Here is a 57,383-nt window from a genome sequence, read left to right as displayed (position 1 = left end):
TTGGCTGGAATAAAATTTGTCTTGAATAACGCTTCATTTCTGTCATGGACATCCCCTCACTTCTATTTAGATTATATCTTTAAATAAAGCTTTTTTTTATAGAAAATTTTCACTATACTAAATATTAAGAGGGAATGTCTCCTCTTAGGAGTTTTTTACTATAAAAAGCGAAAGAGGTGGATTAGTTAAGATGAATCTTGGGGGATTTAAAAACAAAGAAGTCGTAGTTGACCTGACAAATGGCACGGTCGATTACCGGGGCATCAATGAAGATGATGTCAGGAAGTATATCGGCGGCCGCGGACTTGGAGTCAAGTATGTACTGGACAACGGACCAGAAGTTGAGCCTCTGTCAGAAGAAAACATCCTATGTATCATGACTGGACCGGTAACAGGTTCCCGTTCTTCAATGAGCGGACGTCTTGCTGTTGTAACGAAGTCGCCGCTGACTGGCACAGTTACCGACTCTCATATGGGTGGATGGACTGCCGCTCGCCTGAAGTGGTCCGGCATCGACAACGTGATTTTCAAAGGCAAGAGCGACAAGCCTGTTTACCTCTATATCGAGGACGGTAAAGCAGAAATCCGTGACGCTTCTCAATTGTGGGGATTGGGCACGCGCGCGACTGTACAGGCTATGAAAGACGCTCATGGCGAAGAAAACCTAAGCGTCATGACAATCGGCCAGGCTGGCGAGAACGGCGTGCGTTTTGCCGGTTTCATGAACGAGCATGACCGTGCGGCTGGACGCGGTGGTACTGGTGCGGTTGCAGGCTACAAAAAGCTTAAGGCAATCGTCATCAAAGCAGCACAAAAAGGCAACATGCCTGAACCTGCTCAGAAAGATGATTACAACCAGGCTAACAAGAAAGCGGTTAAAGCGATTCTTGAAGGCGGTTTGACAGCTCCTAACAAGGGCGGACTATCCGTATACGGAACAAACGTCCTTACCAACTTGATCAATGAAGTGGGAGCGCTTCCAACACGCAACTCTCAATTGACACACTGGGATGAAGCTGAAAAGCACTCTGGCGAGTATGTAAACGAGCATCTGCTTGTTGCGAACAATACATGCCACGCTTGCCCAGTCGGCTGTAAGATTGAGGTTGAGGTCAAGGAAGGCAAATATAAGACTCGCGTTGAGAGCTTTGAGTTTGAATCTGCATGGGCACTTGGTGCGAACAGCGGATTGAGCGACTCTGAGGCGATTGCATACTTAATCGACATCTGTAACGAATATGGAATGGATACAATCGAGCTTGGCCACGCCATCTCTGTCACAATGGAAGCCTATGAAAAAGGCATCGTTGACGAGAAGCTTGACTGGGGCGATGCTGACGGCATGATCGAAGTCGCCCGCAAAATCGCATTCCGTGAAGGCTTCGGCGGCATCCTTGCTGAAGGTCCTGCACGCGCGACTGCTGCATGGGGCGTTCCTGAACTGTCTATGTCAGTTAAAGGCCAGTCCATCCCAGCTTACGATCCACGCGGAATCCAGGGTATCGGCCTTGGCTATGCGACAAGTAACCGTGGTGCATGCCACCTTCGCGGATACACAATCGCATCTGAAATAGCCGGCATTCCTGAGCCAACAGACCGTACAGTAGCAGAAGGAAAAGCTGAGCTTCTGAATGTATTCCAGAACCTGCTTTCATTCTCTGACTCTATGAATATCTGTAAATTCTCTTCTTTCTCTGAAAATGCAGAGCACTATGCTGAGCAATACAGCACCATGACAGGCATCCCAATGACAGCGGATGACGTCATGCTTGCAGGGGAAAGAATCTACAACCTAGAGCGTTACTACAATAACCTAGCTGGCTTCAACAAGCGCGAGGATGACTTCCTGCCAAAACGCTTCACTGAAGAAGGAGCTTCTGGCAACAGTGAAGGACTTGTTTCCCGCATGGATATCATGCTGGAAGACTATTATAATGTCCGCGGCTGGAAAGATGGCGTTGTAACCGAAGAAAAACTTCGCGAACTCGGCATTATCGGCGAGGAAACAGCTCCAGCTACAGAAGAAGTTTAATAGGTTGAGGAAAACCAGGTGATTTTCCGCCTGGTTTTTTTCGTGGAAAAATCGACTTGGTTGATATATTGTGAAATGTGGTCGATATATTTATTAATTCGCTGATATAATTCAAAATGTGGTCGATATATCTTAAAATGTGGTCGATAAATCTAAAAATTCGCCAATAAAATCAAATTGTGGTCGATACCTTCGAGAATGGCCACCTCTGAGGTGTAATTATTTGAGTGAAAAGCACTCATTGAGCGATACCAAGCAGCAGCAACATCGATTTTCGCCTAGAAATAACCCGCCTCCGGCAAAAAATAAAGGCCCCGGCAAAAAAAGTTGCCGAAACCTCTGCTACCCGCCCACCCGGGTTGTTTTATAACGGTAATTTTTAATCAATTGTTCAAGCTCATCCTGGCTTTCCGCCTCAAAGCGGATATGTACGGCATTGACGATGAAGGTTTTCGTAAAAGCAAGCTCATCCTCGCTCAGAATTTCCGCTATCCAGCTGTCTGCTTCATACACGAATGGGAAGGAGTCCGTCATGAGTCTGCCGCCCAGCTCTTCAAAATACATGCCAAGATGATCCCGGTTGATTCCGCGGAATTCTAGTATTCTATCTACCATATCAGCCACCAGCTACCGGAGGGAACAGTGCGAACTGGTCGCTGTCTTTCACAACCGTTTCTAGCTCCTGGTCGTGGACGATATTGCGTCCATTGATGTAAACATGGACAAATGGCTTTAATGTCTTTTCTTCAGTAAAAATTTCCTCATGCAAATCCGGAAACATTTCGCACATCTTGTCCAGTACATCCATTACCCGGTCACCGTCGGGAAGAACCTCGACTGTCACGCCTCCGCATATTTCCCTAAGATTAGCAAATACCTTTACCTGCATCGCAAACGCCCCTTTCTCTTACTTTAATAATAATGTGAAAATTATAAATTGTCATCAGCACTTTCTTTTAAAAAGGGAATCGTTTGCCTCACAAACTGGTATTCATGACTGCGTCGGTGAACTGCTTAATCAGCGGGCGATTTTCGGCATCCGAATGGGCCACAAGGTAAAACTCCCTTTCGTACGGGGCAAAGCTGTCAATAATGGCTATACGTCCTGCTTTCACTGCAGGCATTGCCGCCAGCCTGGAAACGAAGCTGATGCCTAGTTCAGCTTCCACGGCTGCGATCACGGATTCCGTGCTTCCGATCGAGACAGCAACGTCTAGATCATCAAGCGACAGACCTTTTTCCACTAGGTAATGCTCCATCATTTTCCGTGTTCCTGACCCTTCTTCACGGAGGACGAAATCATATTGCTGAATTTGGGAAAAATCCGGTGCTTCGGCAAGCGTTAATGGATGCCCCACTGGTGTGACCAATACCAATGAATCGGAGGCAATCGGCTTGCTCGTCACCAGGCGTGAGTCGACTTTCATCCCAATGATGCCTGCGTCAATCTGATGATTCTGCAATTGATCAAGCACTTTCTTCGAATCGCCAATATCGATCTTTACATCCACCTTCGGAAACAGGCTTCTGAATTTTTTGATCCAGCCTGGAAGCAGATATGTGCCCGGTATCGTGCTCGCACCAATGGTAAGAGTCCCTGTCAACGTACCGTGAAATTCTCCGAGCTCATCCTCGAGTGTTTTCCACCTGCTCTTAATGTCCTTTGCAGCACTGTATACCAGCATTCCTGCAGACGTTGGCCTGATTCCAGCCGCCCCCCTGTCGAGCAGTTCGAAACCAAGTTCATCTTCAAGACTTTTGATTTTCAGGCTAACCGATGGCTGGGAACTTTTAAGCGCAGCTGCGGCCTCTGAAAAACTGTTCTTTTCCACAACCATAATGAACGCATCAAGCTTTTTAAAATTCATGGCATTTCTCCATTTTTAGACTTATAACCCCATTTTAATATGGATTGTACTGTTATAGACACTATATTTTATTTCATAGACATTTCGGAACGTGATGAGCTATAAAATGTCTATTAAACACCACTTCTTGGACATTTCAGAATGGGTTGAGCTTCAAAATGTCTATTAAACAACACTTCTTGGACAATTCGCAGCGTGACGGGCATCAAAATGTATTAAACATGTCTTCCCTTGGACATTCAATGATAAAATTAATAATGAAAAACTTTCCTTGTATAATAGTATTGACATATTATTATCTGAATATTATTATAGTTCATGTAAATATATTTCAAAATAATAAAATCGATGACGAGAACACGTCCTTTATGGAACTGATCTACAGAGAGCCGGTGATCTGCTGCAAGCCGGTGTTCAGGTTATAGAGGGGCATCATCTCTGAGATGCGAAGCTGAACCTTATTGGCAGTAAGCTTTGCCGGATTGTCCGCCGTTAAAGGGAACACGTATGATGGTACGTTGATGAGGGCCGCATTTTTTTGTGCGGAATCAGGGTGGTAACGCGAGGATAACTCGTCCCTAGTTTTAGGGGCGGGTTTTTATTTTTCAACATATAACATTCCGTTCCAAAATTCCTATACTCTCAGTGCCAGGACATTATATTAGGAGGAGAAAAAGGATGGGAAGTTTAAAGGGTAAAGAAACACTCACAATCGGTTTGATGTTATTTGCATTATTTTTTGGGGCTGGGAATCTGATTTTCCCGCCATTTTTAGGGCAGGAAGCAGGAGCGAACTTCTGGCCGGCCATGCTTGGTTTTGTCGTAACCGGGGTTGGGCTGCCGCTATTGACGGTCGTTGTCATTTCAATGGCTAAGGGTGGCGTCAAAGAAATCGGTTCAAGGGTCCATCCTGTTTTTGCAGTTGTTTTCAGCGCTGCTGTATATTTGTCAATTGGGCCATTTTTCGGGATTCCGCGAAGCGCCAATGTTGCTTTTGAAATGTCCGTCAAGCCATTCCTGGCAGAGGGCGGACCGCATACAGCTGTACTCTTGCTTTTCACAGTTGCGTTTTTTGCACTTGTTTACTGGGTGACATTGAATCCATCAAAAATGGTTGAGCGGATTGGCAGCATTTTAACGCCTGTTTTGCTTGCTGCCATCGTTCTGCTGGTACTCGGAAGCTTTTTCAAACTGGATGGGTCATTTGGAGCTGTTTCTGAAAAATATACGGCTGCACCCTTTGCCACTGGTTTCCTTGAGGGGTACCTGACAATGGATACCATCGCTGCACTGGCATTCGGCATCATCGTCGTTGGAGCTATCCAGCAGAAAAAGGCGCTTGAGCGCAGGCAGATTGTTAGGGAAACATTGAAAGCCGGCATCATTGCTGGAATCGGCTTGGCTTTTGTCTATGTAACAGTTGGCCTGATGGGAGCAAAAATGGCTTCAGTCGGTCAGTTCGAAAATGGCGGTGAAATTTTAACATCAGCTGCGGAGTTTATTTTTGGCGTACCAGGTATGCTGCTTTTAGGGTTGATTGTCACCCTTGCTTGCTTCACGACTGCTGTTGGTCTTGTAGCGGCAACCAGCCAATTTTTTAACAAAATGATGCCGCAGGTTCCATACAAGGTCTTCACATCTGCGGTAACATTGGTCAGCTTGTTAATCGCAAACCTTGGCCTGAACCAAATCATTTCAATTTCAGTACCTGTTTTGATCGTTCTATATCCAATCACGATCGTTCTCGTTATCCTCTCCTTCCTGGACCGCTTTTTCAAAGGCGCGCGCGGGGTCTATGTCGGAGCTGTTTTTGCCGCCGGAATGGTCAGCGTTATAGACGGACTGAAGACATTTGGCGTTGAATCAGATGCAATGCTGTCCCTTCTTAACTCACTTCCGTTATATGGAGAAGGACTTGGCTGGCTCCTGCCTGCTTTAATCGGCGGACTGGCTGGATGGGTATTCGACAAGCTTGTCTCTTCAAAAGGATTGAACCCGGCATCTGAATAACCTGATGACTGGGTAATAAAAATTGCTATAAGATGTAAAAAAAGCTGTACAGAACTAAATCTGTACAGCTTTTTTTACATCTTATTTTCGACTTCCCATTCCGAACGGAGAATTCCCATTATGATTCGGTCACAAAGCTTTCCGTCTCGCTGCACTGCCTGCCTCATCCTGCCTTCGACCTTAAAGCCGGCTTTTTCGTAGGCACGGATTCCCCGTTCATTGTATTCAATGACATCGAGGCCAACCCTGTTCAAATTCAGTTCATGGAAGGCGTATCGAAGGATCAGCTGCAAGGCCTCGGATCCATATCCTTTCCCACGGTCATTGGCATGGCCGATGCCCATCGCAAGCGTTCCTGCTCTGTTATTCCATTCGATGCTGTGAATGACGATAAATCCGATCAGTCTGTCATCCTCAATTGTCCTTAAGCGGAAGTAAAAGCTGTTCGAGCCAGGATTCCCCTCATCTTCAAAATGCTCTGCCGGCCGAGGTACGGCAATATCCGTGTCCACATTTCTCAGGTACTCCGGATCTTCATCCCAGGAAGCGATGATGTCAATATCCCCTTCCCTTTTTGCTGTTAGCTTTAAAGTTTTTCCGCGAAAAAGATTTGTTGTCATTTTTTAGTCTCCCATTCTATTATAAAAAATTCACCTCTTTATATGAAGAAACCAATCTATATGTACGCAATATTCTATCCCCTTTGAGTTATGATATTTCCATTATATGGTTCAATCTCGATTTCAGCAATGAAAATCCTCCTAAAAGTTTAGCCAGTTTGTATAAAGGTATAATCCAAACGAACCCTAATACTGTTAAGAATATGGAGGAGGCTGCTATGACACTGAAGATCAAGATTTATTCAGACTATGTTTGACCGTTCTGTTTTTTGGCGGAGTTTCCGCTGAAGGAAGCCATTGATGGAAAGGATGTCGAGCTGGAATGGATGCCTTTTGAATTACGGCCCTATCCGAACAAGACGTTAAAGCCTGAGGAACATTACTTGCAAAGCACATGGAAGCAATCTGTTTACCCGATGGCTGAGCGGATGGGAGTGGAGATTGTCCTTCCGGATGTGTCTCCCCAGCCATACACACACCTTGCATTTGAGGGGTACCAGTATGCGAAGGAGCAAGGGAAAGGAAACGAGTATAACGACCATATGCTGAAGGCTTTTTTCCAGAGAGGGCTTGATATTGGGGACGTCGAGATTTTAACAATGCTGGCTGGTGAAGTTGGTCTCGATCAAGATGAATATCGTCACGCGCTCGAAAGCCGTAAGTATAAAGAAGCTCATCGACAAGCTCTGAATCATGCTTATAATGAGGTGGACATCACCGCTGTTCCGACTTTCATCGTTGGAGACAGAGTCGTTCCGGGAATGAGGTCGAAAGAAGCCCTTGAGCAAATCATTCTTTCAGAGATGGATAACCCAGAGGAAGGAATGTCCTGTGGAGTGGATGGATGTTAATTGCAAAAAGAGGCAGCCTATTGGCTGCCTCTTTTCATTTATGCTCTTTTAAAAGGCCACCAGTTTGCTTCGCCAAAGTTCTTCACCAGAACCGGGATGAACAGCGGCAGCATGATGAACGCGTACAAGAATAATCCTGCAAGGAGGATTGATGCGATTTGCAGTAACGACATCATTCCGGAAGGCATCATCGCGGCGAAGGTTCCGCCAAGGATGACAGCTGCTGAGATGATGACCGTTCCCATCTTTTTCATCGAAAGCAGCATCGCTTCTGAGATGGACAGATCCTTATATTCGTTGAAACGGTCCATCAGGAAGATACTGTAGTCGACACCAAGGGCAACCAGGATGACAAAGGCGAAAAACGGTACCGCCCAGCTGATGCCTGAGTATCCGAGGATATCGACATAGATGACTTCATTGATCGCCATTGACGTATAATACGTTAAAATCAATGATCCGATAATGTAAATCGGCATGATGATGGAGCGGAACAAGAATACAAGGATGATGCCGATGCCAAGCAGCATTAAAATCACTGTGCGAGTATAATCCTGGCCAGACATCGTATCGAGGTCAGCATTCGTGCTCGTGATCCCGCCAACGGCTACATCGGCATTTTCAAGCTTCGTCCCCTTCGTTGCACGCTCAACAGCTTCCTTAAGTTCAGGAATCTGTGCCATCGCTTTGTTGGAATATGGATTTGCTTCAAAAATGACATCCATCGTCATGACTTTTCGGTCTTTTGAGAAATAGACATCAAATACCTGTGCGAAGTCTTCACTTTCAAGGACATCCTCAGGCAGGTAAAACCCGTTGGAATCTGAGGTGGCCAGGCCGTTCAGGTAATCCTGCGCGGAACCAAGACCTTCAGAAACCTGATTCAGCCCATCCGTGCTCTGGCTGAGTCCGTTTGTCAGCTCATCCAACTGGGTACCCAATCCGCCAAAGCCAGCCAAAAGCTGCTGCTGGCCCGCATTGATTCCAGTCAAACCATTTGTCAGCTTAGGGAAATTATCGACGATTTTGCCCTGTCCGTCAGCAAGCTGATTTAATCCTGCCTGCTGCTGCTCGATTCCGTCGATGAGCTGTTGGAGCCCGGGACCAAATCCAGCCTGCTTGGCAAGTGCCCCGGCAAAGGCTTCGTTAGCTTGGGACATGCCGCCGGTTAGCTGCGGCATTACCTCATTAAGTTTATCCAGACCTGCTGAAGCTTTTGCAAGTTCCGTCTGCATGTAAGCGAGCTGACCTTTTATTTTCTGATAGTTTTGGTCTTCTTTTAACGTTTCATCTCTATTTTCTAAATAGCCAAAGAGCTGGCCGTTTGTCTGAGAGATTCCACCAGAGAGTTTGGCAATACCATCACCAGCTTGCTTATATCCCGCTTCAAGCTCTGCCAAGCCACCCTGCATTTCTACATATTTGCCCTGCAGCTCCTTATACCCAGCCAGCAACGCCTCGGCTCCCGCCTTTGCTTCCGCCAACCCTGCCTGTATCTCATCTGATCCCGCAGAACCCTTGCGAATGCCGTCCTCGATTTTCGAGAGGTTAGTCTGGACTTCTCCAAGGCCTGACTTAATGGCGGTTGTTCCATTAATCAACTCATTGATACCGTCAGAGGCGCCTTCGAGTTCCGGAGCTGACTTTGACAGTTCTGTTTCTGCTTCATGCAGGCCTTCACTGATTTTATCGAGGCCTTCCTTTCCTTCTCCAAGTCCCGAACCGAGTGTTTCGGCCTGTTTGGAGACGAAGAAGTCTTCAATTGGCTCTCCTGTTGGTCTTGTGACCGAACGAACTGTGTCGACCATGTCGACCTTTTTCAGCTCGGTGCTGATTTTTTCAGCGAGTTCAATGTATTCGGCTGAGTCCATTCTTTCGTCATTTTTCAATATGATCTGGGTCGGCATCGATTCGCCTGGCCCGAAGCTGCCAGCGATTGCATTGAATGCCTTAATTGAGTTTACGTCACCGCTGATTTCATCCAATGAATTGTAGCTTAACTCTCCATCGTAAGCCACGAGGAAAGGTACGCAAACTGCTGCGACAATCAGCAGGCTCAGAAATGGGCGAGCCAGTGAAAATCGTCCGACTGATCCCCATAGCTTGCTTTCACCATGCTCTGCGCTCTGTTTTGACGGCCAGAAAATCTTTTGCCCCAATAACGCCATGAAAAACGGGACTATAGTGAATAATCCGAGCAAAAGCATGGCGACACCAATCGCTACCGCGGCTGCGGACTGATATAAAATGAATTGTGAGAAGCCAATGGCGGCAAAGCCGATCATAACTGCTATCCCACTGAAAAATACGGTGCGCCCAGCATTTTTGTAGGTTGCGACAATCGCCGCAGGGACACTTTCATGATGCGTGAGCTCTTCCTTAAAACGGCTGAGCAGTAAAATACAGTAGTCCGTCCCAATTCCAAACAATACGGCAACAAGGAAAATTTGCGTATAGTTTGAGAGCGGAAAATCGAATTGGTCAACGAGCATCGATACAATCGACTGTGAAACCAGGTATGCCATACCAACTGTCAGTAATGGAATGACCGGAGCGATAACGGACCTGAAGACGAGGAGAAGCACGACAAGAATAAAAACAACGGTGATTCCCTCAGTCTTTTTCAATCCTTCTTCCGAACTGGTCATCAGATCCTCGTTGATCAGCCACTGGCTCGTATAATAGTGGTCGACGTCAACATCCTCTATTGTGCCATAAAGCAGCTTCCTTACTTCAGCCGGTTCGCGGTCGTTCCAGCTGACCGTTACCGAGGACAGGATTGACTTTCCATCTTCAGAGACAAGCTGTTCTTTCAGGCTTTCTTCATTGAAGTGTGTCAGGATATTGGTGATCCCAATTTTGTCACGATTTTTCTCAAGCTCGCGGATGGCTTTTTCCGCTTCCTTGATTTCTGCCTGTGTCAACTTTTTCTCGCTGTGGAAGACGAGTGCGACCTGTGTTTCATCGCCTCCGCCTTCCTGCTCCCTGACCTCCTCCATGATTTTGCCAGCCAGCGTCGAGGAGTATTCATCAGGCACGGTGATCTGCCCTTTTTCCCTGACAAGTTCCGCCATATTCGGTGCAGCCATGAACATCCCTGCAGCCACCAGAATCCATGCAATAATGACCAACCATTTCTGCTTAATAATGAAGTTCACGTTATTCCACCCTGCTCTTTCTATCTATTAAAATTTCATTTAGTTTATCGTACGTCTTAAGGAACTGGACTATTTCATCCTGGTCGAACTTGGTAATAATTGACTCAACCAGTGCCTGGATCCGCTCCTCCGTCTTTTGGAACAATTCATTTCCCTTGTCAGTCAAAGTCAGATAGACCAATCGCCGGTCATTTTCATCCCTAGTTCTCAGGATCAGGCCCTTTTCCCACAAACGGGTGATGATGGCGGTGATGGCGCTTTTTTTGACATCGAAGACTTCAGCCAGCTCCGAGGACGTGCAGGAACCTACTTTGTTGATATAGCGCAATGTATAGTGCTGGTCGTTCGTTAAGTCCGAACCGATTTCTTCCTTGACCATCCCCTCGGCAATCTTGTTGACCGAAAAAGAAACATGGATATAGTGATCCACTAAATCCTTTATCGATTGATCACACATATTTATGTAGTCACCTCGCCTTAAAATCATTCTATTGTTTAACTGTTCAACTGTTTAACTATTAACCTTTTTAACTTTAATCCCATTTCATTTTGCTGTCAAGATAAAAAAGCGCAAGCGCCTTGGTCAGCCCCGACAAGCGTTGGAGGGCCGACCGGTGAAGTCGTTCTTTGACTTCATTGGGCGGACCGAAACGTCTCGAGGGGCTAGGCGCTGGAGCTGGATTATACTCAAAGTGAATTTTATACTTTCTTATCTCACAAAAAAATGACTGCCAAATAGTATTGGCAGCCAATCAAAAAGTATTATAGATGTTTTCACACTCTTCTCCAGTCGGCTCATAGAAACAGTGCAGCTTAAAACGGCCGGCGAGCGGCTGATTGTACCAGGTAGGAGGACAGTCGCCCGGCGGCCGGAAATACCAGAGCGCGAATTTGGACGGCCATAGACGTTCGCCTTTTACAGCCCGCCTCGCAAGCCTCTTTTCCACTTCCCTGGCTCTCTGGTAAAAATAGCCCTTTTGGACTGCTTCAAATGCATGCTCCTGGTAAATCATCTGCGGGATCGTCCTTAATCCTTTAAAATCAGAACAGTTCCCCCGGATTCGGTTTATTCCCACATTTCCGATCATCAGCATTCCCTGCTGGCCTTCGCTCTCACCCTCTGCCCTCAGAAGTCTCGCCAACAAACCGATATCCGCCTCTGTATGCTTCACAACTGCCATGGCAAAACCTCCACCGTTTAATATTACATCTTATTTTCAGAAGGCTTGTGCTATCACATAATAATGTTTATCACTACCAATAGTTTGGAGCCATAGAATGGGTATGGTGTTTGATTGATTTTTAAAAAGGTTAGGTTACTAAAGATTATTCAAAAGCGAAAACTTTCCTGGGTGTATATCCATCTGCCAAAAATTTTATGGGTATTTGTCCATTTTTCAAGTAGAGCATGCTCCCTTAATATAAAAGAACGTTTGGGCCAAAGACTGCATATAGTACCTCAAAGACGGAATAAGGATGAAATGCTATGCCAGTCACGATTAACCTCTTTTATTTCAAAGTTAACAGCGTTTCGGGAAATGGCTCCATCACCATTGGATCAGCCATCCATAACAGCCATACAGCCAACGATAAGTCACAAGGAATGAATTCTTCTTTTGGTGATGCGTCACCAACAGAAGCATTGATGGATAATGTCTATATTGATCCGGATGTAAATGATCAAGCTGCGATTGCGACAGCGGATTCCACCTATCAGGGCGTCCCTCTGGCCCCTGTTCCTGTTGATGAGCCCATCATTTAGTCTCCTTTGGAAAACAAAGGTAAATCCGTGTAAAAAACGCGTGCTAGTACAGCATTTAGTATTGATAAGGAGGTTTTCGATGCCTTACCAAATTAATATTTTTAATATCAAAGTCAATGGAATCTCTTCAAACGGAAACCTGGATATTGGACCAACCGTTCATAATAGTCACACGTCGAATAACAAGAACTTCGGTGTCAACTTGTCTCTCGGTGATTTCTCCCCATCATCTTCTTTCCAGAATACCGGGGTTTTTGATCCAGATGTCAGTGATCAGGATCAGATTGCCAACCCTTCTGCACCTATTGCGAACCAAATTTAAAACCTTCATTGGGAGGGCCATGACATGGATATGGAGAAAGTGAAAATGTGGCTCGAGTTGACGAATAAATACCAAAAAGATGATTTTTGGCGTGGGTTATTCAATCATGGTATCCCGGAGAGGGTGGTTCATGCTGATGATTTCCCATTATATGATATCTACAAAAATGATTCCGCCATCTGCCTGATCATTGAGGTTCCCGGCTTAAGCAGAAGCGATTTATCCGTGGCTCTAAGACAGGGAGATACTCTGGTGGTGAAGGGGATTGCGAGAGCCTTGTTCCCTGCTGATATGGAGGTAAAAAGGGAGAGATTTTATGGTGAATTCGAGCGCCTGATCCCTCTTCCCGAACCTACCGAGACAAGGTTCATTCAATCCTCCTTCCAAGATGGGATTTTACAGGTGACCTACCCACGACAGGCTGCTGGAACTGACAGACAGGAAGATAACAGGATCCTCTGAGAATGCTCCGCCAAAAATATCCATACTGTCCAGGCGCGTTTTTGTTTGTTTTTAGCGGGTAAAATCTTAATACCTTTAACAGGTGCAAACCAAAAAACCAAGGAGGGATTAAGATGGCTGAAAACAAAAATGATATGGAACGTGAAGAATACTTCAAGGACCGGGCAGGAACAGATGAAGCAAGATTCCATGCCGTACCCCATGACGAAGAGGGGTGGGCAGTCAAAAAAGAGGGACAAGATGACCCTGAATTGACCACTGGTTCAAAATCCGAGGCTGTGAATGAAGCTAAGCGTATGGCTGAAGAAGCTGGCACAATGGCTTATATTCACGATGAAGACGGGAAGATTGAGGACCAGTTTAATTATAGCAACTAGATTACTAACTTCTTGCCATAATCAAAGCCTTGCAGATTCCTGCAAGGCTTCAACTATTTATGCTTTTAGAACATCATGGTCTACATAACGCTCGCCATTCAGTTCACTGATGACATTGATAGCAACCTTCGCACCGTCACCAGCTGTGATGATGGTGTGCATGCTGACGCCTGCACAAGTGCCTGCAGCCCAAACGCCTTCAACATTTGTTTTTCCGGCAGCATTAACATCAAAAATCGTTTTGATTCTTGGTTCTGTGCCATCTTTTGTTGCAAGGCCTGATGCTTCAGCTACATCCGTCATCATGCCAGAAGCGATGATGACATGCTTTGCTTCATACTCGCCGTTTTCAGTTACAACTTTAACGCCGCTGTCTGTTTTGCTGACAGAAGTCACTGTCGTTTCAACAAACTCAGCACCGAATTTTTCCGCTTGCTTGATGCCTGTCTCTACTAAGTCAGGGCCTGCGATTTCAGGAGCGCCATAGTGGTTCTCCATCCATGCACGCTTCGTTACGCTTTTATTGTTGTCCAGCACGATTGTTTTCTTGCCAGCCTTTGCTGCGAAAATCGCTGCGCTTCCGCCTGCAGGGCCTGCTCCGATAATTGCTACATCATACATAGGAAAATTCCTCCTTTTCTTTATTCCAATATCATCATAACAGATATCTTTCTATAAGCGAAAGTTTTAAAACTAGGAGTTTTGTCTTAAAAAAACTCACCCTGAAGATGAGTATATTTATCCTATTATCCAGTAAACCCATTTTGGTCGTTACCCTGTTTTTGGTCATTGATCAGCCTAAAAGCAACGGGGCTGGCGCTCCTGTCAGCTTGCAATTGTTTCGTTTTCTTCCGCTTACTGTTAAAATCAATGCGATCAGTCTCCAGATTCCCCTCAAGCTCCTTTTTCATCATATTCAGGACAACAATCAGGAAAAAGAAGAACACCATGGTACTCAGCACCATCCATGGATATTGGAGCATAACCCTGGAGTTTTGTCCGATCAGGCCGCCCCATTCATTCGATAGAGTTTCGGCGACGGGGATATCCCCGGGCAGGGTGAAGATTCCGCCTTTCGTCCGGCCGCCAAGGAAATATTCAAAAATCCCCAGATGCATGATTATCACCAGTGTACTGAGTATCTGCTGGACAATCATCAGCGTTCCCGTCGACTTCAGGAAGGGCCACATATGTTTCTTTAATATATGGAAAGAGCTGCCTCCCATTAAATAGGAAGATAGAACGAAAGACTTTTTCTGCAATTCTTCTATAAATTCAATCACCAGTATGACAATTGCCGGGTACGCAACCAGTGTAAGCACGCCAATTTGATAGGCTACGGCAATCCAGACGGACATTCCGGTATAATGCCCGGTCACAGGTGCCATCAGGAACAGCACGATGATCAAACCCGGCACATAGCGGAATCCAAGGAAAAAATCTTTGAAATAGATTTTCATCCCCGGAAGCCAAATGGCGATCACAATCCCCGTCAGGACACCTATTAGAATCCTTAACGCAGTGATCGTAAACACAGCAGCGATCGTGAATTTCGCTCCGTATAAATGGATATAGACCATATCCTGCCCGTTTCGGTCGGTGCCTAATGGATGGTCAAGTGTTGGCGGCGTTGGCGCCCTATCAATGATCGATCCGTTTTTATCATAAATATAGAATTCTTCATGAAAATCTTTGTCGCCATATAAAGGATACATAAGGCTGACAGTGAAAAGGCCGATGATCAGGAGAGATCCAATAATTGTCTTCCGGTAATTTTTCATAATTGAACCTCATCCTTCCCCCGGTAAAAATAGGCTGTGATCCTGGCCAGGAAGTCGATAACCAGAATAGGAACCGCAAGCAGCATGCAAAAAATAATCACTGAAGACGCATCCTTTGTGAATACATCATCCAAATCAGTCGTAAACCCCTGCAGGGCAAAAAGATATTCTATTAAGACAAGGTTCGATAACAGAGTCCAGATGAACGTCCTCAATTGAATGATCGCCATCGGGAAAATATTGCGCAAAATATGCACAAAGTAAATTGCCAGATCAGGCAGTCCTTTTGATTTGGCGAAAATGACATAATCCTTACCCCACTCAGCCTCGATTTCCTTGATCAGGAACTGTGCCATAAAAAACGATGGCAGAAGTGAGACAGTCAAGATAGGCAAGAGATAGGATTTCTCGCTCAAGCCATATAGCCTCAACAGCTTAAAACCTGTTTCCTTATACAAATAAATCACGACAAATTGCAGGATGAAAATAATCAGCAAATCGGGGACCGCTTCACTAAAATTAATCAGGTCCTTCAGCCTTGACTGAAGTTTTCTTGGGGTTATGATGAAAATCCCTGTAAGGAGAATGCCTCCAATCACCATAGCCAGCAGCGACAGCAAGAGGATCTCCATGGAGTAAAAGTAGCGCTCGCCCATGCTTGTGGTCGTCCATTGCTGGACAATCGGCAACACATTAAAATGCAAAATCTGCCCAGCGGTCTCCTTCAGTGCTGACAAGAAAAACTCTGGTCCAAATATCAGCTGTTTTCCCTTCACATAAAAAAGCTGCGGAATCGATAGAAAAAGTACGATTCCCGCTAAAATGCATAATCCTCTGATCAGGTAGTGAATGAAAAATCTCATCCGAAGGCTCCTCCAGGAATTTTTAATATATACTCGATCATTAAACGGAACTTTTGGGTAAAAAGTTTCAGAGTGTTATAAGCCGTGAAATAAAAAAATCAGCCAATCACTGGCTGATTTTAGATAGGCTATTAAGTTGTCTGCTGGTACAGAAGTGCCTGGGCAATCCCGACAAAATACTCTGACTCACGGCTGATATGGTCCAGTACCACTTTGGCTGTTGGATTGCTTTTAACTGCTTCACTCTCTGTTTTGATCTTCTCACATAATTGAATGAATTCGAGGCTTTGCTGCAAATAGTAGGAGGTAAGCTTCAGTACATGCTGGTGCAGCTGGGCAGGTATGTAATCTCCCGTCCTCGTCACCGTCTCTATGAATCTCAAAACCTGATGGCGGGTCTCTCCCAATACTTTTTCCCATTCTTTCAGGGCATCAACATACTTCTGTTCTAAATCAGGTGTCAGCTCCCGGATCACGACGGTATGCTCCTCCTCCTGATGCTTCCAGAACTCGGCTTCATCCAAAATCCTTAAGGGCATCTGTTGTCCATAGTAAAATTGCATAAGCCCACCCTCCTCAAACTGTAATCGTATGAAATGTATGTTTTTCAACTGATATATATGCCAGCTCGGAATATGATAAAGTAAGGATATGGAAAACTTCTACAAAGGGCGGCGGAATCATGAAGGGATTTTTTGAACCGGGAACAGAAAATGTTTTTCAGCTGTTTTCAAGCGTCCACCTTTTGACGCTCACTGCTTTCTTTTTTATGATCCTTCTGCTTTTCTTATTCCGAAAGCCTTTACGGAAACCCGGGATCAACACTGCTGTCCGTATCGGATTATTCATTGTGCTTATAGCCTCTGAAATAAGCCTGCAGATCTGGCTTTGGTGGAGTGGACACTGGAACTACCAGTATTCATTGCCCCTTCACTTAAGCAGCATCTCCCTCATCTTCTCTGCCATATTGCTATTAAACAAGAGATATGTCCTGTTTGAATTCACATATTTTGTCGGCGTCGGCAGTGCATTGCAGGCGATGATCACACCCGACATCAGCCTGTACACCTTTCCCCATTACCGCTATATCCATTTCTTCGTTTCACATGGGGGAACCGTCGTAGCCAATCTGTTCATGGTTTTTGTGGCAGGATACCGGCCGTCTGGAAAGTCCATTTGGAAAGCATTTTTCTGGTTGAACGTCTATACGCTCATCATTTTCATCGTCAATTTCCTGATTGAAGGCAACTATATGTATATCTCCGAAAAGCCGGTCAATCCTTCGATCATTGATTATCTCGGCCTTGGCCATGGTATATCCTATCCCTGGAAGTGATTGCGCTGATTACCTTCGTGATTTTGTATCTCCCGTTCTGGGTAGCCAGAAGGATGAATCGAGAAAAACAGCATAACTAGGTAGGGAACCTTAATTGCTTTCTGGACCAAAAGACAGCAAAAAGCCCAGAGATGATTTCCAGGCTTCCATCATTTTTCTACCTTTCAACTTCTCAATAAATCATTCACCAAATCCACAGCTGGTTTCTTGTCATACTGATTATACAGGCCCACTGAAATCCGGGCCGGATCACCGAAAAAGAATCGCTCGTAAATCGTTTCCCGTCCCGCAAAAGCACTTGAGCACATATCCCACACCAATCTGAATAATCGAACTCTTCCCTTAGCATCGGTATCTGCTCCCTGCAAATACAGGTCGAGGTCACTTCTTAAATCCGAGTTAAAATCATTGCTTGTCGGAATGGTGATGGTGCCGCTCGCTCCCAGCAGCTGAAGGATTTCTACGAATCTTGGATAAAGCTTTGGAAACATGAGACTCGCAACAGTAAGAGGGTTAGCATCCGGTACCATCAAGCCGGAACTATTTTCCCTCGCCTGCATTTCCGAGGATAAAAGCAGCCCCTTCATCATTTCCACACCACATATAATTTCACTGATTTTTTCTTTTACATGCTGATATTCGCCAATCCCGATCGTTTCCGTGATTAATTGGGCCGTTCCCAGGAACAGCCTCGATTTTGTTAGCTGCCTTGATAACGTCTGATGAATCAGAAAGGTATTAAAATTCGTTTCGTTGAAGAGATTCATCGCTGCATTAAGATCTTTATATAAAAATACCCTCTCCCACGGCACAAAGGTGTTGTCGAAAATTACGATCGTATCCATTTCTTCAAACCGTGACCCGAGCGGATGGTCAAAATGGGATTCATTATAGACAAACGATTCCCGGCAGACAAACTTTAAGTTTTCTGTGTTGCTCGGAATCGAAAAGGCGTAAACATAATCTTCCTCGATGAATTTACCGCCGGCCGGCAAAACCATCAGTTCATCTGTGATACCGCCTTGTGTAGCCAATAACCTGGCACCCTTAATATATATCCCGTCAGCTGTCTCCTTGACCACCCGGGCAGAAATAGGCTGCTCCTTATCTTCAATATACGCGAGCGAACGGTTCACCTGCGGCGTGACATACGTATGAGAAAAGGTAAGGTCATTCTCTCTTGCCTTTTCATAAAGATATGTCACATTCCTGCCTAATTTATTTTTTCCTTCAAAGACATTTGCTGAAGCACCAAGAGCCATTAAGGCTGTATTCATGTAATCAGGGGTCCTCCCCATCATTCCGCCAGTCAGTTTTGCCCACTCCCCGGCGGCAAGCCTCCTGAGTTCCAGATCTTCTTTTTTGACGGTAGGATGAAAAGACCGGCCCACCCGGTTTCCGGTTGACGGCGATTTATAGGTCATCAGCGGCAAATTTTCCTCTTCAAGCTGAAAATCATACAAGCCGGCCTTGCTATCGATCACTCCCTTAAAGGCAGGATGTGCTATGATGTCCCCAGTGATTTTCTGTCCATCAAACCAGATATTGCTTTTCAAATCCCTGATTCTTTCTTTCAACTGTGTTCCATTGATTGCAGGCATATTCCCACTCCTGACTTTTCTTGCTTTTTACCGTCATGCCTATATCTATTCATGTTTTCCAGCAGTATTGCATGGTTTATTTAAAGAAGAGTGGAACAGAGAGAAGTTTTACAATTCACGAATTCAAATGTTAATCTGCCGAAAAAGAGAGTGAAGATATCTGGTGGATTGAACCAGAAGGAAGTAATATAGAGGAAGTCAATTGTTTGATGTGGGCCAAAAAAGAATTAAAAAACCAGAGGAATATTAACGATAAGTGGGGATTTAATGAAAAGTATTAAAGCGTTCTTATACTTCTTTGTATTGTTTGGAGTACTCGGATTAACAAATACATTTGCCAGAGAAAGTAAGGTTTTCGATAAACCCTTAAGTGCTTTAGATTCTATAGATGTTTACAGAGTAATTATGGCTATTTTGATTCAACTAATTTGTTTATTTTTAATTTATGATACTTCTTCAAGATTTAAGGAACTTTCTAGAGTTAAAAGAAGTGCTTTAATTTTATTAGCAATCTTAATTTCAACTGTATACTTTTTATTCCTGATTGGCATTTTTCTTGAATAACCAAGAGTCTTATTAGACATACAGAGGAGTATAGTTCAATAAGAATTTCGATTGCCTTTTCAAATGGCGGTGTAATTTAGCAAGGTGTGAAATGAAACATAATTGAATCGGGAAACGTATAAACAAGTAAATAAAAAACGAGTTGAGGTATCTTTAAGGTGCTTGATATATTAGCTGGGTTATTTATTATCATAGTTGGTGTCATTTTCTTATGGATAGGTTTGTTTCGAATTGAGTGGTTCGTAAAAAGTGTGAAGGAATCAGATAGGGGATTAATTGATTTACCTGCTTTTATAAGTGATTATTGGTTTTGGAGAATTGTTTTAATTGGTATGGGAATACTAATTATTTATATGACTCTGTATTCAATTATAATCTAATATAAAGTTCCTTATTTCGCTAACAAGTGATTCAGTTCTAGATGGACATAAATTTCTTTTAGTTTATAAATTGATATGCAAATTTTATAATGTTAGATTTTATTAAAAAGAATGTCTGTATTACAAAAAGAATAGACCATCAAATTAAACTGCATTTGATGGTCATTTTGACTTATATTAATTGATTTTGCGACTGGAAATAGAACGTGTTATCCTTTGAGTCCTTTTTTCACTCGCTAAAATTTAGAAAGTGCTTTATTAGCATTATCCGGATAACCAGAGCCGAACGAATCTAAATTTGAATTTCCGTAGAATGGATAGCCGTCTGCTTGGTATCCAGCTCCGCCTGGTCCCATCGGGTAGCCGGTTCCAGCCGCACCCGGATAGCCTGCTGCTCCCACTCCCGGATAACCGCCATAACCACCTGGGTATCCGCCTATATTGCCACCAGGATAGCCGCCCAAGCCTGGGCCAGGATAACCGCCAGGAGGAAAGTAACCTCCTCCAGCAAAGCCTGCTCCTGGATATCCGAAAGGTGGCGGCGGCAATGGCCGGGGAGCTGCCAAAGCCCCGCCAAGGAATCCACCCGCTAAACCGCCTAAAAACGGCAACCAGCCAAAACCAGCGCCAAATCTATAATCATTTCGTTGATAACCATTTATATATGGATGCATATTCAAAAACCTCCTCTTCTCCATATTTATGCATGTTCTGCCGATTTTGTCTGGGCCCAGTTCTGCCACGACCTTGATTCTACCCGGCTTAATAAAACTGCAATTATGGTACAAGAGCAATTCAATCCTATGATCGCATGCGGAATGGATTATTAAAAATTCAATTCCATTATCGTCGAGATAGGTTTAAATCCTAAGTTTTCACACAGTATTCTTGAAGGATTTCCATTGAACACATTAAGCTGGATCGTCCTGATCCCCAGCGCTTTAAACTCATTAATCGCGGCTATCGCAAGTTCCCGGGCGACACCCGATTTTCTGTACTTTGGGTATACATATACACTAAGCAAATTCCCCATGACCTGGCCCTTCACAGGATTCAAGTCTGTAACCAGGAGAATCCATCCCCTCAGTCTGCGTTGTTCGATATCGATGAGAAAATAACCTCCATTTTGAATGACGGGCATAAAAAGGTTATACGCATTCTGCACATTATTTTCAGCATATCCCATCGAGCTTTCCTTCGTCACTTTCCCGGACAGCTGAATAAGATGGTTTGCCTCTTCCTGAGTTGCTCTTCTGATCGCCATACAACATACCTCGATTCAAATATATTATGTTGTAATATATAGCAAAACCCTGAAACAAGTGTTTGTCATGGAGTACAGAAAATAAAAAGACAAGCTACAATGAGAGTTTGAAACGACCTTTTAATTTGCATAAGCCCGCTATCGTAGCAGAAACAGCAAAAAGCCTAATCCCCTTAAGGAAAAGTTAGGCTTAGGGTTTGCAAGATTATATATCTTAAGGAAGCATCCAGGCTACATTATAGTCATTTTCCCCGCCATAATACTGCCAAATTTGTGCTTTTTCGGTTGTTCCCGGGAAATTGCCCCAGTCTGGATTGTTGGTTGTTAAATCTTCAGGAATGTCACCAGGATAATAGGCAACCCAATATGCTCCCGGAGTGCTTGGCGAAAATTCCCCCATTGAAACTTCCCAGCTCCATTTTGAGGAATAGGTACCAGGCTTAACGCCTTCCCCATATTGATTCAGATAATTGACAAAAGCGGTATAGATCGCCTGATTGTTTGCATAGTCATATTCTTTCGTACCAGTTAATGCTGGTTCAACATCAATAAAGATAACAGGTCTTACTTTCGAACCATAGACGCTTTTCATAGCTTCATAGGTTTCTAGTGCCAATTTTGCCTGCTGCGCTCCCCATTCACTTGCAGAGATACCGGCAGGTGCCTGTTGCATACCAGTTAAAAACCAGTAACCATAAACATATGCAGCTTCCTCTGCTCTGGCACTGCTGAAGAATTTTCCGCTGCCCGTGCCTCCGTCAAATTGAACGATGCTACCATATCCCAACTTTCCAAGATAAAAATCATTCCCAGCAGGATTCGGTATCGACGTAGCCGAATCAGTTCCATAATAATATTCCGTTTGAACTTCAGGTTCGGTCTTTTCTTCGGATGGGCTGTTAGAGAAAATCGCTGAATTTGCGGCAGCATGCGATCTTGCCGTTTCACTTGCATGCAAACCTGCCTGCGATTTGCTGATTTTATTTTCTTTCTTTAGCTGGGCTTTAACGTTATTAGACTGTGAAGGCTCTACAATCTTTTCTTCTGTTTCAGGCTGGGAATCAGCTTCAGGCTTTGCTTCTTTCTTTGGTGCAGTCACCTCTAATTTGGCTTCTGCTTCAGATGCAGTTACCTCCGGCTTTATTTCTGCTTTAGGCTGAACTGCAATATCGGCCTTTTTAGGAGTTGCCGAACTGACAGAAGATGCTTTTTCACGTCCCTGAAGATTCTGCGCACTGTTTGCTTGATCAGGTGCAGCAGCTTCAGTGAAATGGCCCCCAGAAATAATACCAAATGACAATACTGTGGTTGCGACGAAAGTTTTTACCAGTTTCTTTATGTTTTTCATTCTCATTTTGCTCCCTTTTACTATCGTTTTTATTTAGCTATTTAAGCAATAAACGTTAAGAAAAAAGGAGCTGCCTTTGGTGGTGGTAAAGGTGGTGCATTGATCCATTGATGTAGGTAATCAGCCTGACGGGTATTATAGATACGTCCATGTTTCCTGCTAAAGTACTCATTGCAGTCAAACAAACCTGCAATATAGCTTAATGTACCTGCCCCCGCGCTGATTTGCTCATTTGATTGCCCTCCAGGCGTTTGCGTTCGTTGTGGAGGAATATTCATAATCTCAATTACTCTAGGATTCTTCCTATTGCCAGAAGGAGTCTTCTGTTTATCTTCGATTAAGCGTTCCTCCGATACATTCAGAGAACTGCGTTTCTTTTTTGAAATTGAAAGCTTTTTATTTTCTGTAAAAGTATCAGGTTTTGCTTTTCCGTCTAGATTGTGGCTGTTGCCATCAGTCTGGTACCTCCTTTGACTTGGAGGAAGCATTTTAGAAGCCTTTTTAATCTTAGCTTTCATAACTTTTGGCTTTGCTTGAATCGGCGCTTGGCCTTTCTCCATTACAGCAGTTTCAGGAGGTTTCCCAGCCTTTATCTTCTTTTTTATAGAAGGAATAAGCTTATTATTATTCCTACCCGTCTTGTCAGGTGATTTTTGATCAGGTTTAACCGATTGGACTGGCCGGGAATCAGGCTTCTGCACTGGTTTCTGACCCGCTTGTTCTGGCTTTCTATTTATGTTCTCAGGATTAACGGGTATTGCTTTATTCGAAGCCTCTGGAGTATCCGGTTTACGTATAACTTGAGTATGTACTTCATGTACTTGAGAGTTTTGAGGTACCGGCTGACCGGCTGAACTATTTTTCTCTGCAAATGCATTAATCGGAAAGAAAGCGGCCGCGCCTAAAAATACACCCATCAAAATAAAATGGCGGATGCGCACTATCTCACCCCCTTTCAGAAGCAGGGATTCATAACTTCCATGGAGAGGATTCGACAGAGTTATACAATTTTCTGTCGGTTGTTGGCTCCTATAAAGCGAAAGAGTGCTTTTAACCCAAGCTGATTCCTGCTATGGTTGAGTCCATTTTCCTTGGATATGGGACTATTTGTATGATCGAAATAAAGATTTTCAAGAACAAGATTTGTCTAGGAAAAAAGAAAACCAGCAAAAAATATATTGATTTTAATAATCACTTTTCAGGATTATGTAGGTTCGGTAAAATCAATATAAGAACATATGTTTTGTTTAATGAAATGGAGGATATATAGTGGAAGTCTGGGAAGCAAGTTATATTGCAGGTATTATAGATGGAGAAGGCAGCATTACCTTAACAAGGATGCATGAAAAGGAACACCGTCGACCCACGATTACTATTGCTTCTACAGATAAAGAACTTTTGCTATATATCCAGTCTTTAATTGGCGGGGTGATAAATAATAAAAAGAATTATAGACCAGAAGTTCACAAGTCTTCTTATACATTAAGCATAAAAAACAAATTAGAGGTACTATCTACCTTACAACAAATACAACCTTTTTTAAGAATCAATCGAAAACGGCTGCGGGCATTATGGATATTAAAACACTACGAGTCAGTTACTCCTCGGAATGGAAAATATAGACCAGAAATGTTAAAAGCAAAAATTGAATTTGAAGATTTATTCTTTAAGATTTAATGTGTGCTTGAATATCGTTATCTATCTTAAAATAAAAAAGCATAAGCCTGCCACTTGGCAAACTTATGCTTTAGTTTCAAAAAATAAAAATCCACCAACATATGTATTGGTGGAGACGGTGGGACGTGCTATTCCATGCTTTCGTCATGGCACTGACTATATCTTGAACCTGCATCGGCAGGTCCTCCGGCGTTTTATGCGAGATGTAGTTTTATCCGGATTCCCGGATCGATCACGCATCCTAGTACTGCCAGGTTGGCAGCCTATAAGTCGATACATGGCTGTTGGATTGCTCCACATACCACTCGGCATTGCCTTATCGCTCTAGGCGACTTAGGTTTCACCGATAAAGCCGGATTTTCACTTGCATGTTGCCACGCAAGGCGACTAATTACTAATCGAACCCACGTCCAAAGATATTGGCACTTAAGCTTCTACGAGTGTAGTCGGCATATTGGCGATTCGCTGGTCCTTTTGCCTACCGACAGGCGGCCGGCCAGCTAGCCTGGTTGTTCTCTTCCTTCATCCTCAGGCGGTGGAATCCGGCGTAGCCCACTTAGAGTGAGTCCGCTACCCTACCACATGGGCGATGGAGGGGCGAACCGCTATGCAGTATTAAGCTGCGAAAGCGAAGTTGTTGTTTTGTTTGCCAGTTATAGGCGTTGACGTTTTTACGAGGCCGATCCCCTCGACTCGCCACTTAAGCTCAAACTACCCCTGTCGAATCCGTAACGTCCCCATATAAAAGGTTGCTGTATCTGTGATACAGACGTTAGGAGAACTCGGTTAAGCCGAGCAAAAGTTATGTTGTCACTCGCTGGTGACAGTTATTATTATAACACACTGAGTACTTTTTTCAACTGGTACACTCTTCCTCAGCTGACAAGCTTACATTTTCTGGCGCTCACGGAATGCACGCTCAATGTCGCGGCCTGCTTCCTTCTTCTTCAAGGTCTCACGCTTGTCATAGTTCTTTTTACCCTTACCAAGACCGATTAAAACCTTCGCATACCCATTCTTCAGGTAAATCTTCAATGGCACTAGCGCATATCCAGCTTCCTTCGTTTCACCGATCAGCTGGGCGATTTGCCGTTTGTGAAGCAAAAGCTTCCTCGTACGCAGCGGATCATGGTTATAACGGTTACCCTGTTCGTATGGGCTGATATGCAGATTATATAAGAATAACTCACCATTATGGACTTTCGCGTATGAATCCTTCAGCTGGACGCGCCCGTTACGGATTGATTTGATCTCTGTTCCCTGGAGGACGACTCCGGCTTCATACGTTTCTTCGATGAAATAGTCATGGTTCGCCTTTTTATTTTGCGCGACGACTTTTCCCTCTCCTTTTGGCATAAAAACTTCCCCCTTTTCTGTTCTCTCATTTTAGCAAATAAACCCCTCTCCCACAACGAAAAGCGGAAGCCAGGACAACAGAGAGCCCCTTTTTCAGGAGCTCTCCAATAAGAGTTGGCTATTTTCTCTTTTTCGATTTGCGTTTTGCGGCTGGAGCATTTTCAAAGAACTTTTTCTTCTTGCTCTTTGGTTTTGAACCGGATCCGGAGCCGTTTCTGCCGCCTCCTGATCCTCTTCCGCCAGAACCTTTCCCTTGGCGCTTGCCTTCTTCTTCTTTTCCGCGGCGAGGTTTCTTTTCGCTGCTGCGCGTCTTGAAGACTTTAGGCTGTGCAGGACGTTCACGTCTAGGCGTGCCTTTCATGCCGACAATTTCGAAATCGATGGATCGCTCATCCTTGTTGACGTTGATGACACGGACGGTGATTTCATCTCCAATTCTAAAGACATTTGCCGTACGCTCGCCGATCATTGCCATCTGGCGTTCATCGAAGCGGTAGTAGTCATCTGTCATATAACTGACATGGACGAGTCCTTCGATTGTGTTCGGAAGCTCGACGAACATCCCGAAGTTCGTGACTGAGCTTATGATGCCATCGTATTCCGTACCTACCTTGTCTTCCATGTATTCCGCTTTCTTCAGTTCATCTGTCTCACGTTCAGCTTCAACTGCGCGGCGTTCCATATTGGATGAATGCTCCGCAATATCAGGCAGCATCGCATTCCATTTTTCCTTCGTCGCCTGGTCAAGCTTGCCCTCGATCAAATACGTCCTAATCAATCGGTGGACAATCAAGTCAGGATAACGCCGGATTGGTGATGTGAAATGCGTGTAGAACTCGGTTGAAAGTCCAAAGTGTCCAAGGCTTTCAGGAAAATATTTTGCCTGCTGCATCGAACGGAGCATGACCGTCCCGACAACCATTTCTTCAGGCTTGCCCTGGACTTCTTCGATGATTTCCTGTAACGCCCTTGGGTGGACAGAATTGGCCGACCCTCTTACAATATAGCCAAAGTTCGTGATGAACTCGAAAAACTTCCTCAGCTTGTCTTCTTTTGGATCCTCGTGGATACGGTAGATGAACGGAACATCCAACCAGTGGAAATGCTCAGCGACGGTTTCGTTCGCAGCAAGCATGAACTCTTCGATCAGTTTTTCAGCGACAGAACGCTCGCGCAGAACGACATCTGTTGGGTGTCCTTCTTCATCAACGAGTACCTTTGATTCTTTGAAATCAAAATCGATGGCGCCTCTCTCCATCCTCTTTTTACGAAGGATTGCGGCCAGCTCTTCCATCATTTCAAACATTGGAACAAGAGAATCATAACGTGAACGCGTTTCTTCATCTTTATCAACCAGAATCCTGTTCACATCGAAATAAGTCATTCTCTCTGTTGTCTTGATGACGCTCTGGTAGATTTCATGGTCTACTACCTGTCCATCTGGACTGATTTCCATATTACATGACAGTGTCAGGCGATCGACCCTCGGATTCAATGAACAAATCCCATTGGAGAGTCGGTGTGGAATCATCGGGATGACCCGGTCAACCAGGTACACACTTGTTCCGCGCTCCTCTGCTTCACGGTCAATCGGTGAATCCTCGGTAACATAATAAGTGACATCAGCAATATGAACACCTAGTTTATAGTTTCCGTTTTCAAGTTTAGTCACCTGGACAGCATCATCGAGGTCCTTGGCATCCGCGCCGTCGATTGTGACGATGACTTCATCACGCAGGTCGCGGCGGTTGGCGATTTCACTCTCGTTGATCTGGTCTGGGGCATTATTCGCCTGCTCCATGACTTCACCAGGGAATTCCAGCGGCAATCCGTGCTTGTGGATGACAGATAAAATATCGACGCCCGGGTCGTTTTTATGGCCCAGAATCGCGATAACCTCTCCCTCGGCACTTTTGCGTCCCTCTGGGTAGCTCGATAGTTTTACAACAACCTTGTGCCCTTCGACAGCACCCATTCCAGCTTCTTTCGGAATGAAAATGTCGCTCGTGAACTTTTTATCATCCGGAATCACGAAACCGAAATGCTTGCTTTCGGTGTATGTGCCGACGATTTGCGAGACGCCTCTTTCCAGGATGCGCACAACTGTGCCTTCACGGCGCTGTCCTGAACTATCCGCAGACACACGGACAAGAACTGTATCACCGTTCATCGCATTGCTCGTTTCATTTGGCGGGATGAAGATGTCATCCATGCCCTGTTCTTCAGTAATAACAAAAGCAAATCCCTTGGCATGGGCGCTGAAACGGCCACGCACTAGATTCATTTTTTCTGGAAGTCCGTACCGGTCACTTCGGGTCCTGACGACCAGGCCCTTCTCTTCCATGACCACAAGCGCTTTGACAAATTCCTTGAATGTCGAGGAGTCCTCGATTCCAAAGGCACTCTCAAGCTCCTGGACAGTAAGCGGCTTGTAGGCTTCGTCCTTCATATAATGCAACAGCCTGTCTATATGGCCTTTAATATTTTCATCCATATAAATCCCTCCTTCTATTTAGGGTTCTTTTACTTTATTCTTTCCAATCTAACGACTCAAGAAACTCATAAACATCTTCATGCAGCTGGTCACGTTCTTTATCAAGCGTGATGACATGTCCTGATTCTTCGTACCACTTGAGTTTTTTATGTTCAGATTCGATGCTGTCGTGAATGATGTTCGCACTGTCAGGATCGATGATTACGTCATTGCGCGCCTGGACAACAAATGTCGGAGCATAAATCAGATCGATGCTTCCACGGACTTCCTTGATCAATTCCTGAAGGTCTTTCAGGGTGGACATCGATTTTTGCTCGAGTGCCTTTACCTCTGTCTCGATTTGCTCTTCCGGCTTACCTTCCATCCGCTTGTATTCGCGCGCATACTCAAGCACGCCCCGGTACATCAATTCTTCCGTCTTAAGATGCATCGGTGCGCACATCGGCACGATTCCCTTTAGCGGCTTTGTATATCCAAGCTTCAGGGAGAGCACGCCTCCCAGCGACAATCCGGCAACCGCGATCTCCTCATATCCTTCACTCTTGAGGAATTCATACCCGTCAAGTGCGTCCTGCCACCAATCATCAGGTCCAGTATGTATAAGTTCTTCGGGCGGTACCCCATGTCCTTTAAAAACTGGTGCATGGCTGGTATAACCTTTTCCTTCTAAAAATCGGCCCAGCATCCTGACGTCCGCTGAGTTGCCGGTAAATCCATGGAGCAGCAATACTGCTCTTTTTCCAGCTTTGAATGTAAATGGTCTTGGCACTAACTTTCTCATTTTCCTACTCCCTCTATCTGATTTCTTCCTTAGTTTTAACAAACATGCTTGTAACATTCAAATAAAAGCCTTTATATATGTAAATACCCACATTCAGGTTAAATATGTGAGGTTTTTTGCACACAATAAAACCCGGCCTCTTGTGGAAGCCGGGTCATTGTTTGTATTATAGTTTGAAATAAGTAACGGCAATAGTCAGGACGAAAAATAGAACAGATAGAACAACCGTGACTCGGTGAAGGACTAAATCCAGCCCTCTTGCCTTCTGCTTACCAAACAATTGCTCAGCGCCGCCGGAAATCGCACCGGATAAACCAGCACTCTTGCCTGACTGAAGTAGAACAACCGCAATAAGCCCAAGGCTCACAATCACTAAAAGAACGGTTAAAAGTGTATGCATGACGTACCTCCCGATAAAACTGCTAACAGTATTTTAAATTTATCACATTTTCGGGAATGAAACAATACTTGTCCGAATTGTTGTGAATTTTATTGGGCACATACATGTCATACTTGACCACTTACGCTAGTTTAATGAAGCAGGAAGCAACGAATTCGATCTGTACAGCAGATCCGAAACGGTCGTGCATTGGTATCCGTTCTCATATAAAATCTCGAGGATGTCCTCAACCGCCTTCACCGTTTGCGAACGATCCCCGCCGGCATCATGAAAAATAATCACATCGCCTGGACGAGTATCGGAAATGACATTTTGTGTAATCTTGGCTGCTCCTGGCCTGCTCCAGTCCCTTGTTTCCTGATGCCATGACCAGAGGATGACATTGTAGCCGCCCTTAATCGCCGTATCGACGATTTCCTTGTCATAATAGCCGGCAATCGGGCGGAACAGAGTGGGCGAAGTTCCAGTCAGGCTTTTGATAACTTCGGAATTTTTAGCGAGTTCTTTCTTCAACATTGCTGGGGAATAGCCATCACGGAAATGATGACGATATGTGTGATTGCCGATTTCGTGCCCTTCTGCTGCCTGCCGTTTAACGATCTCAGGGTATTTTTCCGCCTCCTCGCCAATCACGAAAAACGTCGCCTTAGCCTTGTATTTTTTCAATGCATCGAGAATTTGAGGAGTGTAGGTAGGATCCGGCCCGTCATCAAACGTAAACGCCACAAGCTTCTCTTCCACCGGGATATCCCAGAATACGTGTCCCGTCTTTTCGAACTTCTCTCTTTTTACAGAGGATGGCACTCCTTTCTTTTTTACCGGAGAAGATACTTTAGCTTTAGTACTGGTATATGTGGCAATGGCAGTCCCCGAAAAGACTGATGGTATGAAAAAAACAATCATGATTACAGCAAGGAGGAACTTTTTCATATTACAACTGGCTCCTATCTTTGTTGATTTTAGTTATAGTATTATGGAAAAACAGCCTATTTATTTGAGGAATGAATTGTTTTGTATAACGGAGAAAATTTTATATTTTGTTCGTCATGGACTGGTTTACGAACACTTTTTTCCTTTTGACAACTTTTTTGTCCGTCATAGCCTTGATGACGGACATTTTTTTCTCTTTTGTCCACTTTTCTGTCCATCATTGCCTCGATGACGGACACTTTCTTCTCTTTTGACAACTTTTCTGTCCGTCATAGCCTCGATGACGGACACTTTCTTCTCTTTAGCCAACTTTTCTGTCCGTCATAGCCTCGATGACGGACACTTTCTTCCCTTTTGACAACTTTTCTGTCCGTCATGGTCCCTTATTAACATTCATACTGAACATAAAAACGCCGGCAGCATCGTCATGCTACCGGCGTTCGGTCTTACGGGGATTGAATTCCTCGTAAGATTACTTCTTAAGGTTGTAGAATGATTTGATTCCGTTGAAGCGAGCTGTTTCGCCAAGCTGGTCTTCGATGCGAAGAAGCTGGTTGTACTTCGCTACGCGGTCTGTACGTGATGGTGCACCAGTTTTGATTTGGCCAGCGTTTGTTGCAACTGCAATGTCAGCGATAGTTGAATCTTCTGTTTCACCAGAACGGTGAGAGATGACTGCAGTGTAGCCTGCGCGCTTCGCCATTTCGATTGCGTCGAATGTTTCAGTCAAAGTACCGATTTGGTTTACTTTGATCAGGATTGAGTTGCCAACGCCTTGCTCGATACCTTGAGCAAGCTTCTTCGTGTTTGTAACGAACAGGTCGTCACCAACAAGCTGAACTTTTCCGCCAAGGCGCTCAGTCAATAGCTTGTGGCCTTCCCAGTCGTTTTCATCCAAACCGTCTTCGATTGAGATGATTGGGTATTTAGAAGCCATTTCTTCGTACCAGTCAACCATTTCTGCAGAAGTTTTAACAACGCCTTCACCAGAAAGGTGGTACTTGCCGTCTTCTTTGTTGTAGAACTCAGAAGATGCAGCGTCCATAGCAAGCATCACTTGCTCGCCTGGCTTGTAGCCCGCTTTTTCGATTGCTGTAACGATTGTTTGAAGTGCTTCTTCGTTTGAACCAAGGTTAGGAGCGAATCCGCCTTCGTCACCTACAGCTGTGTTCAAGCCTTTTTCTTTAAGAACAGACTTCAGGCTGTGGAAGATTTCCGCACCCATACGAAGTGCTTCACGGAAGTTTTCAGCGCCAACAGGCATTACCATGAATTCCTGGATGTCCACGTTGTTGTCAGCGTGCTCGCCGCCGTTCACGATGTTCATCATTGGAACTGGAAGCTGCTTGGAGTTGAATCCGCCAAGGTATTGGTATAAAGGAAGGTCAAGATAGTCTGCAGCAGCGTGTGCGACAGCCATGGACACGCCAAGGATGGCATTAGCGCCCAGTTTGCCTTTGTTCTCTGTTCCGTCTAATTCGATTAGTGCCTGGTCAATTCCAACCTGGTCAAGTACATTGAACTCTTCGCCAATAAGGAATGGAGCGATGATTTCGTTTACGTTATCAACTGCTTTTAAAACACCTTTTCCAAGGTAACGGTCTTTGTCGCCGTCACGAAGTTCAACTGCTTCGTATTCACCAGTTGAAGCACCACTTGGTACTAGTGCGCGTCCGAATGCGCCCGATTCTGTGAAAACTTCTACCTCAACTGTTGGGTTTCCGCGGGAATCCAATACTTCACGTGCGTATACGTCTGTAATAAATGGCATAGGTATCTCTCCTTATAATTTAAAGTTTATTTTTTGATTAACGATTTTCCAGTCATTTCAGCTGGCTGGTTCAGTCCCAGCAATTCAAGCATTGTTGGTGCCAGGTCGCCGAGGATTCCGTCTTCACGAAGCTCCACGCCTTCCTTCGTCACAATGACAGGTACCGGGTTAGTCGTGTGTGCGGTCATCGGATTGCCTTCAAGGGTAACAACCTCATCCGCGTTTCCGTGGTCAGCAGTGATGATCACTGTTCCGCCTTTAGAAACAATCAGGTCAACGATGCGTCCAAGGCACTCATCCACTGTTTCGACAGCCTTGATGGTTGGCTCAAGCATACCTGAATGTCCTACCATGTCCGGGTTCGCAAAGTTCAAGAGAATCGCATCGAAGTTATCTGCCTCGATTTCCTTGATCAATGCATCTGTCACTTCATAAGCACTCATTTCCGGCTGAAGGTCATAAGTCGCAACCTTTGGCGAATTGATCAGGATCCGCTGCTCGCCAGGGAATTCCTTCTCACGGCCGCCGCTCATGAAGAACGTCACGTGAGGGTATTTTTCCGTTTCTGCAATTCGAAGCTGGGTCATTCCTGCCTGGGAAATCACTTCACCAATAGTGTTATCCAAGTTGGTAGGCTCGAACGCCACATAACCGTCAACCGACTCACTGAAGTGTGTCAGGCACACAAAGTGAAGGTTCTCAGGATGGCCTTCGCCGCGATCGAATGAACGGAAATCTTTATTTGTAAAAGTGTTCGAAATCTGGATTGCGCGGTCAGGACGGAAGTTGTAGAAAATCACAGCATCGTCGCTTTGGACCGTCGCAACTGGTGATCCATCTTTCTTAACAAGGACAGATGGAACAACGAATTCATCAAAAATCCCGTTATTGTAGTTATCTTCGATGAGTTCCATTGGGTTCGAATACGTAGGTCCGTCGCCGTACACCATTGAGCGGTAGGATTTCTCCACACGCTCCCAGCGCTTGTCGCGGTCCATTGAATAGTATCGCCCGGAAATCGTCGCAAATTCACCGACTCCGATTTCACTCATTTTTTCAAGAGTTTGTTTGATATAGCCTGGCGCAGTTTGCGGGCCAACATCACGGCCGTCAAGGAAGCCATGTACATAGACCTTAGTCAGGCCTTCATCAGCTGCAAGCTTTAATAGAGCAAACATATGCTCAATATGGCTGTGCACTCCGCCGTCAGACAGCAAACCCATCAGATGAAGGGCGGTGCCTTTTTCCTTTGCATGCTTGATCGCTGCAAGGAAGGTTTCATTCTTTTCAAATTCGCCTTCACGGATGGAAATGTTCACGCGTGTAAGGCTCTGGTAAACGATTCGGCCGGCACCGATGTTCAGGTGGCCTACCTCAGAGTTACCCATTTGGCCCGCTGGAAGGCCGACCGCTTCGCCGCTTGCCGTCAAATTCGCGTGCGGGAAACTGTTCCAATAGCGGTCAAAATTCGGCTTTTTCGCTTGCGCAACGGCATTGCCTTTCGATTCAGGCCGGCATGCGAAGCCATCCAGAATGATTAATGCTGTTGGTGACTTTTTACTCATTCTTACCTGCCTCCAATAGCTGCAAGAAGGAATCTGTCTCAAGGCTTGCTCCGCCGACCAAAGCGCCGTCGATGTCAGGCTGTGACATGTATTCCTTGATGTTAGCTGGCTTTACGCTTCCGCCGTACTGGATACGGACTGCTTCAGCCACCTCTGGTGAAAATTGCTCTGCAACCACCTTGCGGATGTGAGCGCAAGTTTCGTTCGCATCTTCAGCTGTGGAAGATTTGCCTGTTCCGATCGCCCAGATCGGTTCGTAGGCGATGACAGTTTGTTTTACCTGCTCCTCAGTAAGTCCGTTAAGCGCAGCTTTGATCTGGCCGCCGACAAACTCGTTTGTTTCGCCGTTTTCGCGCTGTTCAAGCGTTTCGCCGCAGCAGACGATTGGAGTCAGATTGTATTTGAATGCAGACAATGTCTTCTTATTAACTGTGTCATCCGTCTCATTGAACATTTCACGGCGTTCAGAGTGGCCGATGATGACGTATTTCGCACCGATGTCCTGCAACGCTTTCGGGCTTACTTCGCCTGTAAAAGCACCGCTTTCTTCAAAGTGCATGTTTTGTGCGCCGATTTCAACGTCTGAATTCTGTGTTAGCTCGACAAGCTGACCAAGGAACAAAGCCGGAGCACAGACAACAGATTCAACATTGTCCTTTGATGGAACAAGTCCGCTTACTTTTTCGATGAAATCTTTTGCTTCAGGCAGCGTTTTATGCATTTTCCAGTTACCTGCAATGATTGGTTTTCGCATGCTGACACTTCCTTTCAAGATTGCTGTTACTTTAAAAATTACATTCTAGATGTTGGGTCTTACATAGCGGGCGGGGCAACAGTCATCAGGATCCGCACCCTTGCACTGCTGCAACACCGCTCCGAATTAAAATCTTACTTATCGTTCAATGCTACAACGCCTGGCAGCTGCTTGCCTTCCATGAATTCGAGGGAAGCTCCGCCGCCTGTGGAGATGTGGCTCATTTTTTCAGCAAGTCCGAATTTCTCGACTGCTGCTGCAGAGTCGCCTCCGCCGATGACTGAATATGTATCGCTTGCATCGGCTAATGCTTGTGCTACAGCTTTAGTTCCTTCTGCGAACTTATCGATTTCGAATACGCCCATTGGTCCGTTCCAGATAACCAGTTTGGACTTCTGGATGACATCGCGGTAAGTTTCAGCTGTCTTCGGTCCGATATCGAGAGCTTCCCAGTCTGCAGGAATTTCTTCAATCGGAACGACCTTTGTATTTGCATCCGCAGAAAAATCGTCGGCAACGATTGCGTCAACTGGCATGTAGAAGTTCACGCCTTTTGCCTTTGCTTTTTCCATGAAGCTTTTAGCCAATTCTATTTTATCTTCTTCTAAAAGAGATTTGCCGATTTCGTGGCCCTGTGCTTTTACGAATGTATAAGCCAGTCCGCCGCCGATGATCAGGTTATCTACTTTTTCCAACAGGTTGTCAATAACGCCGATTTTGTCTTTTACCTTCGCGCCGCCTATGATTGCTGTGAATGGACGCTCTGGGTTTGACAATGCTTTTCCAAGTACTTCAAGCTCTTTTTCCATCAGGAAGCCTGAAACAGCTGGAATGTACTTAGCGATGCCTTCTGTTGAAGCATGGGCACGGTGTGCAGCTCCGAATGCATCGTTCACATATACATCTGCAAGCTCAGCAAATGCTTTTGCAAGTTCAGGATCATTTTTCTCTTCGCCTGGATAGAAACGGACATTCTCAAGAAGCAGGACATCGCCCTCGTTCATGCTGTCGATTTCAGATTTTACAGAGTCGCCGTAAGCTTCATCTGTTTTCTTTACATCCTTGCCTAGCAGCTCAGACAGACGCTTTGCTACTGGAGTCAAACGCAATTCTTCAACAGCCTGCCCTTTTGGACGGCCAAGGTGGCTTGCAAGAAGGACTTTTGCACCCTGATCAACCAGGTACTTGATTGTTGGCAGCGCTGCACGGATCCTTGTTTCATCCGTAACCTGTCCATCCTTCATCGGCACGTTGAAATCAACGCGGCAAAAAACTCGTTTTCCTTTTACATCCACATCTTTTACTGTCTTTTTGTTCAAGGCTAGAGACCTCCTTTAAAATGGCGCATATGCGCGATTAAGCAGAAAAAGAGGAGAGGGAATTTACCCCGCTCCCCTTTTCATCCCACTACATTATAGTCGTAAATGGATGGTTAATCCAATATTTGCTTACAGACCTTTTTTAGCGATGAAATCAACCAGGTCAACTACACGGTTAGAGTAGCCAGACTCGTTGTCATACCAAGAGATAACTTTTACCATGCTGCCTTCCATAACCATTGTTGAAAGTGCATCGATTGTAGAAGAGTTTGCACAGCCATTGTAGTCGCTTGATACTAGTGGCTCTTCGCTGTATCCAAGGATACCTTTAAGTTCGTTTTCAGAAGCTTTCTTGAATGCAGCATTGATTTCTTCAACTGTTACGTCTTTTTCAAGCTCAGCAACAAGGTCAACTAGTGAAACGTTTGGAGTTGGAACACGCATTGCTCCACCGTTCAATTTGCCTTTAAGTTCAGGCAATACTAGAGAAACTGCTTTTGCAGCACCAGTTGTTGTAGGAATGATGTTTTCCGCAGCTGCACGCGCACGACGGTAGTCTTTGTGCGGAAGGTCAAGAATTTGCTGGTCATTTGTGTATGAGTGAACAGTTGTCATCATACCGCGCTTGATTCCGAAGTTGTCGTTCAGAACTTTCGCAAATGGAGCCAGGCAGTTTGTTGTACAAGATGCATTAGAGATTACATGGTGGTTCGCTGCATCGTACTTGTCGTCGTTAACACCCATAACGATTGTGATATCTTCGTCAGAAGCTGGAGCAGAAATGATAACTTTCTTCGCGCCTGCTTCAAGGTGTTTAGCAGCATCAGCACGCTTTGTGAAACGGCCAGTAGATTCTACTACTACTTCTACGCCAAGGTCGCCCCAGCCAAGTTGAGCTGGATCTCTTTCAGCAAGTACTTTCACTTTGTGGCCGTCAACTACAAGGTAGTCACCGTCAACTGTGATTTCTTCGTTCAATGTTCCGTGAACTGTATCATATTTTAAAAGGTGAGCAAGCATGTTTGCATCAGTTAAATCGTTAACTGCAACTACTTCCACATTAGGGTTCTTCAATGCCGCGCGGAAAACTACGCGTCCAATACGTCCAAATCCGTTAATACCAACTTTTACTGCCATGAGTATTTCCTCCTTTGATTCCTATAAAAGGTGTTGTTTATATTAAGGTGTTACCCTTGTAACAATGTTTTAGCGGCTCCTTCATCCGTGACCAGGATGGTCGAGGAGGGTGCCTGTTTCATATAGGCCCTGATTGCCTTTGCCTTCGACTGTCCGCCGGCAACCGCGATAATATTGCCTATATTTGCGAGATCATCCAGCTGAAGGCCAATCGTCAGCACTTTGTGGACGATTTCACCCTCTTCATTGAAATAATAGCCAAAAGCCTCGCCGACTGCTTTTCCATCAAGGATTTTCTGCAAATCCTCAGGGCTGGTATTGCGGCGTTCCGCCATTGTAATAGCGTCTCCAATACCATGTAAAACCATGCTTGCTGATTTGACTAAATTCCATACTTCGTAAATCAGCGGTTCTTTAATGAAGGACTTGTAAACTTCGGTGCTGACCTGGTCAGGTACATAAAAGACCCGGTTGCGGGAATTCGTGTTGTCCGCCATGATCGCGCAAACCGTGTTTGCCTGATTCTTGACATCCTCGCCGATTCCACCCCTTGCCGGCACGAACACTAAATCCTTTTCGCCAAAGTCGGGAGTCAGGCTTTCCGCCACAGCCGCCATCGTCGAACCTCCAGTTACCGCAATGATATTCTTGCTTTGGAGGAACTCTTTCATACTATCGGCTGTCGCACGCCCCAGCTCGCTTTTCACCCATGGCGACTTGTCGCTGTCCCCTGGAACAACAATGACTTTTCGAATACCCATGCGCTTTTGGAGCTGTTGCTCTAATGTGTTTATACCCATTATGTCCCGCATTACTCTATCAAGACTTTCCAGTATATCTTTTCCCTCTTTGGTCAGCGTCATTCCCGAAACCGACATCGAGATCAGATTCTGGTCTTTCAAAAACTCTACCTCAGAACGCAAAACCCGTTCAGTCAAATTCAGGCTGACCGAAAGGTTTCTCCTGCCAACAGGCTGCATCACGTTTATGTATTGGAGGATGAGGTATCGTTTTTGCATAACTTGCAATAAATCGGGCAATATTCTTTTTTGAATATCAATGAGCGATAAGTCCATGTTGATATTCTCCTTTGTAAGTGATGGACGTCAAATGTCCCGCCAAGACATATTATGTCCCACTTGCGGTAAAAAAAATCACCCCTGCTACAGATTTCATTCTAACAGGAGTGAAAACCTTAATCAACCAATAAACTCAAGCTTTTTTCGTGAAAACGCTTCACTTATGAACTTTTTGTTAATGATTCCGTATTGAAGCTCTTCCCCGTCCAATTCGATAACCGGAATCATAATCCCATACTTCTCAACAAGCTCGTCATCAAGGTCGATATTGATCTCATCTATTGTAAAATTCCAGTTTTGCTGGAGTTCTTCGAGAGTCTCGCGCGCGTTTTCGCATAAGTGGCAGCGCGGACGAGAGTATAGTTTGACTGTTTTTTTCATTTTTGGCTCCTTTTAATGATTGGAATGGGGTTTAATCGCAAACAGATGGTTTTATTCGCAAGGTCAGAGGCTTTATTCGCAAAAAAGAAGTTTATTCGCAAATTAAGGCCCTTTATTGCATAACGGAAATATCATCCATTTTACCAAACAAACAAATAAAATCTAATCAAACCGCTTCCGTTTCGATGAGGATGGAATCCCCAGCTGGTCACGGTACTTCGCGACCGTTCTCCGCGAGACGACCATCCCTTCACGATCCTTGAGCATTTCAACAATAGCCTGGTCGGAAATCGGCTTTCGTTTATCTTCTTCCTTTATATAGTTCTCGATTGCCGCCTTTACAGTTTGCGATGAGGCCTGGTCGTTCTCGGTGGTGGCCACCCCACTTGTAAAGAATGATTTCAATTCATAGGTTCCGCATGGTGTCTGCATGTATTTTTCACGTACAGTCCGGCTGACGGTTGATTCGTGGATTTCCAGCTCATCCGCCACCTCCCTCATCGTCATCGGGTACAGATGGGAAGGACCTATCAGGAAAAAGTCCGGCTGTTTTTCGATGATTTTCATCGACACCTTCATAAGTGTTTCCTTTCGTTGTTCGAGGCTGCGGCGGATCCACTGGTAATCCCCCTGCTTTTCCTGGAGGAATTTATTGACTTCCTGATCCTTATGCTGTGATAACTGCCGGTAATAGCCATCGTTAAAAGAGACTTTCGGAATCAAGGCATCATATACACTTACGGAAAGATCTTCTCCTACACGCTTCACCACTACATCGGGAACAATATAGGCCGGCTTTCCACGCTGAAAAGAAGATCCTGGTTTTGGGTTAAGCTTCTGGATCTCGTCATGGACCTTCTGGATATCCTTCAATTCTATATTTAGTATTTTCGCGAGTGCTTTCCACTTTTTTTCCGCGAAGAGAAGGAAGTGGTCACGGATGATCGTGATGGCCAGCTGATTGGCTGGTGTCCGCTTCTGCCTTGTAAGCTGGAGCAGCAGGCACTCCTGAAGGTCTCCGGCCGCAATACCGGCGGGATCCAATGATTGCAGCTTGAAATAGGCGGAATCAATGATTTCTTCATCCACACCAAACCTTTTTGCAAGATCATCGCGACCCATCTTCAGGTAACCGTTTTCATCTATGTTTTCAATCAACACTGGTAAAATCAATTTCTCTTCAGGTGATGCTTTTAAGGAATTCAGCTGGGCATGAAGGTATTCTTCAAGCGTTTCGCTCTCGCCAGAACCAATTTGTTCAATCAAATTCTTCTGGTCCCGTTCGAACGTCCTTTTTGTCGTCTTCCTCTTACGATCCATATTCGAATCAAAATGAGTAATATTTTTAAAGTCTACTTGCAGCAGGGGGTTTTCCATCGATTTAGCTTCAAGAAACGCCGCAAGCTCCTGCGCTGAATACTGCAAGAGCGCAATTGCCTGGGTCAGCTCCTGAGTCATTGCCAATTTCAACGTCTGTTTTTGAAACAATCCAGCTTTCAAATCCATCTAAGATCACCCCTGCCCTCATTTTACATGATAAACAAGCTTTGGTGTATGGAAAGAATTTGGCATGGTATCCATACGAAAAAAAAGCGCAAGAACCTCATTCAGATTTAGTAATTTCCTATAAAGCAAAAAATGCCTCCGCGCAAAAAGCGCAGAAGCATTTTGGTAACGCCCTCGGCAGGAATCGAACCCACATCTCAAGAACCGGAATCTTACGTGCTATCCGTTGCACCACGAGGGCATGTTTGGAAGTTGGCGTTACGCTTACCTATTATAGGATAAGTTTTCACGGTTTGCAAGGATGATTTTTTGTCAGCAATGCCAGCGCTTTGTTTAAAAATGACAATCTTGGGTAAGATGGATACGGTACAGTAAATTGGAATATATATATTGTCGAACAGTTTATGCAGGCTTTAAAAGCGATTCGTTTGACCTTTATTGACCATGCGTGTATCATTAAACTACATAGGTGTTCTGGCAAACGAACCAGTTTATGCCAGCCTGCAATCTGTCTATTTAAGGGCAGTCATTTGCTTTAAAAAAGGGCTGTAATGCCTTTTTCTTAAAGCGGTGAAATGATCTTACGTTAAAGGAGGAAAACAAACATGAACTTGATTCCTACAGTTATTGAACAAACGAATCGGGGCGAAAGGGCATATGACATTTATTCCCGCCTTTTAAAGGATCGCATCATTATGCTGGGAAGCGGCATTGATGACAATGTTGCCAACTCAATCGTAGCCCAGCTGCTTTTCCTGGAAGCTGAAAATCCGGAAAAAGACATTTCCATCTACATCAATAGCCCGGGCGGCAGCATCACTGCCGGTATGGCAATCTACGATACTATGCAGTTCATCAAGCCGGATGTACAGACAATCTGTATCGGTATGGCTGCATCCATGGGTGCATTCCTTCTGGCTGCCGGAACGAAAGGCAAGCGTTATGCACTTCCAAACGCGGAAGTCATGATCCATCAGCCACTTGGCGGTGCACAGGGACAGGCGACTGAAATTGAAATCGCTGCGAAGCGTATCCTTTTCCTTCGTGAAAAGCTAAATGGAATTCTTTCCGAGCGTACTGGCCAGCCGCTTGAAGTCATCGCGAAAGATACTGACCGCGACAACTTCATGACAGCTGAGCGTGCGAAGGAATACGGTCTTGTTGACCAGATCATCACTCGTAATGTATTGGAAGAAAAGAAGGATAAATAATCGAAATAAAAACTCGCTCTTTAACGGGAGCGAGTTTTTTGTGTTCTTATCAGAAACCTTGTTACTTAATTCTCGTTCTGGATGTATTCAGCCAGTTTCGCCACGGCTTCTTCTTCATCATTTCCATCGGCGATCAGGTTCACTGATGCGCCGGCACTTACAGCAAGGCTCATTAGGCCCATGATGCTCTTCGCGTTTACTTTTTTCCCATCCTTTTCTAGAAAAATATCGGATGAGAACCTGTTTGCTTCCTGCACGAATAATGCGGCAGGGCGAGCTTGCAGCCCAGTTTTCAATTTGACTTCCACTTGTTTTTCAACCATTGCTTTTCCTCCTCTAGCCCTATTTATTTATGGTTTGCCCGGCACGCAGTTTATCTGCTATCTCATCAATTTTTCGCAGCCGGTGATTGATTCCTGATTTGCTGATACTTCCCCCGCTGACCATTTCGCCCAGCTCTTTGAGGGTGACATCCTGGTAATCGACACGAAGCTGGGCAATCTCCCTCAGCTTCTCCGGTAAAATTTGCAGGCCGACTGTATCCCTTATAAATCGGATATTCTCCACCTGCCTTAATGCGGCGCCGATCGTTTTATTCAAGTTAGCCGTTTCACAATTCACAAGACGGTTGACCGAGTTCCTCATATCCCTGACAATCCGGATATCTTCGAATCTCAGCAATGCATTGTGCGCACCGACGATGTTCAAAAACTCGGTGATTTTTTCCGCCTCTTTCAGATAGGTGATGAAGCCTTTTTTCCGTTCCAGCGTTTTGCTGTTCAGTCCGAAGGTGTTCATCAACTCACATAATGAATCATTATGCTGCTGGTACATCGAGGCAATCTCAAGATGATAGGAGGATGTTTCCGGGTTATTCACCGATCCTCCTGCAAGGAAAGCCCCTCTTAAATAAGAACGCTTACAACATTTCTTTTTCACTAATTCATGTGAAATTTCATGGTTAATTTCAAAGCCTTCTCCTAAAATCTTTAAATCCTCCAGAATTTCTCTGGCTGATTCCTTCAGGCGGACAATATAAACATTATTTTTTTTCAGCCGCATCTTCTTTCGTACCAAAAGCTCCACCTGTACCTGATAGCTTTTCTTGATCAGGGTATAGATTCGCCTGGCAATCGCGGCATTTTCAGTCTGTACGTCTACGATGAGTTTGCGATTAGAGAAGGAAAGGGAACCATTCATCCGGATCAAAGCGGACAGTTCCGCATTGGCGCAGCAGCCCTTCACGTCAATATTCGTGAGTTCTTTTTTTGTTTCCGAAGCGAACGACACCTCTTCACCCCCTGGTTATATGGTGCTGCGCCCTTGTTCACGCAAGCGCAGCAGCTATCTTTTTTAAACCTTTTTCTCGAGACAAACGCTTGCATCCTATATTTACGCGTTATACCTCTTTTTGGTTTCATCTATTATCATAGAATATAAAATTTCTGAAACTTTTTTTGTATCATGCCTGATGACATTGCCATCAAGCTCTGCGATTTCATCCTGGACGACCTCGACGCCTAAAGAATTCAGCCGGTCCAGATCAAAAACGACAGGCTGGGCAAGCTCTTCCTTGTAGCGAAGTTCGACATCCGGAGGGATGGTCTCACTGTTTACCAAAATTGTATCGATAAAAGCACAATCCATATGATCATAGATCGCTTTTATATGGTCACTTGCAGCAAAATCATGCGTCTCTCCTGCCTGGGTCATCAGATTGCAGATATACACCTTGCGTGCCTTCGCTTTGCACACTTCTTTGCCAAGCTTTTTCACGAGCAGGTTTGGCAGGATACTTGTATATAAGCTGCCTGGTCCGATGACGATCAAATCCGCCTCCCTGATCGCCTGGAGCGTCTCAGGCAACGGCTTAACGCCTTCAGGATTCAGGAAAACCCGTTTGATTCTTTTACCCGAGTAAGGAATTTTCGATTCGCCCCTGACAATGCTGTTATCCTCCATTACCGCATTCAGCATGACACTCCTGTTTGCTGCCGGCAGGACTTTTCCGCGCACATTCAGCACCTTGCTCATCTCCTGGATCGCATGGACGAAATTGCCGGTAATCGACGTCATCGCCGCAAGGATCAGGTTGCCTAGCGAGTGTCCCGATAACTCATTGGATGTGTTGAAACGATGCTGGAACATTTCCTCGATCAACGGCTCCACATCCGAAAGGGCAGCAAGGACATTCCTGATATCGCCTGGAGGAGGAATCTGCATATCTTCACGCAGGCGGCCCGAACTTCCGCCATCATCAGCCACTGTGACAATCGCAGTGATGTCGACCGGATGCTTCTTCAAGCCCCGGAGCAGGACTGGGAGGCCTGTTCCGCCTCCGATGATGACGATTCTTGGCAGTCCATCTGTCATCATGTCGTAAGTCCCTTCCTTTTATCGATATCACGGTGTGTCACGCGGGTATGATAGTCTTTCTCGAAATATTTGGCGATATGTTCAGCAAGAGCAACGGAACGATGCTGGCCTCCCGTGCAGCCGATGGCGATGATGAGCTGCGCCTTGCCTTCCCGCTTATAATGCGGAAGCATGAAACTCAAAAGGTCTGTCACCTTTTCAAGGAACTTGGAAGTTTCGTTCCATTTTAAAACGTATGTCGACACATCTTCATCAAGACCAGTTTTTGGACGCATATGATCAATATAGTGCGGATTCGGCAAGAAGCGGACATCGAAAACGAGGTCGGCATCGATCGGTATTCCATGCTTGAACCCAAAGGACATCACATTCACGGTAAAAATCGTCTTCTTGTTCACCGAGAATTCCTCAAGGATCTTTTCGCGGAGGTCCTTTGGTTTCATGCCTGTTGTTTTATAAATAAGCTGTGCTCTGCCCTTCAGTTCTTCCAGTAGCTCGCGTTCAAGCTGGATGCCTTCAAGCGGCAAGCCTGATGGAGCAAGCGGATGCGAACGTCTCGTTTCTTTATAACGGCGGACGAGTGTAGAGTCATCTGCGTCAAGGAACAGGACCTGCGGCGTCACCCATGAAGTTTCCGCCAGTTCATCAAGCGCCTTGAACAGAGAGTCAAAAAATTCGCGTCCACGCAAATCCATGACCAATGCCACCTTATTCATCTTAGTGCCAGACTCCTTCATCAACTCAAGGAATTTCGGCAGCAAGGTCGGCGGCAGATTGTCGACGCAGAAAAAGCCAAGGTCCTCAAAGCTCTGGATTGCGACCGTTTTCCCCGCGCCAGACATACCTGTTATGATGACGAGCTGGGTATCAGTAGTTGAACCGGTACTCATTTCTCTTCCCCCTGAAATTAGTTATTAAGGCTTTTTCGTTGAAAGACAGTCGCTACTACGAAAACAGCCATTTTTTCGTATCAATTCGGATCGAGCCTGTAGCTGATCAGCTCGAAGTCCGGTGTATAAGTAAAGTTGCCATAGATGATTCCTTGTCCATGAATCATATATTCGAGAATATGATAATCTCCCGCTGCCATTGGCAGGTCCTTGATCTCATCGAGCTCGTGCCAGGAGATGGTGCCTTCCTCTGATACATCGAGATTGATCCCATCTGCCTCAGTGGCATAAAAAGTGAACATCATCCACTCGGAAACCACCTGATCATCTTCTTTGATAACGAATGTGAAAATCCCTTTGATTTGAGGATTACGCAGGTAAATCCCTGTTTCTTCACGGAATTCCCTGATACAGGAATCCTTGACAGTCTCACCCGGTTCCATCTTGCCGCCTGGGGCCACCCACCAATTCCGGCGCGGCTTCTGCAACAGCAAAATCTTATTATCTTTCACCAAAACACAGTTCGTGACGCGCTGCATCAAATCCACCTCTTCATCTATAAGCGCAAGCAAAGTACCACCGCAAAAGGGCGGTATGTCTGCACATCTTAAACTTGTTTCTCAGTTTAATGGATTCCGGACATATAAGCCTTTTAGCAAAATTTCCCGTGAAACAGTCTTTCGTCATTTGCCGGACTTTTTATTCTTTCCATTATACTATTTTTAGTTTTTACCCACAATGAATAGAAAGATGATATTTTTGACAAGAAAAGTTCTTTTTATAAAGTGGAATAGTTTTTAAGAAGCATAATGACAATTAGCCGCAAAAAATTTCCCAATATCAAAAGTGTTATATTCGCTTGCAAAGGCCTGTTTCATTTTTATGTATAAAAAAAGAGCACAGGATAACCTGTGCCGTCAAAGGATTATATTTTTAAAAGGGGGTCAATTTCTACTCCTATAATACCCCATGATTGTTTCACTACTGTTACAGAAGAATTAATAAATAATTACTTTTTGTTAATTTATGCCGCGATGTGATGTTTTTACCATTTAGAAGTAAAATAATAGCCCGCCAAATCATAGCGGCGGGCTTGTCATTTGTCTATTAAGCGTTTGCTTTCAATTCCTCGATCAATTCCTCAACATAATGCTGGGCGTTTTGCGCAGCGATACTTCCGTCGCCTGTAGCCGTCACGATTTGGCGCAGCGTTTTTTCACGGATGTCGCCAGCTGCGAAAATGCCAGGGACTTTCGTTTCCATCTGTTCATTCGTTTCGATATAGCCGTTGCTGTTTGTGATGCCAAGGCTTTCGAACGGCTTAGTCAATGGAACCATTCCGATGTAGATGAATACGCCATCAGCAGGAAACTCCTGTTCAGAGCCATCTTGTGTGGATACAAGCGTCACGCTGCCAACTTTGCCGTCTTTATCATTGATTTGCTTGACTGTATGGTTCCAAATGAAATCAATTTTTTCATTCGCGAATGCTCGATCCTGAAGGATTTTTTGCGCACGAAGCTCGTCACGACGGTGAACGATCGTCACTTTTGAAGCAAAGCGAGTCAGGTAAACACCCTCTTCAACTGCGGAGTCTCCGCCGCCGACGACAACGAGTTCTCTGTTTTTAAAGAATGCGCCGTCACAAACCGCACAGTAGGAAACGCCACGGCCGCCAAGCTCCTGCTCGCCAGGAACGCCAATCTTCTTGTACTCCGCACCAGCGGAAATAATGATGGAGCGGGCTTTGTATTCCTTGTTGCCAGCCTTGATGGTTTTATATTCTTTGCCGTCGATGACTTCTTTTACATCACCGTAAGCATATTCTGCACCGAATTTTTTCGCGTGGTCAAACATCTTTGTAGAAAGTTCTGGCCCAAGAATATGGTCAAATCCTGGATAGTTTTCAACCTCTTCCGTATTAGCCATCTGGCCGCCCGGCACGCCGCGCTCAAGCATCAGCGTCGACAAGTTCGCGCGTGAAGTATAAACAGCAGCCGTCATCCCTGCCGGTCCGGCACCGATGATAATGACGTCATAAATTTTCTCTTCTGACATGGTGTACAACTCCTTTGTATATCTTAATCCGCTAATTTCCGTCATCCATTCGGAAATAGTATTTCCTGCATAAACATATCCTATAAAACAAGTGCTGCATAGTCCAAAAATATGCTTAAGTTCACGGAATTGACATATATAGTATCATATACCCTTGATTGTATCCTTTTAAAAGAAAAAAAGGATAAACTTTGCCTGCAATTTGCAGACTCAGTTTACCCTTTAGATGCTGTCTTCTTCATGAAGAAACTCACTAGCCAAATTGATGTATTTGGACAGCGTGGATACGGATAATCCGTATTTTTTCGCGACTGCCGCTTTCGTCGTGCTGATATTCCTCAGCTTATCCCAGAGATAATCGACAGCTGCCGCCCATGCTTTCTTGTTTTTAAAATCGTAGCCTGCCTTTGCCGCCTGCTCGAATACCGAAAACCACATGATGTAGACGCCGGCTTCATTTTTGCCAATTGGCTGGTGGTGGTCGTACAATAGCTTCGCCGTTTCATGAGCACCCTTTACTTCTTCTTCCTTGCTGCTCAGCTTGCCGGAGGTTACATAGGCAAAATATGATTTTTCCATCTCCGTCATTTTATCCGTTGAAGTATCTGCTGCGAGAATTTCTTTCTTTTTCGCGGATACAGATGTGAGAAATAACGCAAAAAGGCGTTCCTCCGGATAATCGCTGTTCAACTGGTTCAGAATCGCCGAAACCTGCGCTTCGAACTTCACGCCCGGCTTATCTGCCCATGGCTCCATTCCATCTTTTTCAGGATTGAACTCGAGAACCTTTTTCCAGGCTGTCCGTGCGGTATTTTCTCTGCCGGTAAAATAAGACGAATGCGCCAGCCAGTAATAAAAGGCACCGTCGCCTTCAAAACCTGACTTTTGCAGCTTCTTCAGCCAGCGGTAAGCTAGTTCGTACTCGCCGACAAGCGCGAACGTGGCACCGAGCTTGAACTGGTGCTCAACGTGGATCGGATGGATTTTTTCAAGCGAATCCTTAAGATCCTGGCCTTCCTTCTCTTGCCCCTGGTAATGCGCGAATACAAGCGCATTGCAGAGCGCATGCAGGTTCCCTGGATTCTGCTCGAGTACATCATTCAGGATGTCACGGGCCTTGACCGTTTCCCCAAGGTAAAAATACGCCAGCGCCAGGTTATTGTATGCCGACCAGTATTCCGGATACTCCTCGATGACCTCCTGAAAAATCTCGATCGCCCGCGGAAACTCCCCAGATTCAAGGTGATTGCGCGCTTCCTCCTGCTTGACGATCAGATCATCCTCTTCATAATAATCCTCATCCATTTCTTCCGCTTCCATCGTCAGAAGCTCCAGAAGATCGTTCGCATCCTCCGCGAACTCGCCATCTTCATTCACTTCCAGGTATAAATTCGCATGCCTGAACGCATCGCGGAACAAACCCATATGAGCGTAGTTATTCGCCAGGAAGTAATGGCACTCCGCCATGTTTTCATCCAGATCTTCGAGGACCAAGTGCAAAAGACGGTTAGATTGCTGATAATCACCCAATTCCGACTGCACGATCGCCAGCTGGCAAACAATCATCGGCTCGCCCGGCTCAAGATGCATCGCACGCTCGAAATACTTCTCAGCCTTCTTCAGATCCCGCCTGTGGAAAGCCTTGACCCCTTTGGTGAAATAGTACTCACCAGTAGGAACGAAAGACAGCAATTGGCCTTTTTGCTTCGTTGCTTTAGAGTCTTTTCCCATGTGATCCTCCATTTATATTGTAGTAATACTATATCGATTGAACCTTTTAATAAAACTATATCCATTAAGCCTAGTGGTTTGTATAAGAATACACATACAGTGTTTTATCGAAGCAACTTTAACTAATGTAGTATAACATACGGACAGAGGGTTCGAGAAGGTGTGGTAGTGAAATTGTGGGTGGGGAGTTTATGGGTGCTCTATTGATGTGGTCGATATATGATGGAAGTTGGTCGATATAGCTCTGAATGTGGTCGATAAAATCAGAAATCCGCTGATATATTTCAGAATGTGGTCGATAAAATCAGAAATTCGCTGATATATTTCAGAATGTGGTCGATATATTTTGTTTTTCGCCAATAAAATGCGATCGAGGGTTTAAAAAAGGTGATTTTTTTGTCGTCGCGGTGCGTCTGTGCTTGAGTTTCCTCGCAAATTTGTTTTTTTCGGCTATAGTTCTTCTCAAGTAAGATGATTTTCTTTGTGATTTTGAATTTTGCTTCCGTATTATCGATGTGGTCGATATCCTGCGAAATCTGGTCGATATAGCTCTGAATGTGGTCGATAAAATCAGAAATTCGCTGATATATTTCAGAATGTGGTCGATATATTTTGTTTTTCGCCAATAAAATGCGATCGAGGGTTTAAAAAAGGTGATTTTTTTGTCTTCGCGGTGCGTCTGTGAATGAGTTTCCTCCCAAATTTGTCTTTTTCGCCTATAGTTCTTCTCAAGTAAGATGATTTTTCTTTGTGATTTTGAATTTTGCTTCCGTTTTACCGATGTGGTCGATATCCTGCGAAATCTGGTCGATATATCTCTGAATGTGGTCGATAAAATCAGAAATCCGCTGATATATTTCAGAATGTGGTCGATATATTTTGTTTTTCGCCAATAAAAGCAAATCACCATTTTAAAAGAAGGTATTTTCAGAGGAGATAGCGAATAATACAGTATTATTTTTAAGGAGTGATAGCATTTGATCGGAAAAACAAGAGAATATCCTAAAGAGATCATGATGTTAGAAGCAATTGTGAAGCGATTTTCCCCGGAACATTACAAAAAGGCTGTTTTCGAAAAGAAACTATATCGAAAACTCGCAGGTTACAAGGGTGAAAAGACGCTGGATTACTATATATCACAAATCGACCACTCAGAAATGCTGATTTTGCAGGATTTAAGAATCCCCATCAACGATACCCATTTCCAACTCGATACCCTTATCATCACACCTTACTTTCTCCTAAATATTGACTCCAAATATTATGCAGGTACACTCACCTTCCTTCCCGAATTCAACCAACTGATACGATTTCATAATGATATAGAAGAAGTTTTTGCTGATCCGATTCTCCAGGCAAGAATTCAAGCCTCCCAATTATAGGCTTTTCTTAAAAAGCAACACATTGATTTTCCTCCTGTTGAATACATGGTTGCCATCAGCAATTCCCAGGCTCAAATTAAGAATCCAGATCACGACTCGGATGTCAGCTTTCGGGTCTTCCGCTCATCGTATGTAGCATACAAAATTCCGCCACTTTATCAGAGGTACCCCAAGTCTTTCCTCTCAAAAAACGATATGAAGAAAGTCTCCAAACATTTAATAAAGGCCCACGAGCCATTGATTCCAAATTACAAAACAATGGACATTCCTTTCGATGAAATGATACAAGGAGCGCAATGTCCTGAATGTGAGGTATTCGGCATGGACTATCATCAGGGAAATTGGACTTGCAAGAGTTGTGGACACAAATCAGTGGATGCACATGTTCAGGCATTGAAGGATTATTTCCTTATATATGGCCCTTCCATTACAAATAAGCAGTTTCGTGAATTCTTGAAAATAAAATCTTCATCTACTGCAAGGAGAATCCTATCTACCATGGATCTCGTTTTAACCGGCACAAACAAAGGCCGAACCTACTCCCCGGGAAAGAACTTCTTCGATTAGTAGTGGACAGCAAAAAACCAGCGCATTTCACTCTCCTGCGCTGGGTTTCTTCCTTTTATTCAAGACTCCGAGCACTTCTTTCAATGGGAGCTTTTGTTCCTGCAGCAATACCATCAGGTGGTAGAGCAGGTCGGCGGCTTCCCACTTAAGTTCTTCGGCGTCTCGGTTTTTGGCGGCGATGATGACTTCCGCTGCCTCTTCTCCGACTTTCTTTAAAATCTTGTCCACGCCTTTTTCGAAAAGATAGGTGGTGTAGGCGCCTTCTGGCATGTCCTGTTCACGGTCGCGGATTGTTTTTTCCAATTCAAGCATGACGGCGAAATCGGTTAAAGCTGTGTTTTCTGTGGTCGTCTTATCAAGGAGATTTTCCGAGAAACAGCTGACTGCGCCTGTATGGCATGCAGGACCGGCTGGTTCAACGAGAACGACAAGTGCGTCACCATCACAATCGTACTTGATCTCAACGATTTTCTGGGTATTCCCGCTTGTTGCGCCTTTATGCCAGAGCTCCTGGCGGGAACGGCTGTAAAACCAGGTTTCGCGTGTTTCCAGTGATTTGGAGAGTGATTCTTCATTCATGTAGGCGACGGTCAAGACTTCGCGGGTGGAAGCGTCCTGAACGACCGCAGGAATCAGGCCATTGCTGTCAAATTTCAAATCTTCTACTTTCATCGTACAGTCACTCCTTTTTCGCGCAGATGGGATTTTACTTCTTTTACAGACGTTTCACGGTAGTGGAAAATCGAAGCTGCGAGGGCTGCATCCGCTTTTCCATCTATAAATGCATCGACAAAATGGTCGGCATTTCCGGCGCCGCCTGAGGCAATCACCGGAACGGTTACCGCTTCACTGACGGCACGTGTCAACGCGAGATCAAAACCATTTTTTTCACCGTCGCTGTCCATGCTTGTCAGCAGGATTTCCCCTGCACCAAGGCGGACGGCTTCTTTCGCCCAGTCGATGACTTTCCAGTTTGTCGGCGTGCGGCCGCCATGCGTATATACTCGCCATGTACCGAGTTCAGGGTCATATTTTGCATCGATCGCAACGACGATGCACTGGGCTCCGAAGAAATCAGAGCCTTCCGAAATCAGTTTCGGATTGTTCACAGCTGCCGTATTCAGAGACACTTTATCGGCACCAGAGCGGAGCATCCTCTTCATGTCCTCAAGAGTATTGATTCCGCCGCCTACCGTAAAAGGAATCGCCAGTTCGGAAGCCACTTCCCTGACAACCTCGACCATCGTTTTCCGGCCTTCGACAGATGCGGAAATATCAAGGAATACGAGCTCGTCTGCTCCCTGCTCATCATAGAACCTCGCAAGCTCAACCGGATCGCCGGCATCGCGAAGCTGAACGAATTGAATGCCTTTTACGACGCGGCCTTCTTTTACATCAAGACAGGGGATGATTCGCTTGCTCAGCATCAGGCATTCCCCATTTCCAGCGCAGCTTTTACCGAGAAACGGCTTTCATAGATGGCTTTGCCGACAATCGCGCCGCTGATGCCATCTTCACGAAGCTGGCGTAGGGCTGCCAAATCATCAAGCGTGCTGACACCGCCGGACGCAATGACGCTTTTTCCTGTTTCCAATGCCAACTGGCGGGTTGCCTCGACATTCGGGCCTGCAAGCGTACCGTCGGTTGCAATATCGGTGAAAATAAACGTCTCCGCTCCAGCATCAGCGAATCTTTTGCCAAGCTCGACGGCACTTACCTCCGAAGTGTTCAGCCAGCCGTGCGTTGCCACGAAGCCATTTTTTGCATCAAGGCCGATCGCGATTTTCGCGCCGTACTTCCGGACCATCTCCTCTGCAAACTCAGGATTGGAAACAGCAATGCTGCCGATGATGACACGGGTGACGCCATTCTCAAGATAGTGGTTGATGTCCGCCTCGCTGCGAATCCCGCCGCCTATTTGGACGTTCACGCCAAGCTCCTGGGCAGCCTGGATGACGAACTGGTCGTTGACTCTTTTGCCATCCCTGGCCCCGTCAAGGTCGACCATGTGAATCCATTCCGCTCCTTCAGCGGCGAATTTCTTTGCCATTTCAAAAGGGGAATCCCCATAAACCGTTTCCTTATCATAATCGCCCTGCAGCAGCCGGACACATTTTCCGCCGCGCATGTCGATTGCCGGGTAGATTGTGAATTTCATCGCTCAGACTTCCTTTCTGCTGCCAATTCCGTGAAATTGCGGAGCAGGCTCATTCCCATGTCACTGCTTTTCTCCGGATGGAATTGCATGCCGTAGATATTCCCCCTGCCAACGATGGCCGGCACTTCAATATCGTAATAATCACCGACTGCGACCAGCACGTCCTGGTTATCCGTTTTTACATAATAGGAATGGACGAAGTAGACATAATCCTCTTCAAGTGAAGCGAGCAATGGCGAATTACCGGTAAAACGAAGCTTGTTCCATCCCATATGCGGAACCTTATAGGCATCCCCTTCGGCTGTTCGGCCGCTGAAACGTCCGACTTTCCCAGGAAGAAGACTGAGCCCTTTTGTCTTACCGTTCTCTGTGCTTTCTTCAAAAAGCAGCTGCATGCCAAGGCAAATCCCAAGCACAGGCTTGCCGGTCGCCGCAAAATCACGGATCATGTCTGCCAGACCAGTCCGATTCAACACGTCCATCGCGTCACGGAATGAGCCTACTCCCGGAACAAGGAGTGCATCTGCTTCCATTAATCCGTCTTTGTATTGTGAGATAAAATAGGGCGCATCCAGCCGTTCGAGCGCTTTGCTGACGCTGAACAGATTGCCCATGCCGTAATCGACGATGCCAATCATGGTTTAACTTCCTTCCGTTTGAAAATCAGTTGCTATTTAAAGACCACTGTTCAGCTCCCCCTCGATTTGAGACACCTTTACAGCATCCCCTTCGTTGATGGAACGCCTTTTACGCGCGGGTCGATGGTCGTTGCTTCATCAAGTGCCCGGCCAAGTGCTTTAAATACCGCCTCAATCATGTGATGCGTGTTTTTACCGTAATGGACGATGACATGAAGGTTCATCCTCGCTTCAAGTGCCAGCTTCCACAGGAACTCATGGACAAGCTCGACATCGAAAGTGCCGACCTGCTGCGATGGGAATTCTGCGCGCATTTCAAGATGCGGCCGGTTGCTTAAGTCGATGACTACCTGGGCAAGTGCCTCATCCATTGGAACAAACGCGTTTCCATAGCGCTTGATTCCCTTTTTATCGCCAAGTGCCTCACGTAGAGCCTGGCCGATGCAGATGCCGATATCTTCGGTTGTGTGGTGACCATCGACCTCAACATCTCCATTTGCGTCCACAGACAAATCAAATTGTCCGTGCTTTGCGAATAAATCAAGCATGTGTGATAGGAAAGGTAAGCCGGTTTCGAGAGAGGACTTCCCTTCCCCATCGATGCCAAACGTCAAATCTATTTTCGTTTCATTTGTATATCTGTTCACTGTTGCCGTCCGTTCCATGATTTTACCTCCGGATCAAAATCTTATTTAAGTCGTGCCTCTACTGCACGGGCGTGAGCTTCAAGCCCCTCGAGCCTTGCGAATTCAGCAATCTTCGCTCCATTGGCGTTCATCGCCTGCTCACTGTATAAAATCACGCTCGATTTTTTCTGGAAATCCTCGACGCTGAGCGGACTCGAAAAGCGCGCTGTTCCATTCGTAGGCAGGACGTGGTTTGGTCCGGCAAAATAATCGCCAACCGGTTCCGAACTGTATCTGCCAAGGAAAATCGCTCCTGCATGCTTTATTTTACCGAGCAATTCGACTGGATTTTCCGTAACGACCTCAAGATGCTCCGGAGCCAGCTGATTGATCGCTCCGATGGCTTCTTCCAGATTAGCCGCAACATAGATTGCCCCGAAATCCTCGATCGCAACTGTGGCGATATCCTTTCGCGGCAAGTGTGACAGCTGTTTATACACCTCGTCCAGCACGTCTTCTGCCAGAGTCCGGGATGTGGTCACAAGGACTGCGCACGCACGCGGATCATGCTCCGCCTGGGATAGCAGGTCGGCCGCAATTTCATTGGCTCGCGCTGTGTCGTCGGCAAGAATCCCGATTTCACTTGGGCCTGCAATCATATCGATGGCGACATCGCCGAACACCTCGCGCTTGGCGAGGGCGACATAAATATTGCCGGGACCGGTGATCTTATCGACCGGCATGATCGTTTCCGTTCCATATGCCAGAGCCGCAATTGCCTGGGCTCCGCCGACTTTATAGATTTCTTTTACCCCTGCGATGTCGGCCGCAACCAGCACACCCGCCGGAAGCTTCCCATCTCGGCCGGGTGGCGAAACCATGACGATTCGCTCCACACCTGCCGTTTTTGCGGGAATGACATTCATCAATACAGATGATGGGTATGCTGCAGTTCCACCCGGGACATATACACCGACAGAATCGAGCGGTGTCACCTTCTGGCCAAGCATCGTGCCATTTTCCTCTGTCGTCATCCACGATGGGCGCAGCTGCTTTTCGTGGTATGTGCGGATATTAGCTGCTGCTTCAGTGATGATGTCCACTAACTCACTGCTGACTGCTTTATAAGCTTCAGAAATCTCTTCTTGTGTTACTCTGAATTCATCAAGCATCACAGAGTCGAATTTTTCGGTAAAAGCCTTAAGAGCCTGGTCGCCCGCAACCCTGACTTCCGCGATGATCGCCTTCACGGCCTTGCGCTGGTCTTCCGTTCCGCCATCCACGGTCCGTTTCAGTGACAAATTGCCGTCTATCTGTAAAATTTCCACCAAAATCAAATCCTTTCAGATTCAACTATCAGATTACTTCATTCAATCTCTTGATCAATTCGCTGATGCGCTCGTCCTTGATCCGGTAGCTGACCGGGTTCACGATCAGCCTTGAGGTCACGCCGGTAATCGTTTCGTATTCGACGAGGCCGTTTTCTTTCAGGGTCCTGCCAGTTGATACGATATCGACAATCCGATCGGCAAGGCCAATCAGTGGCGCAAGCTCAATCGATCCGTTTAATTTGATGATCTCGACCTGCTCGCCCTGTTCACGGAAATAAGCAGCAGCGATATTTGGATATTTCGTCGCGATTTTCGGTGCGACATCATTCATTTTTGTATCAGGGAGCCCTGCGACAGCGAGGTAGCAGCCGCTGATTTTTAAATCGAGCAGCTCGTACACATCGCGTTCTTCCTCAAGCAGGACGTCCTTCCCGGCAATTCCGAGATCGGCGACACCATGCTCTACATATGTTGCCACATCCATTGGCTTGGCGAGGATGAAGCGGAAATTTTCTTCTTCGACATCGATAATCAACTTGCGCGAGTCATCGAATTCAGGAGGAAGATTGAATCCCGCGTTGCGCAGCAGTTCGACTGCTTCGGTAAAAATCCTGCCCTTCGGCATCGCGATCGTCAGCTGTTCATTCATTGCGTTCCCTCCTTCCCTACAAGGAAAACGACATTGGCAAAAACATTTGAACACGCATCAAGATTGCGGACCGCGCTGATATCCTGCAGGACGATCCGTTCACCGTCTCCCCTTTTTTGCGCCGCCATCTGATAGGCTTCCTTCCTTCGTTCCGGACTAAAAAGAATGCAAGTGACAGGCTCTGGCTCTCCGAGGTCTCCGAGACTTTCAAGCAGACGGTCCAGCCTGATGGCAAATCCTGTCGCTCCGGTTGTTTTGCCGAATTTCTCGAGTAATTTGTCATAGCGCCCGCCATTGCCGATTGGAAAACCGACCATTCCGGCATATACCTCGAATAGAATTCCTGTATAGTAGCTCATATGGCTTACAATTGTCAGATCGAACTTGATTCGGCTGCTTTCTCCAAAATTCTCGATGACATCCCAGAGCAGCTTCAGTTCGTCAAGCGCCGCTCTGCCTTTCCCGTTCTCGACAAGTTCCAGCGCTTTGCCGATCACTTCAGGGCCGCCGCGCAATTCCAGGAAGGCAAGCAGCCTTTGCGAATCAATCGATGAAAGAGGCAGTGATTTGACATGCTCACGATAGCCAACATAATTTTTCTCATATAAAAATTTCGTCAATTCCCTGGCCCGTTCCTCGTTTCCAAGGATCTGCACGAATAATTCGTTGACGAAGCCTACATGTCCAACTGAAAGCTGGAATTGTTCCAAACCTGCTTTTTTCAGTGAGGAAATCGCCAAGGCAATCATTTCGCCATCAGCACTGACAGAATCGTCGCCGATACACTCGACCCCGATTTGTTCAAACTCTGCCGGCCTGCCACCTTCACGTTGCTGGGCACGGTAGACGTTCGCCGAATAAGCCAGTCTTAACGGTATCTGGTCTTTGTAAAGCTTGGACGCCGCAACCCTGGCGATTGGAGCGGTCATATCGGGCCGCAGCACCAAAGTGTGCCCCTGCTGGTCCAGCAGCTTGAACAATTGCTGATCCAGTATTGCCGATGCCGTTCCGACCGTTTCGTAATATTCGAGCGCAGGGGTTTCTATGAACTGAAAACCCCAGCGTTTCATTTCCATTTCGATTGAGCTGCGGACCCTTTCCTTCGCTTCATGCAAATCCGGTAGTGTATCCCGCATGCCAAGCGGTTTTTCAAACATGAATAATCTACTCAATATGGTCACCCTCTTCGTTGCCGATGTGGTTGGTTTATTATTGGAATTCTTTAGTTTGTTGCCTGTGTGGTTTACTTATCGGAACTCTCTAGTTCGTTGTTTGCATGGTTACTTTTGACTTAATTCTTTGGTTTACTTTCGATTTAACAATTTGGTTCACGTTGATTTAATCATTAGGTTTACTTTTGATTTAATTATCGGAATCCTTTAGTTCGCTAATATGGTAACAAGATGAAGTTATATGTAGTGTACCGTTCATTCTATTATCCGTCAACCGTTAGCTCTTCATGTTTATAATTTTTCATGCTTGTTTTTCTAAAAAGGGTTCTGAATGTAAAAAATGTCTTCATTACTGTAGAAATTGCAGCCTGCATGGAGGTATAGAGCTGGGGAATTATACTTTTTTGGCGAAAATCAAAATATATCGACCACATTTCACGATATATCAGCGGATTTTCGATTTTATCGACCACATTTTGCAATATATCAGCGGATTTTCAATTATATCGACCAAGTGCCTTTTCAGAGACAAAAAAAAGCGAAGCGGAATCAATTCCGTTCGCTTTTTGTTCCATAAATTTCATCATCTGCCCAGCGCTCAGCTAGTTCTTCCTTTGTGTAGATGACGCGCATCGGGTTTCCTCCGACGAAGGCGCCTTCGGGGACGTCTTTGTGGACGAGTGTCCCTGCGGAGACGATGGCGCCGTCGCCGATCTTGATGCCGGGCATGATCGTTGAATTGGCGCCGATCATGACTTCGCTGCCGATTTCGACATCGCCGAGACGGTATTCCTTGATCAAGTATTCATGTGCAAGGATGGTCGTGTTATAGCCGATGACGGTAT

General features: G+C 45.5%; 58 protein-coding genes, 1 tRNA gene, 1 other RNA gene and 1 other annotated feature (2 of these 61 running past the window's edge). Of the genes, 12 read left to right on the top strand and 48 right to left on the bottom strand.

Annotation, left to right across the window (positions count from 1 at the left end):
* Positions 1-46, bottom strand: the beginning of a protein-coding gene (locus J7E38_RS08215) for a ThiF family adenylyltransferase (protein WP_214706424.1). 983 nt of this gene lie to the left of the window's left edge; 46 of the gene's 1,029 nt are visible here — the first part of the coding sequence; its start codon is at positions 44-46; its stop codon lies beyond the left edge, outside the window.
* A 144-nt stretch (positions 47-190) separates the two neighbouring features.
* Between J7E38_RS08215 and J7E38_RS08210 the strand changes: the two genes are divergently transcribed.
* On the top strand, positions 191-2,032 hold the full coding sequence (locus J7E38_RS08210) for an aldehyde ferredoxin oxidoreductase family protein (RefSeq protein WP_214706423.1): 1,842 nt from the start codon (positions 191-193) through the stop codon (positions 2,030-2,032).
* A gap of 342 nt (positions 2,033-2,374) precedes the next feature.
* Here the strand turns inward: J7E38_RS08210 and J7E38_RS08205 are convergent, their stop codons facing one another.
* From J7E38_RS08205 to J7E38_RS08195, 3 genes are all read right to left on the bottom strand, one after another.
* A complete protein-coding gene (locus J7E38_RS08205) occupies positions 2,375-2,647 on the bottom strand; it encodes a MoaD-like domain-containing protein (RefSeq protein ID WP_214706421.1) in 273 nt (90 codons plus the stop codon).
* A 1-nt stretch (position 2,648) separates the two neighbouring features.
* A complete protein-coding gene (locus J7E38_RS08200; protein ID WP_214706419.1) occupies positions 2,649-2,921 on the bottom strand; it encodes a ubiquitin-like small modifier protein 1 in 273 nt (90 codons plus the stop codon).
* An 88-nt stretch (positions 2,922-3,009) separates the two neighbouring features.
* Entirely contained in the window at positions 3,010-3,900 is an 891-nt protein-coding gene (locus J7E38_RS08195; protein ID WP_214706417.1) for a selenium metabolism-associated LysR family transcriptional regulator, read from the bottom strand.
* Between the two features lie 339 nt (positions 3,901-4,239).
* Positions 4,240-4,483, top strand: a binding site (T-box leader).
* 95 nt (positions 4,484-4,578) lie between these two features.
* Here J7E38_RS08195 and brnQ point away from each other — a divergent pair.
* On the top strand, positions 4,579-5,910 hold the full coding sequence (brnQ, locus tag J7E38_RS08190) for a branched-chain amino acid transport system II carrier protein (RefSeq protein WP_214706415.1): 1,332 nt from the start codon (positions 4,579-4,581) through the stop codon (positions 5,908-5,910).
* 74 nt (positions 5,911-5,984) lie between these two features.
* Here the strand turns inward: brnQ and J7E38_RS08185 are convergent, their stop codons facing one another.
* Positions 5,985-6,530 carry a GNAT family N-acetyltransferase gene (locus J7E38_RS08185; protein WP_214706413.1) on the bottom strand — a complete coding sequence of 182 codons (546 nt, stop codon included), beginning with the start codon at positions 6,528-6,530 and terminating at the stop codon, positions 5,985-5,987.
* Between the two features lie 218 nt (positions 6,531-6,748).
* On the opposite strand from J7E38_RS08185, the gene J7E38_RS08180 reads away from it, so the two are divergent.
* On the top strand, positions 6,749-7,381 hold the full coding sequence (locus tag J7E38_RS08180) for a DsbA family oxidoreductase (protein WP_215038307.1): 633 nt from the start codon (positions 6,749-6,751) through the stop codon (positions 7,379-7,381).
* Positions 7,382-7,419: 38 nt separating this feature from the next.
* Here the strand turns inward: J7E38_RS08180 and J7E38_RS08175 are convergent, their stop codons facing one another.
* The 3 genes from J7E38_RS08175 to J7E38_RS08165 form a co-directional block, all read right to left on the bottom strand.
* Positions 7,420-10,539, bottom strand: a complete 3,120-nt coding sequence (locus J7E38_RS08175; protein WP_214706410.1) for an MMPL family transporter — start codon at positions 10,537-10,539, stop codon at positions 7,420-7,422.
* 1 nt (position 10,540) lies between these two features.
* Positions 10,541-10,996, bottom strand: a complete 456-nt coding sequence (locus tag J7E38_RS08170; RefSeq protein ID WP_214706409.1) for a MarR family winged helix-turn-helix transcriptional regulator — start codon at positions 10,994-10,996, stop codon at positions 10,541-10,543.
* Positions 10,997-11,291: 295 nt separating this feature from the next.
* A complete protein-coding gene (locus tag J7E38_RS08165) occupies positions 11,292-11,720 on the bottom strand; it encodes a cell wall hydrolase (RefSeq protein WP_214706408.1) in 429 nt (142 codons plus the stop codon).
* A gap of 305 nt (positions 11,721-12,025) precedes the next feature.
* Between J7E38_RS08165 and J7E38_RS08160 the strand changes: the two genes are divergently transcribed.
* From J7E38_RS08160 to J7E38_RS08145, 4 genes are all read left to right on the top strand, one after another.
* Entirely contained in the window at positions 12,026-12,301 is a 276-nt protein-coding gene (locus J7E38_RS08160) for a spore germination protein (RefSeq protein ID WP_214706407.1), read from the top strand.
* Between the two features lie 79 nt (positions 12,302-12,380).
* A complete protein-coding gene (locus tag J7E38_RS08155) occupies positions 12,381-12,623 on the top strand; it encodes a spore germination protein (RefSeq protein ID WP_214706406.1) in 243 nt (80 codons plus the stop codon).
* 24 nt (positions 12,624-12,647) lie between these two features.
* Positions 12,648-13,085 carry an Hsp20/alpha crystallin family protein gene (locus J7E38_RS08150; RefSeq protein ID WP_214706404.1) on the top strand — a complete coding sequence of 146 codons (438 nt, stop codon included), beginning with the start codon at positions 12,648-12,650 and terminating at the stop codon, positions 13,083-13,085.
* Between the two features lie 113 nt (positions 13,086-13,198).
* Positions 13,199-13,462 carry a DUF2188 domain-containing protein gene (locus J7E38_RS08145; protein ID WP_214706402.1) on the top strand — a complete coding sequence of 88 codons (264 nt, stop codon included), beginning with the start codon at positions 13,199-13,201 and terminating at the stop codon, positions 13,460-13,462.
* A 57-nt stretch (positions 13,463-13,519) separates the two neighbouring features.
* Here the strand turns inward: J7E38_RS08145 and J7E38_RS08140 are convergent, their stop codons facing one another.
* From J7E38_RS08140 to J7E38_RS08125, 4 genes are all read right to left on the bottom strand, one after another.
* Positions 13,520-14,083: an FAD-dependent oxidoreductase gene (locus J7E38_RS08140; protein ID WP_214706400.1), complete on the bottom strand. Its 564-nt coding sequence runs from the start codon at positions 14,081-14,083 to the stop codon at positions 13,520-13,522.
* A gap of 125 nt (positions 14,084-14,208) precedes the next feature.
* Positions 14,209-15,243, bottom strand: a complete 1,035-nt coding sequence (locus J7E38_RS08135) for a hypothetical protein (protein ID WP_214706399.1) — start codon at positions 15,241-15,243, stop codon at positions 14,209-14,211.
* Positions 15,240-16,106 carry an ABC transporter permease subunit gene (locus tag J7E38_RS08130; protein WP_214706398.1) on the bottom strand — a complete coding sequence of 289 codons (867 nt, stop codon included), beginning with the start codon at positions 16,104-16,106 and terminating at the stop codon, positions 15,240-15,242. Before J7E38_RS08130 ends, J7E38_RS08135 begins: the two co-directional genes overlap by 4 nt.
* A gap of 131 nt (positions 16,107-16,237) precedes the next feature.
* Complete coding sequence (locus J7E38_RS08125; RefSeq protein WP_214706397.1) at positions 16,238-16,669, bottom strand: DUF2935 domain-containing protein; 432 nt, start codon at positions 16,667-16,669, stop codon at positions 16,238-16,240.
* 119 nt (positions 16,670-16,788) lie between these two features.
* Between J7E38_RS08125 and J7E38_RS08120 the strand changes: the two genes are divergently transcribed.
* A complete protein-coding gene (locus J7E38_RS08120) occupies positions 16,789-17,442 on the top strand; it encodes a YwaF family protein (protein ID WP_214706396.1) in 654 nt (217 codons plus the stop codon).
* A 164-nt stretch (positions 17,443-17,606) separates the two neighbouring features.
* Here the strand turns inward: J7E38_RS08120 and hpaB are convergent, their stop codons facing one another.
* Positions 17,607-19,043: a 4-hydroxyphenylacetate 3-monooxygenase, oxygenase component gene (gene hpaB, locus J7E38_RS08115; RefSeq protein ID WP_214706395.1), complete on the bottom strand. Its 1,437-nt coding sequence runs from the start codon at positions 19,041-19,043 to the stop codon at positions 17,607-17,609.
* A 267-nt stretch (positions 19,044-19,310) separates the two neighbouring features.
* Between hpaB and J7E38_RS08110 the strand changes: the two genes are divergently transcribed.
* Positions 19,311-19,607, top strand: coding sequence for a hypothetical protein (locus J7E38_RS08110; protein WP_214706394.1), 297 nt, complete (start codon positions 19,311-19,313; stop codon positions 19,605-19,607).
* Positions 19,608-20,223: 616 nt separating this feature from the next.
* On the opposite strand, the gene J7E38_RS23865 is transcribed toward J7E38_RS08110, so the two are convergent.
* The 4 genes from J7E38_RS23865 to J7E38_RS08090 form a co-directional block, all read right to left on the bottom strand.
* Complete coding sequence (locus tag J7E38_RS23865) at positions 20,224-20,661, bottom strand: hypothetical protein (protein ID WP_214706392.1); 438 nt, start codon at positions 20,659-20,661, stop codon at positions 20,224-20,226.
* A gap of 152 nt (positions 20,662-20,813) precedes the next feature.
* Positions 20,814-21,251, bottom strand: a complete 438-nt coding sequence (locus tag J7E38_RS08100) for a GNAT family N-acetyltransferase (protein WP_214706390.1) — start codon at positions 21,249-21,251, stop codon at positions 20,814-20,816.
* Between the two features lie 214 nt (positions 21,252-21,465).
* Positions 21,466-22,599 carry a glycoside hydrolase family 25 domain-containing protein gene (locus tag J7E38_RS08095; RefSeq protein ID WP_214706389.1) on the bottom strand — a complete coding sequence of 378 codons (1,134 nt, stop codon included), beginning with the start codon at positions 22,597-22,599 and terminating at the stop codon, positions 21,466-21,468.
* Between the two features lie 41 nt (positions 22,600-22,640).
* A complete protein-coding gene (locus J7E38_RS08090) occupies positions 22,641-23,540 on the bottom strand; it encodes a hypothetical protein (RefSeq protein ID WP_214706388.1) in 900 nt (299 codons plus the stop codon).
* Between the two features lie 328 nt (positions 23,541-23,868).
* Between J7E38_RS08090 and J7E38_RS08085 the strand changes: the two genes are divergently transcribed.
* Positions 23,869-24,276 (top strand): LAGLIDADG family homing endonuclease, encoded by a 408-nt coding sequence (locus J7E38_RS08085; protein ID WP_214706387.1) that lies wholly within the window; start codon positions 23,869-23,871, stop codon positions 24,274-24,276.
* A 395-nt stretch (positions 24,277-24,671) separates the two neighbouring features.
* Here J7E38_RS08085 and ssrA read toward each other — a convergent pair.
* From ssrA to J7E38_RS08010, 15 genes are all read right to left on the bottom strand, one after another.
* Positions 24,672-25,007: a transfer-messenger RNA gene (ssrA, locus tag J7E38_RS08080) on the bottom strand.
* 157 nt (positions 25,008-25,164) lie between these two features.
* Positions 25,165-25,632 carry an SsrA-binding protein SmpB gene (smpB, locus tag J7E38_RS08075; RefSeq protein WP_023613945.1) on the bottom strand — a complete coding sequence of 156 codons (468 nt, stop codon included), beginning with the start codon at positions 25,630-25,632 and terminating at the stop codon, positions 25,165-25,167.
* 118 nt (positions 25,633-25,750) lie between these two features.
* Positions 25,751-28,126, bottom strand: a complete 2,376-nt coding sequence (gene rnr, locus J7E38_RS08070; RefSeq protein ID WP_214706386.1) for a ribonuclease R — start codon at positions 28,124-28,126, stop codon at positions 25,751-25,753.
* A 34-nt stretch (positions 28,127-28,160) separates the two neighbouring features.
* Positions 28,161-28,907 (bottom strand): alpha/beta hydrolase, encoded by a 747-nt coding sequence (locus tag J7E38_RS08065; RefSeq protein ID WP_214706385.1) that lies wholly within the window; start codon positions 28,905-28,907, stop codon positions 28,161-28,163.
* 166 nt (positions 28,908-29,073) lie between these two features.
* On the bottom strand, positions 29,074-29,307 hold the full coding sequence (gene secG, locus J7E38_RS08060) for a preprotein translocase subunit SecG (RefSeq protein WP_214706384.1): 234 nt from the start codon (positions 29,305-29,307) through the stop codon (positions 29,074-29,076).
* A gap of 126 nt (positions 29,308-29,433) precedes the next feature.
* Complete coding sequence (locus J7E38_RS08055; RefSeq protein ID WP_214706382.1) at positions 29,434-30,237, bottom strand: polysaccharide deacetylase family protein; 804 nt, start codon at positions 30,235-30,237, stop codon at positions 29,434-29,436.
* Positions 30,238-30,709: 472 nt separating this feature from the next.
* The gene (eno, locus tag J7E38_RS08050; RefSeq protein ID WP_214706380.1) at positions 30,710-32,008 is read right to left on the bottom strand and encodes a phosphopyruvate hydratase; all 1,299 of its coding nucleotides are present in this window, start codon (positions 32,006-32,008) and stop codon (positions 30,710-30,712) included.
* A gap of 26 nt (positions 32,009-32,034) precedes the next feature.
* Positions 32,035-33,573, bottom strand: coding sequence for a 2,3-bisphosphoglycerate-independent phosphoglycerate mutase (gene gpmI / locus J7E38_RS08045; RefSeq protein WP_214706378.1), 1,539 nt, complete (start codon positions 33,571-33,573; stop codon positions 32,035-32,037).
* Entirely contained in the window at positions 33,566-34,327 is a 762-nt protein-coding gene (tpiA, locus tag J7E38_RS08040) for a triose-phosphate isomerase (RefSeq protein WP_214706377.1), read from the bottom strand. The genes gpmI and tpiA overlap by 8 nt, the downstream gene beginning before the upstream one ends.
* A 134-nt stretch (positions 34,328-34,461) precedes the next feature.
* Positions 34,462-35,646, bottom strand: a complete 1,185-nt coding sequence (locus J7E38_RS08035) for a phosphoglycerate kinase (protein ID WP_214706376.1) — start codon at positions 35,644-35,646, stop codon at positions 34,462-34,464.
* 129 nt (positions 35,647-35,775) lie between these two features.
* A complete protein-coding gene (gene gap / locus J7E38_RS08030) occupies positions 35,776-36,783 on the bottom strand; it encodes a type I glyceraldehyde-3-phosphate dehydrogenase (RefSeq protein ID WP_079506865.1) in 1,008 nt (335 codons plus the stop codon).
* 50 nt (positions 36,784-36,833) lie between these two features.
* Positions 36,834-37,859, bottom strand: a complete 1,026-nt coding sequence (locus J7E38_RS08025; protein WP_214706375.1) for a sugar-binding transcriptional regulator — start codon at positions 37,857-37,859, stop codon at positions 36,834-36,836.
* Positions 37,860-37,982: 123 nt separating this feature from the next.
* Positions 37,983-38,243, bottom strand: a complete 261-nt coding sequence (locus tag J7E38_RS08020) for a glutaredoxin family protein (RefSeq protein ID WP_214706374.1) — start codon at positions 38,241-38,243, stop codon at positions 37,983-37,985.
* Positions 38,244-38,405: 162 nt separating this feature from the next.
* Entirely contained in the window at positions 38,406-39,749 is a 1,344-nt protein-coding gene (gene rpoN / locus J7E38_RS08015; protein ID WP_214706373.1) for an RNA polymerase factor sigma-54, read from the bottom strand.
* 169 nt (positions 39,750-39,918) lie between these two features.
* Positions 39,919-39,990 (bottom strand) — tRNA-Arg (locus J7E38_RS08010).
* 364 nt (positions 39,991-40,354) lie between these two features.
* Here J7E38_RS08010 and clpP point away from each other — a divergent pair.
* Positions 40,355-40,960 carry an ATP-dependent Clp endopeptidase proteolytic subunit ClpP gene (gene clpP, locus J7E38_RS08005; protein ID WP_079506851.1) on the top strand — a complete coding sequence of 202 codons (606 nt, stop codon included), beginning with the start codon at positions 40,355-40,357 and terminating at the stop codon, positions 40,958-40,960.
* A 65-nt stretch (positions 40,961-41,025) separates the two neighbouring features.
* Here clpP and J7E38_RS08000 read toward each other — a convergent pair whose 3' ends face one another.
* The 7 genes from J7E38_RS08000 to J7E38_RS07970 all read right to left on the bottom strand — a co-directional run bounded on the left by J7E38_RS08000 (position 41,026) and on the right by J7E38_RS07970 (position 48,015).
* Positions 41,026-41,283 (bottom strand): HPr family phosphocarrier protein, encoded by a 258-nt coding sequence (locus J7E38_RS08000; protein WP_214706371.1) that lies wholly within the window; start codon positions 41,281-41,283, stop codon positions 41,026-41,028.
* A 19-nt stretch (positions 41,284-41,302) separates the two neighbouring features.
* Positions 41,303-42,250: a DNA-binding protein WhiA gene (gene whiA, locus J7E38_RS07995; protein ID WP_214706369.1), complete on the bottom strand. Its 948-nt coding sequence runs from the start codon at positions 42,248-42,250 to the stop codon at positions 41,303-41,305.
* Positions 42,251-42,352: 102 nt separating this feature from the next.
* Entirely contained in the window at positions 42,353-43,336 is a 984-nt protein-coding gene (locus J7E38_RS07990) for a gluconeogenesis factor YvcK family protein (protein ID WP_144477894.1), read from the bottom strand.
* Complete coding sequence (gene rapZ, locus J7E38_RS07985) at positions 43,333-44,226, bottom strand: RNase adapter RapZ (protein WP_214706368.1); 894 nt, start codon at positions 44,224-44,226, stop codon at positions 43,333-43,335. The genes J7E38_RS07990 and rapZ overlap by 4 nt, the downstream gene beginning before the upstream one ends.
* Positions 44,227-44,306: 80 nt before the next feature.
* Positions 44,307-44,765: an NUDIX hydrolase gene (locus tag J7E38_RS07980; RefSeq protein ID WP_214706367.1), complete on the bottom strand. Its 459-nt coding sequence runs from the start codon at positions 44,763-44,765 to the stop codon at positions 44,307-44,309.
* 568 nt (positions 44,766-45,333) lie between these two features.
* Complete coding sequence (gene trxB, locus J7E38_RS07975; protein ID WP_215038305.1) at positions 45,334-46,284, bottom strand: thioredoxin-disulfide reductase; 951 nt, start codon at positions 46,282-46,284, stop codon at positions 45,334-45,336.
* 222 nt (positions 46,285-46,506) lie between these two features.
* Positions 46,507-48,015: a tetratricopeptide repeat protein gene (locus tag J7E38_RS07970; protein ID WP_214706366.1), complete on the bottom strand. Its 1,509-nt coding sequence runs from the start codon at positions 48,013-48,015 to the stop codon at positions 46,507-46,509.
* Between the two features lie 977 nt (positions 48,016-48,992).
* Between J7E38_RS07970 and J7E38_RS07965 the strand changes: the two genes are divergently transcribed.
* On the top strand, positions 48,993-49,397 hold the full coding sequence (locus tag J7E38_RS07965; protein ID WP_214706364.1) for a nuclease-related domain-containing protein: 405 nt from the start codon (positions 48,993-48,995) through the stop codon (positions 49,395-49,397).
* A gap of 594 nt (positions 49,398-49,991) precedes the next feature.
* Here the strand turns inward: J7E38_RS07965 and hisIE are convergent.
* The 9 genes from hisIE to J7E38_RS07920 form a co-directional block, all read right to left on the bottom strand.
* On the bottom strand, positions 49,992-50,636 hold the full coding sequence (gene hisIE / locus J7E38_RS07960) for a bifunctional phosphoribosyl-AMP cyclohydrolase/phosphoribosyl-ATP diphosphatase HisIE (RefSeq protein WP_214706363.1): 645 nt from the start codon (positions 50,634-50,636) through the stop codon (positions 49,992-49,994).
* Complete coding sequence (gene hisF, locus J7E38_RS07955; RefSeq protein ID WP_214706361.1) at positions 50,633-51,391, bottom strand: imidazole glycerol phosphate synthase subunit HisF; 759 nt, start codon at positions 51,389-51,391, stop codon at positions 50,633-50,635. Before hisF ends, hisIE begins: the two co-directional genes overlap by 4 nt.
* The gene (gene hisA / locus J7E38_RS07950) at positions 51,391-52,122 is read right to left on the bottom strand and encodes a 1-(5-phosphoribosyl)-5-[(5-phosphoribosylamino)methylideneamino]imidazole-4-carboxamide isomerase (protein WP_214706360.1); all 732 of its coding nucleotides are present in this window, start codon (positions 52,120-52,122) and stop codon (positions 51,391-51,393) included. The genes hisF and hisA overlap by 1 nt, the downstream gene beginning before the upstream one ends.
* The gene (gene hisH / locus J7E38_RS07945; protein ID WP_214706359.1) at positions 52,119-52,760 is read right to left on the bottom strand and encodes an imidazole glycerol phosphate synthase subunit HisH; all 642 of its coding nucleotides are present in this window, start codon (positions 52,758-52,760) and stop codon (positions 52,119-52,121) included. The genes hisA and hisH overlap by 4 nt, the downstream gene beginning before the upstream one ends.
* Before the next feature lie 77 nt (positions 52,761-52,837).
* Positions 52,838-53,425 (bottom strand): imidazoleglycerol-phosphate dehydratase HisB, encoded by a 588-nt coding sequence (hisB, locus tag J7E38_RS07940; RefSeq protein ID WP_214706358.1) that lies wholly within the window; start codon positions 53,423-53,425, stop codon positions 52,838-52,840.
* 23 nt (positions 53,426-53,448) lie between these two features.
* Positions 53,449-54,714, bottom strand: coding sequence for a histidinol dehydrogenase (hisD, locus tag J7E38_RS07935; RefSeq protein ID WP_214706357.1), 1,266 nt, complete (start codon positions 54,712-54,714; stop codon positions 53,449-53,451).
* Between the two features lie 28 nt (positions 54,715-54,742).
* Positions 54,743-55,366 (bottom strand): ATP phosphoribosyltransferase, encoded by a 624-nt coding sequence (hisG, locus tag J7E38_RS07930; RefSeq protein WP_214706356.1) that lies wholly within the window; start codon positions 55,364-55,366, stop codon positions 54,743-54,745.
* Positions 55,363-56,538, bottom strand: a complete 1,176-nt coding sequence (locus J7E38_RS07925) for an ATP phosphoribosyltransferase regulatory subunit (protein WP_214706355.1) — start codon at positions 56,536-56,538, stop codon at positions 55,363-55,365. Before J7E38_RS07925 ends, hisG begins: the two co-directional genes overlap by 4 nt.
* A gap of 549 nt (positions 56,539-57,087) precedes the next feature.
* A protein-coding gene (locus J7E38_RS07920) for an acyltransferase (RefSeq protein ID WP_214706353.1) crosses the window boundary here: on the bottom strand, positions 57,088-57,383 show its 3' portion. It continues 247 nt past the right edge of the window; only the last 296 of its 543 coding nucleotides appear in the window; the start codon falls outside the window, past its right edge — the gene reads right to left on this strand; it ends in the stop codon at positions 57,088-57,090.

This window comes from Bacillus sp. ISL-35 (assembly GCF_018613355.1).
GTDB lineage: Bacteria > Bacillota > Bacilli > Bacillales > Cytobacillaceae > Mesobacillus.
Note: the sequence above shows the minus strand (reverse complement) of the source record. Positions and strands in the feature narration are given on the sequence as shown.

Excerpts from the sequence above, each read along its gene's own strand:
- J7E38_RS08120 (WP_214706396.1), top strand. The coding sequence starts at position 16,789 with ATGAAGGGATTTTTTGAACCGGGAACAGAAAATGTTTTTCAGCTGTTT.
- smpB (WP_023613945.1), bottom strand. The coding sequence starts at position 25,632 with ATGCCAAAAGGAGAGGGAAAAGTCGTCGCGCAAAATAAAAAGGCGAAC.
- hisH (WP_214706359.1), bottom strand. The coding sequence starts at position 52,760 with ATGATTGGCATCGTCGATTACGGCATGGGCAATCTGTTCAGCGTCAGC.
- J7E38_RS08185 (WP_214706413.1), bottom strand. The coding sequence starts at position 6,530 with ATGACAACAAATCTTTTTCGCGGAAAAACTTTAAAGCTAACAGCAAAA.
- hisA (WP_214706360.1), bottom strand. The coding sequence starts at position 52,122 with ATGAAATTCACAATCTACCCGGCAATCGACATGCGCGGCGGAAAATGT.
- hisG (WP_214706356.1), bottom strand. The coding sequence starts at position 55,366 with ATGAATGAACAGCTGACGATCGCGATGCCGAAGGGCAGGATTTTTACC.
- J7E38_RS08100 (WP_214706390.1), bottom strand. The coding sequence starts at position 21,251 with ATGGCGATCAGAAGAGCAACTCAGGAAGAGGCAAACCATCTTATTCAG.
- trxB (WP_215038305.1), bottom strand. The coding sequence starts at position 46,284 with ATGTCAGAAGAGAAAATTTATGACGTCATTATCATCGGTGCCGGACCG.
- J7E38_RS08020 (WP_214706374.1), bottom strand. The coding sequence starts at position 38,243 with ATGAAAAAAACAGTCAAACTATACTCTCGTCCGCGCTGCCACTTATGC.
- J7E38_RS08205 (WP_214706421.1), bottom strand. The coding sequence starts at position 2,647 with ATGGTAGATAGAATACTAGAATTCCGCGGAATCAACCGGGATCATCTT.
- clpP (WP_079506851.1), top strand. The coding sequence starts at position 40,355 with ATGAACTTGATTCCTACAGTTATTGAACAAACGAATCGGGGCGAAAGG.
- J7E38_RS08165 (WP_214706408.1), bottom strand. The coding sequence starts at position 11,720 with ATGGCAGTTGTGAAGCATACAGAGGCGGATATCGGTTTGTTGGCGAGA.
- J7E38_RS08055 (WP_214706382.1), bottom strand. The coding sequence starts at position 30,237 with ATGAAAAAGTTCCTCCTTGCTGTAATCATGATTGTTTTTTTCATACCA.
- J7E38_RS08210 (WP_214706423.1), top strand. The coding sequence starts at position 191 with ATGAATCTTGGGGGATTTAAAAACAAAGAAGTCGTAGTTGACCTGACA.
- J7E38_RS08145 (WP_214706402.1), top strand. The coding sequence starts at position 13,199 with ATGGCTGAAAACAAAAATGATATGGAACGTGAAGAATACTTCAAGGAC.
- J7E38_RS08140 (WP_214706400.1), bottom strand. The coding sequence starts at position 14,083 with ATGTATGATGTAGCAATTATCGGAGCAGGCCCTGCAGGCGGAAGCGCA.
- rpoN (WP_214706373.1), bottom strand. The coding sequence starts at position 39,749 with ATGGATTTGAAAGCTGGATTGTTTCAAAAACAGACGTTGAAATTGGCA.
- eno (WP_214706380.1), bottom strand. The coding sequence starts at position 32,008 with ATGCCATTTATTACAGACGTATACGCACGTGAAGTATTGGATTCCCGC.
- hisB (WP_214706358.1), bottom strand. The coding sequence starts at position 53,425 with ATGGAACGGACGGCAACAGTGAACAGATATACAAATGAAACGAAAATA.
- J7E38_RS08130 (WP_214706398.1), bottom strand. The coding sequence starts at position 16,106 with ATGAGATTTTTCATTCACTACCTGATCAGAGGATTATGCATTTTAGCG.
- J7E38_RS08155 (WP_214706406.1), top strand. The coding sequence starts at position 12,381 with ATGCCTTACCAAATTAATATTTTTAATATCAAAGTCAATGGAATCTCT.
- secG (WP_214706384.1), bottom strand. The coding sequence starts at position 29,307 with ATGCATACACTTTTAACCGTTCTTTTAGTGATTGTGAGCCTTGGGCTT.
- hpaB (WP_214706395.1), bottom strand. The coding sequence starts at position 19,043 with ATGCCTGCAATCAATGGAACACAGTTGAAAGAAAGAATCAGGGATTTG.
- hisF (WP_214706361.1), bottom strand. The coding sequence starts at position 51,391 with ATGCTGAGCAAGCGAATCATCCCCTGTCTTGATGTAAAAGAAGGCCGC.
- brnQ (WP_214706415.1), top strand. The coding sequence starts at position 4,579 with ATGGGAAGTTTAAAGGGTAAAGAAACACTCACAATCGGTTTGATGTTA.
- J7E38_RS07980 (WP_214706367.1), bottom strand. The coding sequence starts at position 44,765 with ATGCAGCGCGTCACGAACTGTGTTTTGGTGAAAGATAATAAGATTTTG.
- hisIE (WP_214706363.1), bottom strand. The coding sequence starts at position 50,636 with ATGAAAGTAGAAGATTTGAAATTTGACAGCAATGGCCTGATTCCTGCG.
- J7E38_RS08160 (WP_214706407.1), top strand. The coding sequence starts at position 12,026 with ATGCCAGTCACGATTAACCTCTTTTATTTCAAAGTTAACAGCGTTTCG.
- rapZ (WP_214706368.1), bottom strand. The coding sequence starts at position 44,226 with ATGAGTACCGGTTCAACTACTGATACCCAGCTCGTCATCATAACAGGT.
- J7E38_RS08195 (WP_214706417.1), bottom strand. The coding sequence starts at position 3,900 with ATGAATTTTAAAAAGCTTGATGCGTTCATTATGGTTGTGGAAAAGAAC.
- J7E38_RS08110 (WP_214706394.1), top strand. The coding sequence starts at position 19,311 with ATGAAAAGTATTAAAGCGTTCTTATACTTCTTTGTATTGTTTGGAGTA.
- J7E38_RS08200 (WP_214706419.1), bottom strand. The coding sequence starts at position 2,921 with ATGCAGGTAAAGGTATTTGCTAATCTTAGGGAAATATGCGGAGGCGTG.
- rnr (WP_214706386.1), bottom strand. The coding sequence starts at position 28,126 with ATGGATGAAAATATTAAAGGCCATATAGACAGGCTGTTGCATTATATG.
- gap (WP_079506865.1), bottom strand. The coding sequence starts at position 36,783 with ATGGCAGTAAAAGTTGGTATTAACGGATTTGGACGTATTGGACGCGTA.
- J7E38_RS08065 (WP_214706385.1), bottom strand. The coding sequence starts at position 28,907 with ATGAGAAAGTTAGTGCCAAGACCATTTACATTCAAAGCTGGAAAAAGA.
- J7E38_RS07970 (WP_214706366.1), bottom strand. The coding sequence starts at position 48,015 with ATGGGAAAAGACTCTAAAGCAACGAAGCAAAAAGGCCAATTGCTGTCT.
- J7E38_RS08000 (WP_214706371.1), bottom strand. The coding sequence starts at position 41,283 with ATGGTTGAAAAACAAGTGGAAGTCAAATTGAAAACTGGGCTGCAAGCT.
- J7E38_RS08150 (WP_214706404.1), top strand. The coding sequence starts at position 12,648 with ATGGATATGGAGAAAGTGAAAATGTGGCTCGAGTTGACGAATAAATAC.
- J7E38_RS08135 (WP_214706399.1), bottom strand. The coding sequence starts at position 15,243 with ATGAAAAATTACCGGAAGACAATTATTGGATCTCTCCTGATCATCGGC.
- J7E38_RS08170 (WP_214706409.1), bottom strand. The coding sequence starts at position 10,996 with ATGTGTGATCAATCGATAAAGGATTTAGTGGATCACTATATCCATGTT.
- J7E38_RS08025 (WP_214706375.1), bottom strand. The coding sequence starts at position 37,859 with ATGGACTTATCGCTCATTGATATTCAAAAAAGAATATTGCCCGATTTA.
- J7E38_RS07990 (WP_144477894.1), bottom strand. The coding sequence starts at position 43,336 with ATGATGACAGATGGACTGCCAAGAATCGTCATCATCGGAGGCGGAACA.
- J7E38_RS23865 (WP_214706392.1), bottom strand. The coding sequence starts at position 20,661 with ATGCATCCATATATAAATGGTTATCAACGAAATGATTATAGATTTGGC.
- tpiA (WP_214706377.1), bottom strand. The coding sequence starts at position 34,327 with ATGCGAAAACCAATCATTGCAGGTAACTGGAAAATGCATAAAACGCTG.
- gpmI (WP_214706378.1), bottom strand. The coding sequence starts at position 33,573 with ATGAGTAAAAAGTCACCAACAGCATTAATCATTCTGGATGGCTTCGCA.
- J7E38_RS08125 (WP_214706397.1), bottom strand. The coding sequence starts at position 16,669 with ATGCAATTTTACTATGGACAACAGATGCCCTTAAGGATTTTGGATGAA.
- J7E38_RS08095 (WP_214706389.1), bottom strand. The coding sequence starts at position 22,599 with ATGAAAAACATAAAGAAACTGGTAAAAACTTTCGTCGCAACCACAGTA.